Below are 57,671 nucleotides of genomic sequence, written 5' to 3'. Positions count from 1 at the left end.
ATAGATAGCTTGGATAGAAGTTACAGAACCTTGTTTTGTTGAAGTAATACGTTCTTGAAGTTGACCCATTTCAGTTGCAAGTGTTGGTTGGTAACCAACGGCTGAGGGCATACGACCCAAAAGGGCAGACACTTCTGAACCAGCTTGTGTGAAACGGAAGATGTTATCGATGAAAAGCAACACGTCTTGTTTTTCAACATCACGGAAGTATTCAGCAATAGTCAAACCAGTAAGGGCAACACGCATACGTGCACCAGGTGGTTCATTCATTTGACCGAAGACCATGGCTGTTTTTTCAATAACGCCTGATTCTTTCATTTCCCAGTAAAGGTCGTTACCTTCACGTGTACGTTCCCCAACACCAGTAAATACTGAGATACCACCGTGTTCTTGGGCAATGTTGTGAATCAATTCTTGGATAAGGACGGTTTTACCAACACCGGCACCACCGAACAAACCAATCTTACCACCTTTAAGGTAAGGGGCAAGTAAGTCGATAACTTTAATCCCTGTAACAAGGATTTCATTAGCTGTTGAAAGCTCATCAAATGATGGGGCTTTTTTGTGGATAGGGCTACGATCTGCATCTTCGGCAAAAGCTTCGCCACCATCAATAGCATCTCCAAGGACATTGAAGACACGTCCAAGTGTTTCTTGACCTACAGGTACGCTGATTGCTTTACCTGTATCGAGAACTTCGAGTCCACGAGTCAAGCCGTCTGTTGATTCCATAGCGATAGTACGAACTGCACCATCACCAAGTTCCAAAGCGACTTCAAGGACGATTTTAGTTTTAACGCCGTCTACATCTTTGTATACGATGAGAGCGTTGTTAAGCTCAGGAAGTTTCGCGCCTGACGCAAATTCAACGTCGACAACGGGACCGATAACCTGAGTAATTTTACCAGAACTCAATGTTTTTCCTCCTAGTTTATTTTTCTATCTTTAATTCTTTTAGAAAGGTTACCACGTGCTTAAAGCGCTGAGGCTCCTGCAACAATTTCCGTAATTTCTTGCGTAATTGCTGCTTGACGCGCGCGGTTGTATTGGATCGTCAGATCATTAATCACTGTCTTAGCATTATCTGTTGCTGTACGCATAGCAGACATACCAGCAGCATGTTCTGCTGTTTTAGCATCAACAATTGCTCCATAAATCATGCTTTCAGCATACTGTGGCAATAATTGATCTAAAATAGCTTCGCGGCTAGGTTCCAGTTCGAAGCTGACCAGTGATACTGGAGCTTCTTCTTCTGTTTCTTCTGCTTCATCAAAAGTGATTGGTAACATTTTTTGCATGCGTGCTTCACTTGTCAAAGAATTGACATGGTGATTGTAGCAAACATACAGCTGATCGAACTCTTCATTTTGGTAGAGTGATACAGCCTGACGTACAATTTCACGAACTTCATCAAAACTTGGTTGGTCAGTCAAACCACGTAATTCATAAGATAATTCAACCTTACGTGAACGGAAGAAATCTGCTCCTGTTCCACCTAAAGCAAGAATACTATATTCTTCTGGACTTTGATGTTTTTCACGTAATTTATTCATGACTGACTTCAAGATATTAGAGTTGTAACCTCCTACAAGGCCTCGATCCGATGTAATAACCAGATACCCTGTCTTTTTGACAGGACGTTTGATCATCATTGGATTTTTAGAAGGACCACGATCTGCAGCAACCAAATCAGTTGTCACTTGGCGCACCTTGTCTGCATAAATCTGATAAGTTTTGGCAACTTTTTCAGATTTTTGAAGTTTAGCTGCGGAAACCATTTGCATGGCTCCAGTGATATGACTTGTTTTTTCTGTTGAAGCAATTTTTGATTTAATTTCGCTAAGTGAAGCGCCCATAATGAACCTCCTTATTTAACGTAATTTGTAGTTTTCTTGAAGGCTTTGATTGCGTCGTCAAGTTTTGCTTCTTCTGGCAAATCTTTAGTATCTGTGATGACTTGTAAAAGTTCAGCATAGTTTACATCGAAGAAATCAAACATTCTTTCTTCAAAGTCAAGAATATCTTCTACAGGTACATCGTCAAGATGTCCATGTGTCAATGCGTAAAGAATAAGTACTTGTTTTTCAACAGCCAATGGTTTGTGCAAAGGTTGTTTCAAAACTTCTACTGTACGACGACCACGGTTCAACTTAGCTTGTGTTGCTTCATCAAGATCTGAACCAAACTGAGTAAAGGCTTCAAGTTCTCGGAATGAAGCTAAGTCAAGACGAAGTGTACCTGCAACTTTTTTCATCGCTTTGATTTGAGCTGCACCACCAACACGAGATACAGATGATCCGGCATCAATGGCTGGACGAATACCTGAATAGAAAAGATCGTTTTCAAGGAAGATTTGTCCGTCTGTGATTGAGATAACGTTTGTCGCGATATAAGCAGAGATGTCTCCAGCTTGTGTTTCAATGAAAGGCAAGGCAGTCATTGATCCACCACCCAAGTCATCGCTCAATTGCGCTGCACGTTCCAAAAGACGTGAGTGAAGATAGAAAACATCCCCTGGATAGGCTTCACGACCTGGTGGACGGCGGAGCAAGAGTGAAAGTTCACGGTAAGCTACGGCTTGTTTAGACAAATCATCGTAAACTACGAGGACGTGTTTGCCATTATACATGAACTCTTCACCCATAGCTGCACCAGCATAAGGAGCAATGTAGAGCAATGGTGAAGGTTGTGACGCTGAAGCTGTTACAACGATTGTATAATCCATAGCCCCAAGTTTGCGGAGTGCCTCAACTTGTGTGCGGACTGTTGATTCTTTTTGACCGATTGCTACATAGATACAGATGATATCTTTACCTTTTTGGTTAAGGATAGCATCAATAGCTACAGATGTTTTACCTGTTTGACGGTCTCCGATAATCAACTCACGTTGACCACGACCGATTGGTACAAGGGCATCGATGGCTTTAAGACCAGTTTGCAATGGTTCTGAAACTGATTTACGTTGCATAACACCTGAAGCTGGAGCTTCAACAGGACGTGTTTTCCCTGTGTTAATGTCGCCAAGGCCATCAACAGGTTGTCCAAGCGCGTTTACTACACGACCGATGAGTTCTTCACCGACTTGGATTTCCATGATTTTACCTGTACGTTTTACTGTATCCCCTTCGCGGATGCTGAGGAAATCTCCGAGTACGATAATACCAACGTCTGTACTGTCTAAGTTTTGCGCCATACCATATACGCCATTTTCAAACTCGACAAGCTCGCCGCTCATCGCATTTTCAAGGCCGTAAGCACGCGCGATACCGTCACCAACATAAGTGACAACACCAGTTTCAGCGACTTCAAAATCTGGTGTAAAATTTTCAATTTGTTGTTTAATCAGTGAGCTGATTTCATTCGCTTTGATTGCCAAATGTATTTTGCTCCTTTCTGAGTTTTCATGTGAATTGGTTTAAGAAATTTCTTTCCCAAAAGAAGAGACTCTTAGAGAATCTCTTTGGCAATTTTTGCCAATTGTGATTTGACAGAAGCATCAATGATTTTTCCACGGGAATTTACGATAAATCCACCGACAATCTTTTCATCTACTGTATTCACGATTGTTACTTCGTTCAAATCAAATTTCGATTTAGCGAGAGCAACAAATTTTTCGATTTGTGTTTCAGTTAATTTTACGCTTGTAATAACCTCTACATCAGCAATTTTAAACATGTCATCTGCTGTATTTTTAATTTCAGCAAGAATCTCTGCTAAATTTGCTAAACGTCCATTTGAGCGTACAGTATCAAGGAAATTCTTCATCAAATCAGATGAAGTTTCCTTAATACTATCAATGACTTTAGACTTTGCTGATGCAGAATAGACTTCTGTTCCAAAGAAGGAAGCCAGGTCATCTTCTTTAAAAAGTTGCGTAAGTTCATTGACCTCAGCAAGAATAACTTCTAGTTGAGATTGTTCTTCCGCAACTTCAAGCAAGGCTTTACTGTATTTTTGAGAACTGACTGTTGTCATTTACAACCAACCTCCTATTCGCCAAGCTTAGCAATATAGCTGTCAATAAGTTCTGATTGTGCTTGTGTGTCCAAAGATTGACCAATAAGTTTCTCAGCAATCTGTACTGAAATATCAGCAACATCCCCTTTAACTGAACTGAGGGCTTCTTTGCGCTCTTGTTCAATGTCTTCTTGAGCACGTTTTTTAACATTCGCTGCTTCATCATTGGCTGTTGCCAAGATATTTGCACGATTTTGTTTAGCTGTATCGTTGGCTGTTTGGATAATGTGTGCAGCTTCTTCTTTTGAACCTGCAAGTTCATTTTCACGTTGTGCTAATAATGTTTCTGCTTCTTTTTTTGACAGTTCTGCAGTTGTAATATCGTTACTGATTTTTTTTGCACGTTCTTCAAAGATACCAGTGATGGCACCCCATGCGAATTTACGAACCAAGATCAGCAAGATGATGAATGCACCGCTGACAACGATAATATTACCAAGAACTGTGTTCGGAGCAGTTTCTAATAATGTAGTAAGCATTTCTACTCCTTTCCTAGTGTTCTGCTAAAATTTTGTGGCTGATGTAAAGATTTGTCAAAAGGACAAAAACATAAGCCTGTAGAGATGAGATAAAGATTGAGAATGCAATCCAAGCCATCGCCAAAATCCAAACAACTGGAAGAATAAACCAACCGGAATCAATCATTCCAGCAATTATTCCTAAAAGGACTTCACCAGCAAAGATATTACCATAAAGACGGAGTCCCATAGATAAAGCATTTGTGAATTCTTCCATAATAGTCATCGGAAGCATTGCTTTTGGTTCTTTCCAAAAGGCATTTTTGAGATAGCCTTTGAAGCCAAACTGTTTCACACCAAGAGTATTGGCGAGTACAATGACCAAGACCGCTAGGGTCAAGTCAACTGTAGAGTTAGCTGTTGGAGAGCGCCATAAACTAATGTCTTCTGGTGAACTGATTTTAGTAACTAGCCCGATGATATTCGAAATCAAAAGGAAAGAAAAGAGTGTAAAACTCATGAGGGCATATTTTGGTGACTCTTTAGCACCCAGATTTTCACGTCCGATACCATTAATAAAGTCAACTACCCATTCAAGGACGTTTTGCTTACCTGTAGGCTTAAGTTGCATATTGCGACTTGCCCAATAAATCAAACCAAAGACAATTAAAACGGTCAAAGCTGTCATATAAAGAATGACACCGTCAAAAGTTACTGGTCCAACATTAAATGTCCATGTCGATTCCATAGCTAGTCTTCCTTTCTAAATAATTGTTGAGTATTAAATTAAATCAACGTTTTTTAGAACAAGAAAGCCATAGCTAAGGCGATAAAGAATGTACCTTCGGCAAAGGCAACACCAAGGAACATACTTCCGCGGAGTTTACCCTCCATTTCTGGTTGGCGTGCAACAGCGTTGATAAATGCTGATACAATAAGTCCATCACCGATAGCGGCACCAAGTGCACTAATACCAATAGCTACTGCTTTAAGAGCTTCAATTGAGATTGTTGTCATTTAATGACCTCTTTCTATATGCGATTTTCGCAAATTTTTATTACTATGAAATTATAGTCCTATTCAAACCGTTTGTCAAAACTTAACCCAAGTTTCTCATACATTTTTTCTGAAATTGTTCGGGCTTTTTCAAGCAAACGTTTTCTTTAGGATTGGTTTAAGTTTGAGAGTGTTTTAGCTAAGACGTTCCTCTTGTTTATAAGTTATAGGAAGCCATTTAAGGACCTCTTCTATTTGTTTGGTCCAATAATACCATTCGTGTTTACCGGGGGTATTTTTATATGTCAGATCAAAGCCTTCCTTTTCAAGTACTTGTGCCGCATGATTATTTCCCGAAATAAGATAATCTTGTTCACCGCACCAACTATAAAGTTTTGGCTTAGAGCCGGAATGGTGCTCAGCTAAATAAAGAATACTGTTTTCTGTATCATTAAACTGATCTATATTTCCAAATAACCCCTGCCAGTACTCAGCATGCTCTGCACTTTGCTCTTTCAAATCGGTCATATCTAACGCTCCTGACAGACTTGCTGCATAACTAAACTTGTCTGTTGCTAGCGCTAACTTGAAGGCTCCATATCCTCCCATTGATAACCCCGCGATAAAGTTTTTCTCGCGCTTGGTACTCAAATTTGGGAAGAAGTTATGAAGGACATCTGGCAACTCCTTAGCAATTGCATCAAAATACTTCATGCCATAATGGGTGTTGGTATAAAAACCTAAATCAGTCGAAGGCATGACAACAGCTAGGCGCGTATGACGAATCATCCGATCGAGTCCAGTCCGTATCAGCCATGAATCTTCATTTCCAGACATACCGTGAAGCAGATAAAGTACTGGAATATCAGTCCCAACTTCTTCCCCAGTTTTACTCGCTTCGGGATAAATCACATTAAATTTGCGATTCATTCCAAGTACTTCAGAGTAGTATTCAATATTTATAATAGCCATTTTTCCTCCAATCTCGTTTACTTTTATATACAGAAGTAAACGTTTTCTACTATTATAACATAAGAATTATTACATATCTCTTTAATCTCATTGCTATTCAATCAAAAAGAAAGGCTGTTGTCATATAACTTGAAACAATCTTCTTTTACACTCAGAATTATTTAACCGTTTGGATTTTCCAAACATTATTTTCTTGAATTAAGCGAATTGCCCCTTGTTGATCAGTACGATAAACTTTAATTTTTTCCGAAGACAAGTTATCCAAAGTCTCCTGACTAGGATGCTTGTATCGATTATTCTTCCCCACAGAAATGAGGGCAATTTTAGGATTAAGTGTTTGTAAAAACTCAGGCTTTGAGGAGCTCTTACTTCCATGGTGTCCAACTTTCAATACATCTGCCTGCAGGTGTGGGTAGTTTCTTTGCAAATATTGCTCCCCCTCCTCTTCCAGATCTCCTGTAAATAAAAATTTCGTCTTGTAAAAAGTACCATAGGTCACTAATGAGTTATTGTTGCTACCTTCTCCTTCAAGTCCTGCGGATAAAAAGTAAAGCTGGCTATCAAAAATAGGCAACTTATCTCCTGTCTTAACAATGTGAATCTGACTTTTTAACTTGGTTAATCTTTTAGCGAAGCTCTTTTTTTCTAAAGATGATTGAGAAATATAAATATGCTTTATCTTCAACTTTTGAGCTAGAATCTCTAAATCACCGACATGGTCTTCATCGGGATGTGTCAAAATCAATGAATCTATTGTACCAATTCCACGTGACTTAAGATAAGGAATCAGTGTTCTCTCAGCATTACTTTTATATGAAGTAAGTTTCCAGCTTTCATCTGAAGCCCATCTTAGTTTTCCTCCCGTGTCGATTAAAATATTACGACGGCTCCATTTGTCTTGTAGCAGTATGCTGTCTCCTTGGCCAACATCTATCATGGTGATACTTGCTTGTCGAGGATTTTTCACAATAAAAAATAAAAGAAGCAGAATTAGTGCGATGATTGTATTCCACACTTTTTTTCTATAAAAGTCAATGAAAAGTCCGCTACATATGAAAAGGACAACTAAAAAGATAAATTCTGGTTTTCCTAATACAAGTGGATACTGAAAAAGACTGTTCACAACTTTTATAATTTCTTCTAAATGTAGAAAAAAGTTGTTGAGAAAAGCAAAATCAAACCCCAAAAATGAAAGGATAAAAACTAGAAGTAAGCCTGGCAGTAACAAAAAATCGAAAATTAAACTGAAAAACAGGGTTAAAAAAATAGATAGAGGTTGAAAACTATGAAAATGAAAAATTAAAAGAGGTAAAACACCTACTGATAAGACTGTGGATTCCATTACTGTCTTTTTTATCCCCTTTAGATGGCTAAACTTTCCTGAAAGAAAAGATAATAAAAAGGAGTAAAGCATGGTTAGCTGGCCCCCAGTTGTCAGTAAAAATTGGGGCATAAACAAGAGTAAAAGAAGAAAGGTAACAGAAAATTTATCCATTGTCCTTTTCATCGGAATATTTTTTTGTAAAAGGGCCCGTAAAATTGATACCGATAAACCTGTCATAAAAGCATAGAAAATGGAAAAAGGTATTTGGATAAAAATGAGAGTCTCTTGCAGTATACCTAATCTGAGTAGTAGCTTACGAAGGAGTGCAATAAAAAAATTAACCTGCATTCCTGAAAGGGCAAAAAGATGAATAATACCTAAACTTGTATAAATATCTCCCATCTCTTCAAAATCCTTATCTAACCAGCCAAAAAGTAAGCCCGTCATATAAGAAGACATAGGTGTGGGGAAATGTGCTTGTGCCCAGAGAATAGCTTTTCTGCGATAAAGTCGTAAATCAAAGCCGGATAAACGCTTATACCCCTGAATATCTTCAATCTGGATAAGTCTATAAATCCCTTGATTTTTCATATATTGCTTATAATTAAAGCCCGAAAAATTACTTTGTCCCTCTGCCTCCTCCAATCCACCCTGAAAGTAAATGATAAGATTATAGTCTAGCTTTTTAAAAAAATCTTGTTCTTCTTTATTCTTGAAATTATAAAAAAGCTGATAATCTTGTCCATCTGTTCTTCCTCTAAAACTTAAACGGCTACCATTGACTTCAAGTGTGTCTATATAAGGTTTAATTGTAGATATTTTCTCTACTTGCTTGTTTTCCTTTACTTCCTCTATTTGCTTAACCATATAAAAAAAGACAGTAAAGCAAGCTAAAACAATAAGGAGAGAATAATATTTACGATAAAAAACGAGGGCTATACTCGCCATAGTTATCATTAACAAAGCCCAAGAAAAACTAAAAACAAGAAAATATAAAAAAGTTAACAGATAAATCAAATAAATAAGAGGAAATTTTTGATTCATACCATACCTAACTTTCTACTCATCTACAGTTATAGCTTCTTTTAACTTTTCTAAAGTTTTAGCACCAAATCCACTGACTTTTATCAGGTCATCCACTGACTGAAAGTTTCCTTTTTCTGTTCGATAATCAATAATATCCTGCGCTCTTTTAGCGCCAATACCACTCAGCTGCTGAAGTTCTGTTAAGTCTGCTGTATTGATATTCACTTTTGCTTTTTCTTGCTGTTCACCTCCATGAGAATTACTTTCCAACAACTTGCTTGTGTCAGCTTCTCCCTGTATTGGTACATAGACTTCTGCTTCATCTTGCAACTTTTTAGCAAGGTTAATAGCCTTTCTTTCTGCATTATCAGCAAAACCTCCTGCATGAACTATTGCGTCCGAGACTCGGTGCTTGCTTGAAAGCTTATAAATACCTGGTTTTTTCACTGCTCCTTTAACATCTACAAAAATAGTATCCTCAGTTGCTTTTTCTTCCTGAGAATTGTTGTTTGTTTTCTTTTTATCGGATGCAGACCATTCTATCGCCTCAAAATTCCCTTGATTATCTTTCTTTTCTTGCCTGCTCAGATAAAAAACCCCTAGTGCAGCGAGAGATAAAGCAATACCCACAATAACTTTTAGATTTTTTCTGATATATTCTGTTATTTTGTCCATGACCTATAACACGAAAAAACACATAGCTTTTCACTACATGTTTTCAGAAACAAAAAAAGCTGATCAGGCTCAGCTTTTTTATTTATATACCAAAGGTCACAATAAGTAAACCGACGAATACTAGCACAGCTAGAAAGCCAGCATTGACTAAGGCAAAATATTTTACAAAACCAGCAGTTTCACCTCGAGCTTGAACCCGGATAATTTTATAAGCAATTAAAGTAGCCATCGAAGCTACCATGGTTCCAATACCTCCAATGTCTGCCCCAATAACTACAGAAACAGCATGAGGTGTGAAAGGCGAAATCAAAATAGGTGAGGCAATATTAGAAATAATTTGACTCATAAAGACTGTCCCTAAAAATGACATCTGTGGCCCAACAAAGGTATTGCTAATAAAATCAGTTAAGACTTGGATATTGGCAATATTTCCGACAATCAAAAAGAAAAACACAAAGGTGAAAAGCAAATGATAATCGACATCATTAAACAACTGGGGACGATAAAACAGAACAATAATAGCTACAATAGCTACGGCCAAATAGAAGTTTACATAACCGAATACAGCTGCTGCCATCAATACCATCAAAGCAATAAAAATAGAAGTTTCGAGCCGATTAAACTTATTCACTTTAGTCTCAATCACTAAAGGCTCATTATCTATAAACTGACAGGCTAAGTTTAAAAGTAAAAAACCAGCAATCCACAGTAAACCTGTACCTTTAAAAAACTCTAGATTTGTCAATGACTGACCCAAATGATGCATAGGATTTTGGTAGAAAGAGTATAAGTAAAGATTATGGGGATTTCCTTGCGGAAGAAGACTTGACCCCGTATGGCAAGCAGGAACAATCATAGCTGCACCGATATAAACAGATTTACGGTTCTTTATTTCCCGTGTAATCGTCAAATAAAGAGGCAGAATTGTCAAGATAGTCAGATCATTTGTAAAAAATACGGCAAAAAAGAAGGCCAGCATTGTGGTGAATCGTACAAGCTGACGCGTTGTTTTACTTCTTTTAACTAATGTTTGACCCATGTAAGACAAAATGCCTGTGGAACGAAAACCAGAAATAACCAGCATGAGTCCAAAAACAGTCACAATAACTTTATAATCAAAAAATTCTGTTCGAATGCCACCTAAGCCTACTGAAACGACTGCGATAATAAATGATACAAGAAAGACCTTATCGACAATAAAAAAATGGGTCAACTTTTTGAAAGCATTGTCCGGCTTTCTTGTGATTTGCTGTTCCATGTTGTCTCCTTAAAAAAACTGATTAATTACGCACTCCTACAATTATACAACTTTTTTCGCAGAATTTACGAAAAATATTATAAAAAATTGATTTTTTTTTGAAAGAGCAAAAATATATGTTATATATAGTTCGTAAAACCGCATTAGACAGGCATTTATCCTCTTTAAAATAAAAAAGTACTTTTTACAGTACTTTTGTTGTCCATGACTCACAGTTCCAAGTTTCGGTCGCTACATCTTGATAAAATTCTGGCTCATGAGAGATTAGTAGAATTGTTCCCTTGTAGTCTTGTAGAGCACGTTTTAGCTCATCCTTAGCATCCACATCTAAGTGATTAGTTGGTTCATCTAAAACAAGGACGTTGCTTTCTGAATTCATTAATTTGCACAAGCGTACCTTTGCTTTTTCACCCCCACTAAGAACCGCGACTTTGCTTTCAATATGTTTTTTGGTTAACCCACAACGGGCCAAAGCTGCGCGAACTTCAGCTTGATTCATCGCAGGAAATGTATCCCAGATTTCCTCAAGACAGGTTTTACCATTATCACCTTTTACTTCTTGCTCAAAATAGCCAATCTCGAGTTTTTCACCACGTTGAACTTCTCCATCAAGTGCTTGTATTTCTCCAAGAATACTACGGAGCAGAGTTGTTTTCCCAATCCCATTGGCACCTGTAAAGACAATCTTTTGGCCACGTTCTGCACGTAGATTAAGCGGACGCGACAAAGGTTCAGTATAGCCAATGACTAAGTCTTTGGTTTCAAAGATTAGCTTGCTTGATGTTGGACCTTTTTTGAAATCAAATTGTGGTTTAGGACGCTCAGCACTGAGCTCAATCATATCCATCTTATCAAGTTTCTTCTGACGTGACATTGCCATATTTCGCGTAGCTACACGCGCTTTATTTCGCGCAACAAAATCTTTAAGATCTGCGATTTCTGATTGTTGACGTTTGTAAGCCGCTAACTCTTGTTTTTTCTTCATCTCATACACAGATTGGAAAGCTTCATAGTTACCAACATAACGGTCGAGCGAACCATTTTCCATATGATAAATGATATTGATAACAGAACTCAAGAAAGGAATATCATGGGAAATCAAGATAAACGCATTTTCATAGTCCAAAAGATACTGCTTTAACCAAGCAATATGTTCTTCATCCAGATAGTTGGTTGGTTCATCTAGCATGAGAATTTCTGGTTTGGTTAACAATAGTTTAGCCAGGAGTACTTTGGTTCGTTGACCACCAGAAAGATCTTCAACATCACGTTCAAAACCAATCTCGTGCAACCCAAGGCCGCGCCCTATTTCTTCAACCTTGGAGTTGATTTGATAAAAATCACTTTGTTCTAAGATATCTTGTAATTCGCCAACTTCTTCCAAAAGTTGATCCATTTCCTCAGGTGTTACATCACCCATTTTCAGATAGAGGGCGTTGATTTCTGACTCAATATCAAACAGATACTGAAAAGCACTCGAAAGGACATCACGAATCGTTTGACCTTTTTGCAAAACAGCATGTTGATCCAGATAACCAACACGCACTTTTTTCGACCACTCAACTTTTCCTTCGTCTGGTTGCAGGGCTCCTGTGACAATATTCATGAAGGTGGATTTACCTTCACCATTTGCGCCAACAAGACCCACATGCTCACCTTTGAGCAGACGGAAGGATACATTTTCAAATATAACACGCTCACCAAAACCATGCGATAAATTTTTTACGTTGATAATACTCATATTACAGCTCTTTCTTTTACATACTGTTTAATAGTTTAACACAAAAAGTTAAAAGTAGAAAGTTGAGTCTTTGCAGTTTTCCTATCTTATGAAAATTTCGAGATTACTATAGACTTTATCTGTTTAATTTATTTATTCTCTCATCCACCACATTAAAAATTGGCCTCTAATAGTCAGGATTATTGCAATTGGTGTTTAGTAAAGGAAGATACGTCATGTTATAATAAATTCAAACACTGAAAGGAATTCACATGACACGACAAGAATTAATTGATTTAGTCCTAAAATCGACAAATTCCTATGAGGAGTATCCCTTTAACAATAATAACAGTGAGAAAATTCTATGGACGACAATTAGACAAAAAACAAATAAAAAAATTATTGCTTTAATCTTTGAGAAAGATGATCAGTTATTGATCGATTTAAAGCTCCTCCCAGAACATGGCGAGGAAGTTAGGCGTCTTTCGGGAGTCTATCCCGGGTATCACATGAATAAAACGCACTGGAATACCGTCAGCGTGAACTCCACAAGCCTTAGTCACGAGGGCTTGCTTCAAATGATTAAAGAAAGTGACACACTCACTCAAAAATAAAAATAGTTTTGTTTAAAATTTTTGGTCGACGAAGTTGGTTATTACTAAACTATATAAAAAGTGCCCTCATATCTAAAGGGGGCACTTTTTATTCATATCACATTTGTTAGTAGCATTGTATTTGGTGTTTTTTATTTTTATGCTCCTTTAGTGTCCCTTTACGTTTTTAAAATAAATATTAATGTCTGTAAAGCTAATCATAAAGGCACCCAGAAACAACTACCCGATTGAACCTTCCATACTGTAGGAAATCAAGCGATTAAGCTCGACAGCATATTCCATTGGTAACTCTTTCGTGAAGGGTTCGATAAAGCCCATGACGATCATGTCAGTTGCTTCTTTTTCAGTTAAGCCACGACTCATCAGATAATACAGTTGCTCTTCCGAAATTTTAGAGACTTTGGCTTCATGTTCTAAAGCAACTTGAGAGTTATGAATTTCATTAAATGGGATTGTATCTGATTTTGAGATATCATCCATAATGATGGTGTCACACTCAATATGTGATTTAGAATGTGCTGAGTTTTTATTGAAAGTCACTTGACCTCGATAGTTTACTGCACCACCAGATTTAGAGATGGATTTCGAAATGATTGACGAGCTTGTGTTAGGTGCATTATGAATCATTTTAGCACCTGTATCTTGCTCTTGGTTAGCATTGGCAAATGCTACAGAGAGCATTGTCCCGCGCGCACCAGGGCCATCTAAATATACGGCTGGATATTTCATCGAAACACGTGAACCAAGATTGCCATCGATCCACTCAACTGTTGCATTTGCTTCTGCTTTGGCACGCTTAGTTACCAAGTTATACACATTATCTGACCAGTTTTGGATGGTTGAGTAACGCATATAACCGCCTTCTTCACAGAAGATTTCTACCACAGCAGCATGTAAGCTGGCTGAGGAATAAGTTGGAGCGGTACAGCCTTCGACGTATTGGATTGATGCACCTTCATCAACAATAATTAAAGTGCGCTCAAACTGGCCAGACTTTTCGTTATTGATACGGAAATAAGCTTGAATAGGAATCTCACATTTTACGCCCTTTGGCACGTAAACAAAGCTTCCGCCAGACCAAACTGCTGAATTCAGAGCGGCCAGTTTATTATCTGTTGGCGGCACGAGTTTAGCAAAGTATTTTTTAAACAGTTCTGGATACTCTTTCAATGCAGAATCCGTATCTGTAAAAACAATACCAAGCTTAGTAAACTCTTCCTTCATATTGTGATAGACGACTTCTGACTCATATTGAGCCGAAGCACCTGCCAAATAAGCACGTTCTGCTTCTGGAATACCAATTTTTTCAAATGTTTCTTTGATTTCATCAGGAACGTCATCCCAAGTACGCGCAGGTTTATCTGTCGGTTTTTGATAGTAAACCACATCATCAAAATCAATGTCTGATAAATCAGGTCCCCATTCTGGGAGGTCTAATTTTTTGAAGGCCTCGAAGGATTTGAGACGGAAATCCAGCATCCATTCTGGCTCTTCTTTTGCGGCTGACATCGTACGAATAACTTCTTCTGTCAAACCTGTTCCTGTAGACATGACTAATTCGGCATTATCATGAAAGCCAAATTTATATTCTTCTAATACTGGAACTTCTTCTGTCATTATTTTCCTCTCTTTATTTGCATTCTAATGAGATTCCGATACTGTAGCAGTACCATCAGCCTCAATTGCTTTTTTCAAGGCATTCCAAGCTAAAGTTGAACATTTCACGCGTTGCGGAAATTTCGAAACGCCTGCAAGAAACTGCCCATCTCCTAATCGCTCTTGTGCTGAATCTGTGTGACCTGTCACCATTTGTGAAAAAATAGCAGCAAGTTCTAAGGCTTCTTCTTTTGTTTTACCAATCACAGCTTCGGTCATCATTGAAGCTGAAGCTGTCGAAATGGTACAACCGTGCCCGCTAAATGCAATATCTGAAATCTTATCCTCTGTAAAATCAACGGTTAATCGAATGACGTCACCACAGGTTGGATTATTCATATCAATTACACAAGCCTGTTTCAGCTCTCCCGCATGTCGTGGTGCAGAAGAATGATCAAGAATTACTGCACGGTATAAATTATCTAATTTTGAAAGTGCCATTATCTTTTTCTCTTTTCTTTTATCATACTCCGAAAAATTCTTTGGTCTTCAAAAGAGCATCAACAAGTTTATCACAGTCTGCTTTCGTATTATAAATATAAAAGCTTGCGCGGGCTGTTGATGATTGACCAAGATAGTTGAGCAAAGGTTGCGCACAATGATGGCCTGCGCGAACTGCCACGCCCTCCATATCTAATGCCGTAGCCAAATCATGAGGATGTAAACCTTTAATATTAAAAGCAATTACACCACTACGTTCTGCTATGTCTTCTGGCCCGTAAACCTCCAAACCCTCAATAGCTTTTAGCTTAGGCATAACATAAGCAACCAACTCTTGCTCATAACGATGGATATTATCCATGCCAATCTCTTCAAGATAGTCAATAGCCGCTCCTAAAGCAATAGCTCCTGCAATGTTTGGTGTCCCTGCTTCGAATTTCCAAGGCAGCTCTGTCCATGTGGAATGACTCTCATAAACAAAGTCAATCATCTCTCCACCAAACTCGATGGGGTTCATCTGATTAAGCAGTTCTTCCTTGCCATAGAGCACACCTATTCCTGTTGGCCCACACATTTTGTGACCAGAAAAAGCAAAGAAATCAACACCCAAGTCCTGAACATCAATCTTCATATGAGGTACAGATTGCGCACCATCGACGATGAGATAAGCGCCATACTGATGTACTACATCAGCTATTTCTTTAATCGGTGCAATTGAGCCTAAAACGTTTGAAGCATGTGTTAAGCTTACAAACTTTGTCTTCTCTGTCAGCTTTTCTTTTAAATCTTCAAGATCTAAAGCTCCATCTTTCAGATAAACAATCTTCAGCAGTGCTCCCGTTTTCTCCGCGACTTGCTGCCAAGGGACAAAATTAGAATGATGCTCAGCCACAGAAATAATAATCTCATCGCCAGCCTCTAAGACATCTTCCGCAAACTTAGCCACCCAGTTCAAACTGGTAGTTGTCCCACGGGTAAAGAGCACTTCTTTAACAGATGAGGCATTAATGAATCGGCGTACTTTCGCACGAGCAGCTTCATAATCAGCTGTTGCGCGTTCTGCTAGTGTATGGACGCCACGATGAACGTTCGCATTGTCGTGCTCATAATAAGCTGACAATACTTCAAGAACTTGCTGCGGCTTCTGGGTTGTCGCTGCATTGTCTAAATATACTAAAGGTTCATCATTAACCTTTTGATTAAGGATTTTAAAGTCTTTTTTTAAGTCAAGCATTAGATTGCCAACTTTCTCTCAATAATTGAGATAAATTCGTCACGAACAGCTTTGATGGGGATCTCAGTAACCACTGCACCAAGGAAGCCTCGAATAACGAGACGTTTGGCTGTTGTTTCATCAAGTCCACGGCTCATCAGATAATACATATCTTCAGGATCAACTTGTCCGATAGAAGCCGCATGTCCTGCAGTAACATCATTTTCTTCAATAAGTAAGATGGGATTCGCATCACTACGTGCACGGTCTGAAAGCATCAATACACGACTCTCTTGCTGGGCGTCTGCACCTTTTGCTCCACGCACGATTTGGCCTATCCCATTGAAAGTCAACGTTCCACGGTCAAGAATAACTCCGTGTTGTAAGATATGTCCAACAGAGTTACGGCCAAAGTTAGTAACACGTGTATCAATCCCTTGAATTTGTTTGCCCATCGAAAGGCCTACAACCTTAATTTGCGAGTGACTTCCGTCACCTCTCAGGTCGCTATCAAAGTCGCAGATGACATTCCCATCATTCATTGTTCCGATAGACCAGTCGATAGTTGCATTATTTGCTAAATTTCCACGACGGCTGATATAAGCTGTAACATGCTCGCCTAAAAGGTCAATGGCAGCAAATTTTACTTGCGCCCCTTCAAGAGCAATCACCTCAACAGAAATATTACCTGTAACTTTAGTATTTCCGTTACCAATACTTTCCAAACGCTCCAAATAATTGAGTTTACTGTTACGACCCGCAATGATGAGGATGTGCTTATTGAAAGGCAAGTCAGACTCTGAATCTTGATAAAAGGTTGACTCTACAGGTACATCTATTTCAACATTATCTGGAATATATAAAACGGCACCAGAATTAAAACTTGCTACATTACTTGCTGCCAGTCGGTCTTCTTCATAACTTACAGCTTTGCCAAAATAAGCTTGAACTACTTCGGGGATTTCTTCCAAAGCAGTTGCAAAATCTGTAAAAACAACACCTTTTTCAGCCAAGTCGGGACGCATTTGCTCCATCACATTTTGACTGCCCACTTGAACGAGAAGGGGATGATTCGGTAATTCTGTAAAGCTTGGAACATTTCCACTCGGCTCTGAATCTCCTATTTCAATATTATCAAGATTCCAACGGTTGAATTTTACACGCTCAATATTTGGCATAGCCAAATCAGACATAGCTTCAAAAGCAGTTTGGCGTAATTCTGTTAGCCAAGCTGGTTCAGCATGCATGAGCGAGAAATTTTTTATTTTTTCATTCATTTGATTTTTCTCCATGATGATGTGTGGTGTCCTAAAGTTTTTCACTTTGGACCACCTCCCAACGGCTTAGCTTATGCTTCTTCCTTGTAGGCAATACCTAACTCTTCTGAGATTTTGGCATATCCTTCTTTTTCAAGGCGTTTGGCAAGTTCAGCTCCGCCAGTCATTACAACACGGCCTTCCATCATGATATGAACCACATCTGGCGTGATGTAATCAAGTAAGCGTTGATAGTGAGTGATGATAAGAGCACCAAAACTATCTCCACGCATAGCATTTACACCTTTTGATACAACTTTAAGCGCATCAATGTCAAGACCAGAATCAATTTCATCTAAAATAGCGAAGGTTGGTTCTAACATCAAAAGTTGCAGAATTTCATTACGTTTTTTCTCTCCACCAGAAAAGCCTTCATTGAGGTAACGCTCCGCCATCTCTTCTTTCATATTGAGCAATTCCATATTTTTATCTAATTTTTTGATGAAGTCCATAACAGAAATTTTGTCATCTTCTGCGCGTTTCGCGTTGATTGCTGCACGCATAAACTCAGCATTTGTAATTCCTGGAATTTCTGAGGGGTATTGCATCGCAAGGAAAAGTCCCAGACGTGCTCGTTCATCAACTTCCAACTCAAGTACATTCTCTCCATCAAAAAGAATTTCGCCTTCTGTGACAGTGTAGCTTGGGTTACCCATAATTGCTGCTGAAAGGGTTGATTTACCTGTACCATTTGGGCCCATAATTGCATGAACTTCATTTGTATTAATAGTGAGGTCTACACCTTTGAGGATTTCTTTGTCTTCAATGCTAACATGAAGATTTTTAATTTCTAAAGTTGCCATTCTAACTCCTTTAATTCATAAGTAAAATATCTTTTACACTTCATGCTACATTATAACAAAAAAAACAGCCGAAAAGCTATTTTCGTTCTGTTTTATCATGTTTATATTTTTTGGGTTGTTTCTTATTAATAACTTGTTCGCGATATTCGGAACTGCCAATAAAACGCAATACATTCAGGAAAGGTTGACGATTTTTTCCGAGTATACCTACCATGTCGATGAAAAGTCCAAGTCCAAGGATTAAGGCAATGATTAAAAAGATACCCCCCACGCGACTTGAAACTTGTAAAATTAGCGAAATGAAGGCAAAAATCCCGGCTATTCCATAAATAACCAACACCGCACCACGGTGGGTAAAACCAATCGACATTAAGCGGTGATGTAAATGCATCTTATCCGCACTGGAAATACTTTGTTTGTTTAATTTTCTCCGAACCATAGCTACGATAGTATCGGTCAAAGGCACACCTAAAATTAAAATAGGTGTCAACACTGCCACAGCAGTTGCATTTTTTAAACCCTGCAAGGAAGCAACTGAAATCATAAATCCTAAAAATAAAGCCCCTGTATCTCCGAGATAGATGATTGCTGGATGATAATTATAAGGGAAAAAGCCCATGATTGCAGCCACTAAAGTAAAAATAGTAATGGGTAAAAATACATTTGGACTGGGTAAGAAAAAGTAAGAGACAACGCCCATTGTTGATAAGGAAATAACGGAAACGCCACTCGCTAATCCATCGAGTCCATCAATCAAGTTTACGGCATTGGTAATCGATACAATCCAAAATACAGTAAAAATAAAGGATAGCCAAGCTGGAAATTCTAGAAAAGGACCACCAAAAGGAATTTTGAGATTGTCAAAGCGAGCATGTGTAAAGAACCAAGTAATCGATGCTGCCACCAGCAGGCCTAACATCTTCATCCTTGGAGAAAGTTCCTTAATGTCATCAATAAGACCAGTCAAAACCACGATTCCTCCAGCTACTATAAAAGGTAAAATATAGCTCATATAAGTAATCAGCTGTGGCCGAATTTCCTTAGACATTTGGCCTGGACTCAGGAAAGGAAGTTGTGGATAGACAATCATCGGTAAAATAAACAGAGTGGCAATGGCAAAGGATAAGAAAATTGCCAAACCACCTGCTGAAGGCATTACTTTCGTATTTATCCGCCGTTTATTTGGCTTGTCTACTGCTCCAATACGACGAGAAACAAATGTCATCAAGGGAGTAAATATCAAAGACATCCCAAAAGTTATAAAGAGAACAATAAAGAACTTAACAGTAAAAGGGATTTCCGCAATCGGTATTTCTTTTATAGTATTTAACATAGTTTAAATTTTTGAGAGAACTTCTAAAGCGCGTGAAGTTATTAGTATTTCCCCATACTCCTGTAAAGTTTCGCGGCTGCTTGCCGTTTCATGACCATATTCCAACATACGTGCTCGCATCGTGCTTACAGCTGTTTTTCCTTTAGACTTTTGGTTATCTAAAATAATCAGATAGAATTTATCTTCGTAACGATAAAGCTCTGATTCTTCAGCCTCAATTTTTACATTTTTTACAGCTGTCAAGAGTTGTGTCATATTGTCAAACTCTAGGGAATAGAACACAAAGTCCGGTTGTGGCTTATTCTCTGCTTCTGCTTTTACTTCTTTATTTTCCGTTGTACTTGTATCTGTCATTGCTCCGCCATTTTGTTTCAAATCCTCGACACGCCCAAAAAAGTCTGTCATAAGTTGCTCAAACTCTTCAGGATCATCTGGGAGATTATTGGGATCAATATCAATATTTTCTTCTGTAACAATAATATTTACGCCCTTCGGAAAAGGTTGGATTTGGAAAGTTAAAAGTCCTGAAGAGAATCTTTCTTCCAGTCCCAGCTCTTCTACGAGTTCATAAAAGAGATTTTCAACCATTGATTGGTTTGTAAAAAAGTCAGAGAGCTTGACATCATGATCAACTAAATCTTGAAAAGTTAGGCTAATCTTTATCGTTTTTTCGTTTATTTCTTCATATTGCATATTTTTAACCTATATTTTTATTCTTAGTGTGCAGTCTGCTTGTAGTAATAGTTTTCATACTATCTTTTTACGCACACAATTTTTATATAATTAACTAATTCTCTTAATTATAACATATAAAAGACTGTTCGCGTTTTTTGGTTAATCTTTGAGCAAAAAACGCATATCTTAAAGATATTTTTGCCGAGTCCCTTACCTCAGTAGTAAATGTCATATTATTAGTATATAAACGTACTTTTTTTGATAAAATAGTTCTATGATTTATTACATTCTTGCCAACCCCAATGCTGGTTCACGTAAAGGTGAGCGTTCATTGAAACTTTTGTTGCCTTATCTTCAAAAAGAAGGGCTAAGCTATAAACTCTTTGAAACTGAGCACACGGGGCAAGAAGGGCCCTTTATTGAGCAAATTCTTGAAGAAAAAAATAGGCAAGATCAACTCATTATTTTAGGAGGAGATGGAACAATCTCCCTCGCTCTTAATGCTTTACCTGATGACTTTTCTTTTGGTTATATCCCCTCTGGTTCTGGCAATGACTTCGCACGTAGTTTGGGCCTTTCATTTGATCCCATCCAAGCCTTTAACAATATTCGTCAAAACCAAGCAAGAGAATTTTACGTCATGCAGTACAAGTCGCATTCTTTTTCAGGCTACGCACTGAACAATGTCGGAATCGGACTTGATGCAGCTATCGTTAAAGCAGCAAATGGAAGTCGACTAAAAACCTTACTAAACTATATTAAGCTCGGAAAATTGTCTTATCTTCTGACTGCTCTTCATGTTTTATTCAGTAAAAAACCTTTTAGCATCTCTGTTTATAACTTGAAAAATACTTTTCAGTTTGAAAACGCCTTTCTTATGACCTTTACTAAACATCCTTACTTTGGCGGTGGGATTCAGATTGCTCCAGAAGCGTCTAACTTTAATCAGGAAATACATTTAGTTGAACTCGACAAATATAGTATGCCGACAATCTTTTCGCTTATACCGAGTGTACTTAAAGGAAAGCATCTGGAAAACGAGATTTTCCATCACAGTATTTCCACAGCTGTTTCCGTTACCTCACAGTCTCCTCAGCCTGTACAAATCGATGGTGAATCCTTTGAAATACAAGCCAATGACACCCTGACTTTGACTTCTGAAAAACGTCGTATTATTTGTTAGTAAAAAACTGAAAGCTATCTGGGCAAACAGAAAAACTTTCAGTTTTTTTAACTTTGTAGCACAAAAAAAATAGCGAAACAAATCTCGCTATTTTTTATATTATTTTACTTCTTCAACTTCTGTTTCTGGAGCAGTTTTTTCTGGAGCATTTGACAAGTCTGACAATGGCTCAAGGTTACGGTAACGGAACATACCAGTACCGGCAGGAATAATCTTACCGATGATGACATTTTCTTTAAGACCAAGCAAGTGATCTTCTTTACCATGAATCGCAGCATCGGTCAAGACACGTGTTGTTTCTTGGAATGATGCAGCTGACAAGAATGAGTTTGTTTCCAATGAAGCTTTGGTAATACCCATAAGCACTGGACGACCTGTGGCAGGTGTTTTACCTGAAAGGAGAGCTTCTTCATTGATTTTTTCAAAGTCAGAAATATCCATCAGACCACCAGGCAAGATATCTACATCACCAGTATCCATCACGCGAACTTTACGAAGCATTTGGCGAACCATAACCTCGATGTGTTTGTCGCCGATTTCAACCCCTTGTGAACGGTAAGTTTTTTGAACTTCACCGAGCAAGTAAGTTTCAACAGACAAAGCATCACGGACTTGAAGCAAGTGTTTAGGCTCAATAGAACCTTGGATAAGTTGATGACCACGGTGGATGAATTCACCTTCTTCAACCATAAGCACATCAGCCATTGATACTGTATATGTACGAGTATCTGTTTTACCTTTGACTGTGATTTCACGTGTACGTGTTGCAGCGTCTTCCACAATAGACTCAACCGTACCAGTAACTTCGGTAATGATTGCTTCCCCTTTAGGATTACGTGCTTCAAAGATTTCTTGTACACGAGGCAAACCTTGAGTGATATCTGAACTTGACGCAACACCACCCGTGTGGAATGTACGCATTGTCAACTGAGTACCAGGTTCACCGATTGATTGAGCGGCGATAGTACCAACAGCTTCACCAACTTCAACCGCTTCACCTGTTGCCAAGTTTTTACCATAACAGTGTTTACATACACCATGTGGTGTTTTACATGTAAATACTGAACGGATTGTTACTTCTTTGATACCAGCAGCAACGATTTCTTTAGCAATATCTTCTGTAATCAATTGATCATCACCAATGATTACTTCACCAGTTTCAGGATGTACCACAGTTTTACGTGTGTAACGTCCTTCTAGGCGTTCAACCAATGGTTCAACCATTTCTTTACCAGTTGCAATATCACTAATCAATAGACCACGGTCTGTGCCACAGTCCACTTCACGGATGATAACGTCTTGTGCCACGTCAACCAAACGACGTGTAAGATAACCTGAATCGGCTGTCTTAAGGGCTGTATCGGTCATACCTTTACGAGCACCGTGAGTTGAGAAGAACATTTCCAAGACAGAAAGTCCTTCACGGAAGTTAGAGATGATCGGCAATTCCATGATTTGACCATTAGGAGCGGCCATCAATCCACGCATACCAGCCAATTGTGAGAAGTTGGAAATGTTACCACGGGCACCAGAGTCCATCATCATAACGATTGGGTTAGTCAAGTCTTGCTCTTCGATCAAGCGTTTTTCAAGTGCGTCTTTCGCGCCACGCCAAACGTCTGTTACAGCGTTATAACGTTCATCATCAGTAATCAAACCACGACGGAATTGTTTAGTGATTTGTTCCACACGTTTGTGGGCTGCACCGATAATTTCTGCTTTTTCGGGAACAACTGGGATATCTGCGATACCCACTGTCAAACCAGCCAATGTTGATTGGTGGTAACCCAAGTTCTTCAACAAGTCAAGAAACTCAGATGTGGTTGTTGTACGGTAACGTTTGAAGACTTCAGCGATGATATTACCCAAGTGTTTTTTCTTAAATGGCAATACTGTATCGATTTCAGCTAAACGTGCATGAATATCTTCACCAGGTTCCATAAAGAAACGGTCATCAGTTTGAGTAGTGATGTTCGCATCTGTTGGTTCGTTCAAGTAAGGCATACCTTCTGGGTAAATGTCATTACCTTCTGGCATGATTGAGTTAAACATAACTTTACCAACAGTTGTAATCAAGATCTTACCTTTTTGGAAATCTGTCCAAGGTTTATTCATTGATTGTGTCGCAATACCGATACGTGTGTGCAAGTGAACGTATCCGTTACGCATAGCAATTTCAACTTCACCTGGAGTAGAGAAGATCATACCTTCTCCTTCACGTCCCTTAGCTTCCATAGTCAAGTAGTAGTTACCCAAGACCATATCCTGTGATGGCGTAACAACTGGCTTACCATCTTTAGGGTTAAGGATGTGTTCAGCTGCAAGCATAAGCAAACGAGCTTCTGCTTGAGCTTCTTCTGACAATGGTACGTGGATGGCCATTTGGTCACCATCGAAGTCGGCATTGTAGGCTTCACAAGCCAATGGGTGCAAGCGCATAGCACGGCCATCGATAAGGACTGGTTCAAATGCTTGAATACCCAAACGGTGAAGCGTAGGTGCGCGGTTAAGAAGAACTGGGTGTTCTTTAACTACATCTTCAAGAACATCCCATACTTCAGCATCTTGACGCTCAACTTTACGTTTAGCGGCACGGATGTTTGCGGCCATTTCACGTTTTACCAATTCGGACATTACGAATGGTTTGAACAGCTCGATAGCCATTTCACGTGGCACACCACATTGGTACATTTTAAGTGTTGGACCAACAGCGATAACGGAACGACCTGAGTAGTCGACACGTTTACCCAGCAAGTTTTGACGGAAACGTCCTTGCTTACCTTTCAGCATATGGCTGAGAGATTTAAGCGGACGGTTACCAGCACCGGTGATTGGACGTCCACGACGACCATTATCAATCAATGTATCAACGGCTTCTTGCAACATACGTTTTTCATTTTGTACGATGATGTTTGGAGCATTAAGCTCCATCAAACGTTTCAAACGGTTGTTACGGTTGATAACACGACGGTAAAGGTCATTCAAGTCAGATGTGGCAAAACGGCCACCATCCAATTGAACCATTGGACGAAGATCTGGTGGAATAACTGGAAGAACATTAAGAACCATCCAAGCTAATTCATTACCAGATTTTTTGAAAGCTGTCAAAACGTCCAAACGACGGATGATTTTCACACGGCGTTGTCCGCTAACATTTTTCAACTCTTCTTTAAGTTCAGCAACTTCTCCATCAATATCGACATCATTAAGCAAGTCTTGGATCGCTTCAGCACCCATTTTTGCTACGAATGAACCAAATCCATTTTTAAGGAGTTGTTCACGATATTCACGTTCAGTCAAAAGTTGTTTCTTTTCAAGATCTGTTTCTTTAGGATCAATAACAACGTAGCTTGCGAAGTAAATAACTTCTTCAAGAGCACGTGGGCTCATATCAAGAGCAAGCCCCATACGTGATGGAATCCCTTTGAAATACCAGATGTGTGAAGTTGGTGCTGCCAACTCGATGTGTCCCATACGTTCACGACGTGATTTAGCTGTCGTTACTTGAACACCACAGAGTTCACAGACTTGGTTTTTGTAGAAAACGCCTTTAAGCTTACCACAAGCACATTCCCAGTCCTTTTGTGGACCAAAGATACGCTCATCGAAGAGACCTTCGCGTTCAGGTTTTTGCGTACGATAGTTGATGGTTTCTGGTTTTTTGACTTCACCAAATGACCAGTAACGAATTTTTTGTGGAGATGCGATACCAATTCGCATGCTCTCAAATTTATTTACATCGACCAATGTTTTCTCCACTTTCTTTGTATTTATTTCTTTTCTTTTGAGTGTTCTATCAGAATAAGAACGTTCTGTGAAGAGCGCTAGATTTAACTCTTATAATTCTCTAGCCAGAGAATTATAAGGGCAAAGGAGCTAGACAGCAATGCAGAGCTAACTTTCAAGAATAGTTTTATCAAGTCTAGTTCTGCATTACCGCCTAGCATTTTTGCACAGCGGTTCACCTCAAGAGGATTTTATCAAAGTTTCTAATATTGAGATTGCAAACAATCTTTTTATAAACTCATTTTTGTTTCCTATGTTAGAAAAGAATAATTATTTTTCTTCTTTTGCTTGGCTAATCAATTCCTGCTCAGTTTCAACTGATTGGGCTACGATTTGTTCTTGAGCTTCAAGCATTTCTGGTGTAATATCAATGTTTTCTTGACGAACTTCGATTTCATCATCAAGTTCACGAAGATCAAGGACATTCTTATCACCATCAAGGACTTTAAGATCCATACCAAGTGCTTGCAATTCTTTTACAAGAACGCGGAATGATTCAGGAAGACCTGGTTTAGGAATACGTTCACCTTTAACAATAGCTTCATAAGCACGTGTACGACCAATAACGTCATCTGACTTGTAAGTCAAGATTTCTTGGAGGACATTGGCTGCTCCATAGGCTTCAAGAGCCCAAACTTCCATTTCCCCGAAACGTTGTCCACCGAACTGTGCTTTACCACCGAGTGGTTGTTGCGTAACGAGTGAGTAAGGACCAACACTACGTGCGTGAAGTTTATCATCAACCATGTGGTGAAGTTTAATCATGTACATGACACCCACTGAGATGCGGTTGTCAAAGGCTTCACCTGTACGACCATCATAAAGAACTGTTTTAGCATCTTCAGCCATACCAGCTTCTTTAACTGTATCCCAGATATCTTCATCACTGGCACCATCAAAGACTGGTGAAGCAATGTGGATACCCAAAGTACGAGCAGCCATACCAAGGTGAAGTTCCATAACTTGTCCGATATTCATACGAGAAGGGACACCCAATGGGTTCAACATGATATCAATAGGTGTACCATCTGGTAAGTAAGGCATATCTTCTACAGGAACGATATTTGAAACGACACCCTTGTTACCGTGACGACCGGCCATCTTATCTCCGACGTGGATTTTACGTTTTTGTGAGATGAAGACACGTACCAGTTTATTCACGCCTGATGGCAATTCGTCACCATTTTCACGAGTAAATACGCGAACGTCATGAACGATACCGCCACCACCGTGAGGTACACGGAGTGATGTATCACGAACTTCACGTGCTTTTTCACCGAAGATTGCACGAAGAAGACGTTCTTCTGGAGTTGGGTCAGTTTCACCCTTAGGTGTTACTTTACCAACAAGCAAGTCACCATCTTCAACTTCAGCACCAATACGGATAATTCCGTCTTCGTCCAAGTTTTTAAGGGCTTCATCCCCGATATTTGGAATTTCACGAGTGATTTCTTCAGGGCCAAGCTTTGTATCGCGAGTTTCTGATTCATATTCTTCGATAGCAATAGAAGTATAAACGTCATCTTTAATCAAACGTTCAGACATGATTACGGCATCCTCGAAGTTATAACCTTCCCAAGTCATATAAGCAACAAGTGGATTTTGACCGAGAGCCATTTCTCCATTTTCCATAGATGGCCCGTCACCAATAATATCACCAGCCTCAACTTTATCGCCAAGTTGAGCAAGTGGACGTTGGTTGTATGAAGTACCTGAGTTTGAACGACGATATTTCATGATATTGTAAATATCAAGTTCACCTGTTGTACGACGAACACGGATTTCATCAGCATCAACGTATTCAACTGTACCATCATGTTTACTAATGACAGCAGCACCTGAGTCACGGGCTGTTTGATGTTCCATACCAGTACCAATCCATGGTGCATGTGGGTCAATCAATGGCACCGCTTGACGTTGCATGTTGGCTCCCATGAGGGCACGGTTGGAGTCATCGTTTTCCAAGAAAGGAATACAAGCAGCAGCTACGGCGATAACCTGTTTAGGAGAAACATCCATAAAGTCTACTGTTGAAGCTTCAACTTCAATATTGTTACCCACGTGACGAGCCATTACAGTTTCGTCAGCAAATTTATTATCTTCTGTCAAAGCAGAGTTTGCTTGCGCAACTGTATAGTTGTCTTCTTCATCAGCTGTAAGGTATTCAACTTCATCAGAAACTGTTCCAGTCGCACGATCTACACGACGGTATGGGGACATGATGAAGCCATACTCATTGATTTTCGCATATGATGACAAGTTGTTAATCAGACCGATATTTGGACCTTCAGGTGTTTCAATCGGACACATACGACCATAGTGAGTGTAGTGAACGTCACGGACTTCATATGAAGCACGGTCACGTGAGATACCACCGGGACCTAAGGCAGAAAAACGACGTTTGTGAGAAAGCTCTGACAACGGATTATGTTGGTCCATGAACTGTGACAACTGTGAAGAACCAAAGAACTCTTTGATTGCAGCAGTTACAGGACGGATGTTAATCAACCCTTGTGGTGTCATGTTCTCATTTTCAGAAGATGACATACGTTCACGGATCACACGTTCCATACGTGAAAGACCGATACGTACTTGGTTTTGAAGCAATTCACCAACTGAACGGATACGACGATTACCTAAGTGGTCGATATCGTCTACTTTACCGATACCTTCAGAAAGACCCAACCAGTAGTTAATGTTAGCAATAACATCAGCTGGCATCAACACACGATTTTCTGCAGGAATTTGACCATTAGAGATCAAGGTAACTACACGTTCTGGATCTTTTGGAGAATAAACTTTCAGAGTTTGAAGTTCAATTGGCTCAGGAATAACAGCATCGTCAGATGGTTGATAAACTGTTGTGTTGAGACCATTGTCCAAAAGGTTTTCGATTGAATCCAAGACATCACGTGTTACGACTGTATCAGATTCTACAAGAATTTCGCCGGTTTCAGGGTCAACGATTGGCTCAGCCAAAGTCAAACCAAGAATACGGTTCTTGAGTGCGAGTTTTTTATTAAATTTGTAACGACCAACTGGTGCAAAGTCGTAACGGCGTGGATCGAAGAAACGTGCAATCAAAAGTCCACGAGAGCTGTCCGCTGTTTTAGGCTCACCAGGACGAAGACGGTCATAGATATCTTTGAGCGCTTCTTCAACACGTGTATCTGATGGGTTTTTGTGAACATCTTTACCTAATGTAGTGTTGAGGAGTTCACTTGGACCCATAAGTTCAAGAATCTCATCATCGCTACCAAAACCGAGAGCACGCAACATTGTTGTAAATGTCAACTTACGTGTGCGGTCAATACGTACATAACCTACGCCTTTAGCGTCTGTGTCCAACTCAAACCAAGCTCCACGGTTAGGAATAGTTGTGTGACCAAATGATTCCAATCCATTTTTATCTGTTTTAAGGTGGAAATATGAACCTGGGCTACGTACCAACTGGCTGACGATCAAACGTTCAGAACCGTTGTTGATGAATGTACCCATTTCTGTCATAAGTGGGAAGTCACCGAAGAAAACTTCTTGCGTTTTCAATTCGCCTGTTTCTTTATTTACAAGGCGGAAAGTCACATGGATTGGTGCAGAATAGTTTGCATCGTGAGCACGGGCTTCATCCACTGTGTATTTAGGGGCTTTCATCTCATATCCGACAAATTCAAGCTCCATAGTGCCCGCAAAGTTGTCAATTGGAAACATTTCTTTGAAGACGTTAGCCAAACCTTCATCAAGGAAGTTTTGGTAACTTGCTGTTTGAACTTCAATCAAGTTCGGCAAACCAATTACTTCTTTGATTCGTGAAAAACTGCGTCTTGTACGGTGTTTACCGTATTTTACGTCATGTCCTGCCAAGTTGATTCTCCTCATTCTATTTTTCCAGATTTACTGGATGTGTTATACAAGATTTGTCTTTTTTAAGTTTCTTATGAAAAAATCTGAAAAGTCAGTAGTTTGTCTTTTTCATTACTTTTTGGATTTTTAACAGTTCAGAAACGGCAAAAAAGCAACGAAAACTTGACGTTTCGTTGCTTACAAAAGCCGTGGGGACAATATTTCCCACAGAATTTGTCGACAAACCATTACCCTATATTATATCATTTATCGACGTCATTTACAAGGTCTAGACTGGGTTCAGCTTCTTTATTTTTTACTTTAACTTTACCCGTTTCAGTGACCTCTAAACCTTCTAATCTAAGGAGACGGATTTGTTCAACTCGCCCTTCCCCATGCATGCCAATATTTCCATCTGCACGAATAATTCTCCACCAAGGTAACTGATGACTTTCAGATAAGCCATGGAGAACACGAGCTACTTGACGCGCACCATTAATTAAGCCTGCCCGTAGTGCAATATCTCTGTAGGAACTGACCTGCCCATAAGGCACACGTTTGATTTCAGCAAGTATCTTTTGGGTTTCAGGTTTAAGTTCTTGAATATCCTTTACCATATCTTCACGCGTTTTTCAGGCGCACGGTACATACCATCTTCTTCTGACACATCAAAGGTTTGATAAAATTCTTCCAAGTTTGTTGGCGGAATGTTTGCTCGCAGCTTAGCTGGAGCATGCACGTCCATTGACAGAAGCATTTGTTGGAACTCTCGACTGGCTTTCATACGCCAGATTTTCCCCCATTGACTAAAGAACTCAGCCAAATCTACATCTGCTTCTTTTTGCGCAGCTGTCATCGCAGCTGTGATGCCCCCCTGATCAGCAATATTTTCCGAAACAATCAACTTACCATTCGCAGGTCCAACTTCTGTTTCTAAGCCATCAAAGGCCGCAATCATCTCTTCTTGTTTCTTTTCAAAAGCCGCATAATCTTCATCGGTCCACCACTTGTTTAAATTACCAAATTTGTCAAACTGCGCACCATTATTATCAAATGCGTGTGAGATTTCATGGGCAATAACTGCACCTATTCCGCCATAATTTTGGCTTGATGATTGTTCAAGACTGTAAAAAGGAGCTTGTAGAATTGCTGCCGGGAAAACGATGGTATTACTATCTGGACTGTAATAAGCATTCACCATATGTGCCGGCATATGCCACAAAGATTTATCCACATCTTCACTGAATTTTTCATAGTGACGGGCCGTGAGTAATTCATCAAAGTTGCATGCATCTTCATAAAGACTGCCCTTTCCTACCTTTAATCTGCTATAAATTTCTGGTAATTTATCAGGATATCCAATAAAGACTGTGATGGCGCTCAGTTTTTCAATTGCTTTATCAATCGTTTCTCGACTTAACCACTCGTTTTTGTCCAAACGTTCTTGATAAACCTTAATCATCTCAGAGGTCATATGTTTTACATCTGACTTGGCTTCCTCACCGAAATATTTAAGACCATAAAACAATCCAATCACTTGGCTAAAATAGCTCTCCGTTAAATCCAACTGATGTTTTTCTTGACTTCGTGCTTCAGCTACATTAGACAAAAAGCGTCCATAAGCCGATCCCAAAAGACGGAGTTCATTGGAAAGCAAGCCACTTGCTTTACGTGCTATTTTTACAAGCATCCATGATTTGATCAAAGGCCAGTTTTCTGCATTAATGATACTGTCGAAAGCATCATAAAAGCGATTTTCAAAAACAACAATCTTTTCCGGTTCTGTGTGCACAAGGCCTGTGACAAATGAGCGAAAATCTATATTTTCAAAATGATTCACAAATTCTTCAAAAGGAATTGGATTATAAAGCTCTGCATATTTGGCCCATTCTTCTGACGTGTTGGCTGAATCAACGAGAAGACTATCAAAAGCGACCGCTTGGGCAGCAATTTCTTGGGCTTCGTCTAAACCAAAATGTTCCAAAAGATCTTTCGAATTTTTCTGCCAAAAACTTAAAAGTTCTGCTTTTCGTGGATGCTCTGCGGCATAATAAGTTGTATCAGGCAAAATTAAGCCAGGTCCTGTAAAACCAAGCGAGTGATGTACCGCATCTTTCATATCTGCATCCACACTGAGTGAGAATGGGAGTGGTGCTTGCGAATGAAATATCAAGTCTAATAAATGCAGACGGAAATCTTCAAATGTTGTTAAACGCTGTACCTTATCCAACTCTTTTATCACTGCCGAAAAATCATTGGTATTGCGTGCTTTCCAATCACCCGCTTTATTATAAAATTTAATGGCTTCCAGCAGCTCAGGATTTCCCTCAGGAAGTTCAACGGACATTCTCTGTAAGTCTGCGGTCAAGTTTTTTTCATTCACCAATACGAGTTCATCAAAAGCAGAAATCCGCGGTTTGTCACTTGGTATCTCTGCCTGAGTCAGCCATTCGGCATTTACTGTTGAAAATAAATCATCTTGTATACGTGTCATTTTAACCCCCTGAAAACGTTTTTTCTATTATAACACAAAAGAAAAAGCAAGTTTCTGAAGAGCTCTCTGCAGTCAAAAACTTGCTTATTTTTTAAAGATGTAATTTTTGTCGAAGACGCGTGCCACGGCTTCCCATGAGTTTTTCGAGTAGTCCAGCTTTTGCTGCCAAGAAAAGATAAGTGAAGAGACCCCCACCGCCTGCAACAAGAACAACAAGCAAGGCTTTGAAATGGCCTGGTGAAAGAGGCATAAGAATTAATGAAATCAAACCGTAAAGCACCAAAGTAACCACAGCCATAATGGCAGTGATAATCGTGATACCAATAATTCCCTTCATTGTACTTCTCACTCGGAAACCTGTGACCTCATGAATCTTACGTATGATAATCCATGTTCCGTAAGCAAAAGCAATCGTCGTTGCAACTAAGGGGCCGTATGAATGGAAAATCATAATAGCCGGTATTTGTAAGATTAATTTAATGACTAAAGTAATAAGGAAATAGCGCATCGCTACTTTAGAATAGTGTAAAGCTTGTAATATCGGAGCCACCATCGTGTAGAGAGCCAATAAGAAACTCTGAAGGACGGCCCAGATAAACAGGGCAAGCTGCATACTATTTACCGAACCATAGAAAAGAGTGTAAATAGGCGAAGCTAAAATAGTCATTCCTAAAACGGCGGGAAGCATGAAGGCTACAAAAAGTTGGAAATCATAAGAGATTAAGTGCGCTGTTTCTTTATAGTTTTTCTTAACGAAGTTAGAAGCGATCAAAGGCAGAGCTACAGCTCCCAAGGTCATCGCTTCCCCAATCAAAATCATCGTCAATTTATCTGTATTGGCAGAAAAGTATGAGAAGAAGACTAAGAGTTGTGTGTCGCTATAATCAGACACCCAACGCATGACAGTAACAAAGGTTGCTTGATCGACAATCTTAAAAATTTGAATGGCAGAACCAATCACAACGAAAGGTATCGCTTGATAAATCGTCTGAGAAAGTAAACGCCATGCACTTATTTTAGTAATACTTGGTCCTGGATTAATGATTTTGCCCAGCATATTGTTTTTGATTAAGTACCATAGAAGAACAGCACAAGAGCCCAACATACCGATAAAGGCAGCCGTGGTCGATTGAACAACTGCTTGCGTCCAATCGCCCCCTGAGAAGCCAAGTTTCATAATCATAAAGGTAAAGACCAGCATCCAGATTACACGAACAACTTGTTCATAAATCTGACTAAGGGCGATGGGTTTCATATCATTTAAGCCTTGGAAATACCCTCGAATAACCGACATGGCTGGGAAAATCAAGATGGCTAAGGAAAGTGAACGCATCACTTCAGTCAGATTTTCACCACCACCAGACATCGCTGCTAGTGCAGGCGCTCCAATATACATAACGCCAGCCGCCACTACACCCAAGCCAAGCATAAAGATGAAAATATGACGTACCAAACGGTTACTTAGATTTTCATCACCCATCGCATTATAGTGCGCCACTTCACGCGCAATGGCTACCGGCAATCCTGCGGTCGAAATCAAAAGGAAAAGAGCATAGATGTTATACCCCATGGAGAAAAGGGCATTGGCTTCATTATTATGCTCTCCCATCCAAGCAAACCAAGGAATGATGTAGATGGCGCCCAAAAGACGTGATAAAATATCTGCGAGTGTAAACCACAAAGTCCCTCGCATCATTGTATCCTGTTGTTCTGCTTTATTATCTCGAATCTCTTTACGCTTGTTTTCCGCATCCATCTGCTGGAGCTTCTCTTCCATGCTGAGATTTTCAGTCGTATCTGTACTATTCATTTTTATATTTTACCATGAACCAAGCATTTTTGACAATAAAAATTTGTAATACGACGAGAATAGAGCTATAAGCCCATTATATCCTCCCTATCTTTTTTCATTTATCTCATATTTTAAATGGTCTTTATATCTGGTTTTACTCAGCAAAATCATAAGTAGACATTGTCTTTATATTCCATGCTATTTTACTAAGAAGCAAAATGAAAAATAGAACAATTGTGAGTAAATGAAAATACACTGTAAGTATAATAAAAGAAACTGCTAGAAGCAGAGTGTAAGCCCCGACTATTGGCCTTTTCTCTATACTTAATAAGCTCAGCAAACGTTCGCTAACAAAATAGACCATGAGTATAATGTTTATCAGGATTAAACTGAGCACCATGATTAACGTCACCATGCTTAGGGAAGAAGCCACCGTGTAAAACAGCAAAGCCATCAAATAAGAAATTCCTTGCAGTTTCGGGAAACGTTTCTTATAAAAAGCAATCTCATCCTCTTTTTTCATAAATGCTACATGTTGAAACATAAAAATTCCTAGACTGCCTAAAGCTAAACCGAGTTGGATCATCGCAGCAAGTCCCAAAAGTACATCAAAATCCCAAGAACTTATTGAGCCCAAGTCCGTTATGAAAAAATGCATACCGAGAAGAACTAAAGCATTGTAGCTATAAGTTTGATTGTTTTTATTCATAAAGCTTTTCAATAGATACGACCTTTTTAGGTTTCTTTTTCATTATAATCTTCCTTTCATAGATAACTTTTTGAAGTCCTTTGGTGAAATATTCATTTAATAAACGAATAATAAGTAAGCAAAAATATAACGGCTAAGTCGATTCTCCTTTCATTAGTAATTAATATTAGTGTACAACACACATCAACTCAAAAATAATTTAAACTTATACTAAAATTACTATATATTGTGTTTCGAGATTTATCCGATACCCTGAGGAAACTCTATCGTTAGTCGTTGATTACTATTTTTAGTGCAAACTTGAAGAATTAATATATTAAAATTTTAGGAGGAAGGAAGCATGCAAACAAATCTCCCCCTCGGTGAGACATATAAATATTTCCGCACATCAAAAAATTTCCCACTCAAGGAAGCTGCTCGTGAATGCATCTCCATTTCGCAACTCTCAAATTTTGAAAGAGGAAAAAGCATTGTATCTTCCCTCGTATTATTCCATCTCCTCGAAAATATAAATGTTTCTTTTCATGAGTTTTTTTATCACCTTCAATATTGCAATAGCCACCTCAACTTACTTGAGGAGAGTAATCTGGCTTATTCGAATAATAATCTTGCACATCTTAAAGCTATACTTAAAAAATATGAATCTATAATCCCTAAAAACCCTACATCGAAAAACAAATTACAAATGGATAAAACTTGTATCGAATTAGCTATTAGCATTCTTGATACTAATTATGAGTTAAACACGAAAAATATCCAAGTCATTAAACAATACTTGAATGATATAAAACTTTGGGGAGAATATGAGATTTCTCTGCTAGGTACTATAGCATCTATTTTAGACTTAGGAACCTTATCAAAATTCAGTCAAAGAATGCTTGCCCCAATACAGAAAAAAATCAATAACCCCCTCACTCATAAAATAAGGATACATACTTCTATAGATATCCTAAGTATTTTTATTAAAAATAAACAGTTTACTTTATCGGAAGAACTTATTTATTATTTAGAGACTTTGAAATTCCACGAGTATGATCTTTTCGAAAAAATCTATTTTACATATCAGAAAGCGCATTTTGAAGTTACCTTTGGAAATAGGACTTCGCTAACTATCATGAAACAATGCCAACTGATTTTTGAGTTTAGTGAATTCTATCAAATTGCTCAAAAGATGGATGAAGAAATCGAAAATGTAGAACGCTCATTGAAGTAATAAATCATATATACTAAAAAAACTACGCCTAAAACATTTTTACATTAATTAAAGTAAAGATGCTTCAATATACCATGTATTAAGAAAACAAGCTTTCTAAAGATACAAAATCACTATCGAAAATGATATAATTAAGCCTATATAAACTGAAAATTTGGCTGAAAGTAATTCTTTCGGAGGGGATTACTAAAAGTTCCATCCAACGCTAAGTGAAGCGCCTTAGGTCCTATCCAATATTTGAAGTTAGGCGATATAAATAAAGGAGGCAAAAAAGCTTGATAAAATTACAAAATATACTAGAAATCCTGAAGAAAGATGAAAACTTCCATGAAATAGCTTTCCAAAAAGAATATTACTATGACTGGGAAGAAGATTTCGAATTTGATCAGTTGAGTTATGACAGTCGGAAGACATCTGCCACCACCCTTTTCTTTGCAAAAGGTCTTAATTTTAAGGCTGAATACTTAGAAAATATAGACGTGCCTTTCTATATTTCTGAAATAGACTACGAAGTAGACATTCCAGCTATTGTGGTAACCAATGTAAAACGTGCAATGAGTCTTTTAGCACAAGCCTTTTATGACTACCCTCAAAAAGAACTCCAAACACTGGCTTTAACAGGTACTAAAGGCAAAACAACCTCCGCTTATTTTGCCAAGGCTATCCTGGATGAAATGAACGGTGGTAAGACGGCACTCCTTTCCACTGCTGAGACAACTTTAGACGGTAAGAACTTTTTCAAGTCAGAGCTAACAACTCCTGAAAGTCTAGATTTACTAAAAATGATGCGACAAGCCGTCGAAAACGGCATGACACATCTCGTGATGGAAGTCAGCTCCCAAGCCTATAAAACAGAACGTGTCTATGCATTAAACTTTGATGTAGGTGTTTTCCTCAACATTTCCCCTGACCATATCGGTCCCGTTGAACACCCTACATTGGAAGATTATTTCTATTGTAAGCGTCAACTTTTACGTCATTCTGCTTATTTTGTAGCCAACAGTGAAATGACACACTTCAATATCATCAAACAAGAGCTGGAAACACTTCAGATTCCACACGCTTTCTATGGTGAGAATTCAGAAAATCGGATTACGGACTCCCAAGCGCATGAATTTACAACAAGTGGAACGATTGCCGAACACTTTGAAATCCGCCTTCTAGGTAAATTTAATCAAGAAAATGCTTTAGCAACTGCTTTAGCGACCCACCAACTCGGAGCGAATGTAGCTCAGATTAAAGCAGGACTTGCCAAAGCTGTGGTTCCAGGACGTATGGAAATGTTAACTACCACACATGGCGCGCGAATTTATGTCGATTATGCCCACAATGGTATAAGTTTGAAAAATTTAGTTTCTGTTGTGGAACCACACCACAGTGGAAAAATCGTTTTAGTATTGGGAGCTACGGGTAACAAAGGCGAAAGTCGCCGCAAAGACTTTGGTCAAGTTATTGAAGCTCACGAACGTTTAGAAGTCATCCTCACCCAAGATGACTCAAACCATGAAGATCCGCAAGCTATCGCCAATGAAGTTGCAAGTTATGTGTCACGTCATTGTGACTTTGAAGCTGATCGTGCGGAAGCTATTAAGCTAGCCATCCAACGTGTTAAAGATAAAAATGACGCTGTGATTATCGCAGGAAAGGGAGCAGATAAGTTCCAACTCATCAATGATAAACGTGTACCTTATCCAGGGGACCGCATTGTTGCTGAACAATATCTTTAATAAGTAAAAAAAAACAGCCGAGGCTGTTTTTTTATTTGCCGTTACTCAATTCATCTTCCGATAGATCTGTCAATGAAGCATATTCTGCAGGGTAACGTTTTTTGTAGCGATTCATCATGAAGAAAGCAACTAAACCAAAGATAACTGGACCAGCAATCATTGATACAACTGTTTGAATTGTATCACCAAGCACTGCTGAACGAGCAGCTACTGGTAACGCAAAGTAGTCTGTGATTGGTTGGATAACTGTGAAGGCATTCGCAAATGCAACAACGAGGAATGTTACAGCTACAGCGGCCATAGCTACACCTTTTGATTTGTAAAGTGTAAATGGTTTTTCGATATTGTCATTAAGTTTGAACTTGGCATAAGCAATAACGATAAAGAGATATGGCAAAGTCATTGCAACGTTGGCCATGTTTGTCAAGATAGCAAAGAACTTAGCTGCTACTTCTGCACCACCACCAAGGTTGATAAGCATATTAAGTAAGATAATAACAAATACGATAACAAATTGGATTACCATCGCAAATTTAGGCATTCCTGATTCTTTATCAAGTTGTCCATAGCGACCAGGCCAAAGTTTATCAGGTGTACCTGAGATGATTTGTTTTACTGGGCTATAAATCAATGTAAAGAAAGCACCCATCAATGAGAGCAACATTGCAAGACCCATGTAACGTGCAAGAATCGAACCTATAACAACAGCACCTGAGTGACTCATACCAAAAGCATCACCCAAAGCTTCACCTAAGTATTGCATTGTTACATAACCAGCGTTCCCAAGGTTAATTGTTCCAGCTTTAACACCTTCATAGAAAGCGCCACCTGATTGGTAGTTCATGAAGAAACCAACACAGAGAATCATTACAGCGTAACCGATAGCAATGATAAGTGCTGAAGTTACAACTCCACGTGGGAAGTTTTTCTCAGGTTCATCTGTTTCATCAACCAAACCACCAACGGCCTCAACACCACCATAAGCGAAGATAGCGAAAACCATAAAGGCGATAAATCCGATAGCTGAACCATTATTGAAATTAGGGTTAAGACTTGTAACGAAAGCTTCTGCAGTGATTGGTGTTGTTGGATGACCATTGAGGATAAGAACCAAGAGCGCACATACCAAGAGGATTGCATTCAATGAAAGAACAGCGATACCACCGACTGTTGCGAATTTTTTAACCGCATCTAAACCACGTAGGGCAAAGAAAGTAATCCCAGCTACCCAAATCATCGCAAAAATTGAAAGAATCCATGGATCTGGAACATGAAGTGAGTTACCAAAAATCATGTTTGTGATAGGAACCATAATCCCATTAGAAACATTGACCATCCATACCAAGTATGAAGCGTACCACATAAATGTACCCACGAAGGCGAAAGTCGGACCAACCGCTTTCTCCATCCAAGAATAAATACCACCTTTTTCCTCTTTAAAGGCTGAACCAAGTTCGGTTACCATGAAGGCAAAGGGTAGGAAGAAGAATAAACCACCTACGATATACCATGGAATCGCAGCATAACCCATCATGTAAAATGCACGTGGGATATTATTGAATCCATAAACTGATGTAAAGATCATCAAGCATAAGCCGACAAGGGAGAGTTTCCCTTTTGCTTTATCAGACATCAAATGTCCTCCTTTTTTGTTAATCAGGTTTGCTGATTGTAAATATTTGTAAATCAAGTAAGTAAACTTACTCGGATAATTACCATGAGTTAAGAATATACAGTGTCTTACACCGTATGTTTTCACAAAAGCGCACTTTAAAAGATAGAATAGAACAATCATAACTAGAATACTTTATAATTGTGCGACAATTTTAAGAAAAACCTAAAACAGGTCGCCCGAAGGCGACTTGTTTTTAAGGTTATATGAAATTAAGCATTTCAAAAAAGTTATTGTTGAGAGAAAAACCTCTCTATCTTAAGAACTATTTTAGCTTATTATACTTTATTTTTCAACTTTGTTATTAAGAGTCAACATTTCAAGAAGGACATCGACAGCTTTTTCCATCGTTTGTAAACTTACAAACTCAAAGCGGCCGTGCATATTTTCACCACCTGCAAAGAGGTTTGGTGTTGGCAAGCCCATAAATGAAATTTTAGAACCATCGGTACCACCACGAACGGGTTCGATTTTTGGTTCAATGTTCAAGTTCTTCATTGCTTCTTCTGCAAGGTCAATGATTGACATATCTTTTTCGATAACTTGAGCCATGTTATAGTATTGGTCTTTAATCGTTGCTTTTACACGGTCAGAGCCAAGTTCAGCATTCATCTTGTCTGCAATTTCTTGCATCAAAGCTTTACGTGCGTTGAATTTATCTTCTGCATGGTCGCGGATGATATATTGTGCGCGCGCTTCTTCAACAGTACCCTCAAGTTTCAAAAGATGGAAGAAACCTTCACGTCCTTCTGTTTTTTCAGGACGGTCAAATTCTGGCAATTGTGCATGATAGTCCATTGCTAATTGCAAGGCATTCACCATTGTGTTCTTCGCTGTTCCGGGATGGACATTTTTACCTTGGAATTCTAAAACTGCACCCGCAGCTGAGAATGTTTCATATTCTAACTCTCCAAGTGGTCCGCCATCGACTGTGTAAGCAAAGTCAACATTGAAATCTTCAACATCAAAGCGATCTGCACCCGTACCTATTTCTTCATCAGGACCAAATCCAATACGGATTTCCCCATGTTCGAAGTCAGGGTTAATGTTAATCAAGTAGTCAGCCAAAGTCATAATTTCAGCGATACCTGACTTATCATCAGCACCCAAAAGGGTTGTACCGTCTGTGTGAATCAAAGTTTGACCTTTGTAGTTTTTCAAGTTAGGAAATTCAGCAGGATCAAGAGTGAAACCAGAGTCGCCAAGTTTAATAACAGATTCACCATCATAATTTTCGAGGATTTGGGGATTGATACCTTCCGCATTGAAATCTGCTGTATCCATGTGTGAAATCAAACCGATCTTACGGACATTTTTGTCTGTTGTTGCAGGAATAGTCCCCACAACATATCCGTTTGATTCAAGATAATGTACATCTTGAATACCAATGGCACGCATTTCGTCTGCCATTTTGTGTGCAAAGTCAACCAAAGCGGGAACAGATGGAACAGTAGTTGAGTTTTCATCTGAGCGGGTGTTTACTTTAACGTAGTCAAGGAAACGTGGTAACAATTTTTCGTATTTCATTCTTATCCTCCTATGGAAATAAAGTTATTTAATACCTTTGTTTGTTGAATTTGAGCAGCAATGAAGTCTTGAGCTTGGTCAAAGGTGACCTCTCTAATTTGAGTTTCCTCATCGAACTTAAGAAGAGACTTAAATTCTTTCTCACTTACTGCTTCAATGTAGCCATACTTTTGTAAAGCTCTAATAAAAATATCTGGACGAGCTTTGACGATGTCCTTACGCGTAAATTTAAGCAAGAAACTCGTCATATATTTCAGAGCATATTCTTGGTCAACATCGCCCATAATTTGATAGACTTCTTGCTCAAGCACTGTCAATGGCAAATTATTGGCCACCTTATAAAAATAATTAAACAAGCTATCGGTAGACAAATCATATCGGCTAGAAAAATGTAACTCAATCGCATTGGTCTGATTTTTTAGTTCCTGCTGGGTAATTGACTCGTCAAGCCTTTTTTCCAGTTGACTCCCTTTTGCAATAAAGAAAGGTTCTTCATAGCGGTAGGCAGCTGGCTCTTCTTGGGTCAAAACCAAGTCAAAATCCTCATCAGCAAATACCTTAAAATTATTGCCATAACGTTTATCTTTACGCCAGATAAAACCTGCTGCAATAAAACTGTCTATTTGACGATCTAAATTTTTGACCTGCTCAAACTCCTTATGAATCTGACGCAGGGTTACATCTTCCTGTAGCTCCAAATAATTAATCAAGCTTAAGAAAAAAGGCTGACGTGTCAGCCTATTTTCATTAAAAACGCGAATAGGCATTATTTGTTAAACTCTTCAGTCAGTTGTGGAACAACTTGCTTCTTACGTGAAACAGCACCAGCCAAGAAAGCATGGTCGTCTTCAAGCGTAAAGTGGAAAGCTGCTTCAACTTTGTCTTTGTGGCTACCGATTTCGACAATTTCTGAGTTAGAATTAACGATATCTGTAATCATGAAGACAAAGTCATCATAATGTTCAACTTCCATTGCTTTCTTGATGGCAACTTTGACATCATGTAAGCGAGCAAGTACATCTTGGATTTCAACTGTATTTACTTGAGCGATACGGATGCGACTACCATTAAGTTCAAATGTTTTCGCATCAATATCGATGAGTTCATCTGCTGATTTATCATCCAAGTTAGTACCAGCTTTCAACATAGCCATACCGTATTCTTGAAGATCTACACCAGCAATTTTAGCCAATTCTTCTGCAACTTTATGGTCAGTTGCGTGTGTTGTTGGTGATTTCAAAAGCAATGTATCTGAGATCAAACCTGAGAGTAAGAGACCAGCAATTTCACGGGGAATCTCTACTCCTGCTTCAAGAAACTTACGGTAGACAATCGATGAAGCTGAACCCACAGGCTCAATTGTCATGAATAATGGTGAAGCTGTGTTGAAGTTAGCAACACGGTGATGATCCACCACACCAAAGATATTTACATCCGCAATATCTGAAATTGATTGTTGGAACTCGTTGTGGTCAGTTAGGATAACTGTATCTACGCCTTCTTCAGCCGCCGAAGTTACCACACGTGGCGCTTCCACTCCAAAGTAATCTAAGGCAAATTGTGTTTCTTCATTTGGTGTGCCTAAAGCTACACATTCTGTATTCAAAGCGCCAACTGGGCGATTATTGCTCAAGTATGAAAAACCATAAGATGATGCGATTGCGTCTGTGTCTGGTTTTTGATGACCAAAGACGAAAATTTTATCCGACATTTCTTTACCTCATTATTATATTTATATTTGTCTCATTATACCAAAAAAAGAAGGTTTACGCACGATTTCAAAACAAGCCACTTAAAAATATCTCACTTTTTTAAACAAAAAAAAGCCGCAATTGGCTTTCTCTTTTTTTATCTGATTCTTTCTAAATAATCTTGGTAAGTTTCTGTGCCCATGATTGATTTAGCATTTGAGACACGATCTTTTGTTGGGGGTTTTACTCCTGCCAGTGGGTATTTCCATCCCAGTTCACGCCATTTAAACTCGCCCATCGTATGATAAGGAAGGATTTCGAATTTCAAAACATTATCCAAAGTTTTAACAAATTCCCCCAGCTTTTCTAGGTCTTCGTCTATGTCTGTTTCTCCCGGAACCAGAACATGACGAATCCACATCGCTTGACCATTATCAGAAAGGTAACGTGCAAATTCGAGGATGTTTTCGTTAGGATGACCAGTCAAAGCTTTATGACGTTTTGAATCAATCTCTTTCAAGTCAAGCAAAACAAGGTCAGTAACTTCAAGCAATTCGTCAATACGGGAAGTGATATAATCATCCGTTTTATAAGGACGCGCTGAAGTATCCAAAGTTGTATGAATCCCTAAACTTTTAGCATATTGGAAAAGGGCAATAACAAAGTCAATCTGCAGCATGGCTTCACCACCAGATACTGTAATCCCCCCTTTTTCACCCCAGAAGCCACGGAAACGCAAAGCTTCTTCCATAACATCTTCAACTCTTCGGGTCGTTGCCTTGGCATTTTTCAAGGCCCAAGTATCGGGATTATGACAATATTTGCAACGCATTTGGCAACCTTGCATAAAGACAATGAAACGTACTCCAGGTCCGTCTACAGAACCGAATGACTCTGTAGAGTGAATCACGCCTGTTACTTTTTTTGCTTCTTCAATATTTATATCAGTCATGAGCTATTCCTCTTTTTAAGTATGCCTTTATCATACCTCAAATTTCACTTATTATCAAATGCTTTTTAAGCTTTTAGCTTCCCATCATCAAACATATTTACAACAAATGTAACCACACATAATAACAAGACCAAAAAGAAGACATTATGCAATGCACCGAGCACTATTTGTTCTAACTGTCCATGGATTTTTTCAGGAATAACGACATTTGAAGCTGTACTGATAAATTCATTGACATTGGTAAAATTCACTTCTGGAAATTTACTCAGTCCTGAGTTGATACCTAGAGAGAAAGCTAAGCCTAAAATGCCCGTCATCATCGCTTGGCCCAAGGTTCTTCCGAGGACGATGAGAGAGCTGGCTTGTCCTACCATTTCAGCAGGAACCATTTTTTGTGCCAAAAGTGTCGTAGTTGAAAGAATAACACCCATAACACTTCCTGTGAAAGCAGAAATAACATAGAAACCTTCAATAGGAAAAGTCACACTAGATATTACCAAAGGAATATATACAAGAACGAGAAGACCTACCAAAACAGTGTATAGTCGTTTGGGAGCGAAATGTCGCAAGAGGAAACCCACAAAAAAGCTTGTAATCATCCAAAATAATGATGTAGGCGTTAAGGCAAGCCCAGCAACAAAGGCAGGTACACGGTAAATAGCTTGGAGCCATATTGGGAAATAGATATTAAAAGCAATTAAACAGCCACTTAACAACATTGAAATAAGGATTTGAACGGTAAACGTACGATTTTTAAACATTTCTAAATTAAAAAGAGGGTCAGCAGCTTTCTTTTCCGTACGAAGGAAAACGGTACTTGCAGCAATAATCAAGAATAAGAGGAGAGCTTCCATCATCCAATTGATCACAGTGGCGGACATCTCTTGAAACATCAGTAGTAAAGAAACGAGTAAAACAGACAGTGAGGCAATACCGAGCCAGTCCATCGGTTGCTTTGCTGTTTTTGCGTGCACATCTTTATAGCCAAAGACCGTCAGTAAAATGGTAATCAAACCTAAAGGAACATTGATAAAGAAGACCCAATGCCAGCCAAGCGTATCGACAATCCACCCCCCTAAGAGTGGCCCGACTAGGGCAGATATGGCCCAAGCTGTATTATTAAGTGCCATAATTTTTGCACGTTCTTCAAAGTCAAACAAGTCGGCAATGATAGTAAAAGTTAGAGGCATGACTGCTCCTGCACCTATACCCTGAACTGCCCGAAAAACTATCAATATAAACATATTTGGTGCAAAACCACAAAGTACAGACCCAATTACAAAAGAAACAAGTCCAAAAATAAAGATATTCTTTCGTCCAAAATTATCTGCGAGCTTTCCATAGATAGGCGTTGCAATAGCGGAGATAAGCAAATAAATAGCGAAGACCCAGCTTTGCAGCTCTAGCCCTTTCAGCTGAGAAATAATCGTCGGCATGGCTGTCGTGACAATGGTTACCTCAACAGATGTCATAAATGTCGCAATAAAAATAGCTATAACAATAGCCAAATGCTCTTTCTTTTTCATATATCCTCCTGTATCCTTTATCATAATATCCTTTTCATTTTATCACAGATTTTTAAGAAAGTTACTAAAAGTAAGATTTCTCTAGATCAGGAGACATGAATTTATCAAAAAAGAACTGATAGCCATCAGTCCTTTTTTTATTTTATTCGGGAAGTTCGATATCAAATTCCACACGAAGTTTCAATATTCGGTTGCCATCTACTTCTAGACTGGTAAGAGAGAAGTGATCTTCTTCCTTATCAATTTTACACATAACTTGCTGCCCTTTTTCAGGGATCTGGCCCGTTTCGGAAAGGAAGAAGCCAGCCATGGTATCTACATCATTATTTATGAGATGCGTACCAAATTCATCATTGAAATCGTTGATGGTCATTTTACCTTGGATAACATACATGTTTTCGCTAAGCTTGTGAACTTCCGCTTCGGCGATGTCTTTTTCGTCTTCAATCTCACCGACAATTTCTTCGATTAAGTCCTCGAGGGTAACAATCCCTTCGACTCCACCGTACTCATTTAACAAAATAGCCATTTGATTTTGGGAGTTACGCATCTGTAGCATCAAGTCGTCTACGAATACCGTTTCTGGTACAAACAAAGGTTCTTGGAGCATTTCACGGAAGTCAATATTGTCAAAGCCATCCGCAAAACCACGCGCCAAAATACGTTTAGTATGAATAATCCCTAAGATATTGTCTTTGTCATCATCGTATACAGGTACACGTGAATAAGACTCACTCAGCATTTTCTCGATATTTTCTCGTGGATTATCATTAATATCAATCATGAAAGCATCTGTACGAGGAACCATAATTTCACGTGCAACAAGCTCATCAAGACTGAAAACCCCGGTAATCATCTCACGTTCTGAATCATCCAAAGCGGTTTCGTCTGTGTGAACAAGATACTCGATTTCATCACGTGTCATATCGTCGTCACTGCTATCAAATTTGATAGGGAAAACTCTCGCCAAGCCATTGATAGTAATTGTCAAAAGCCAAATGAAGGGCTTCAATACAACACCGACAGCCATCAATGGTCGAACCATCTTCAAAGCAGCCTTTTCTTTAAGGGCTTGAGCAATACGTTTAGGGAAAAGTTCCCCAAAGACAATCGTAAAGAAAGTCAAAATAACCAAGATAATGATTTTACTCAATGTTTGTGCAAAACTTGTATCCCCAAACAAGGGTGCCAGTTGAGCAGCTAAAGTATCCGCTAAACTTGCCCCAGCCACGATATTCAGGAAGGTTATTCCGACTTGAACTGTTGACAAGAAATGTGTGGGGTTATCAATTACACCAAGTAAGTATTGATAACTTTCATCGCCTTCGCTCGCCTTTTGTTCTACACGTGAACGTGATAAAGAAACGAGTGCCATCTCACTTGCTGAGAAAAATGCATTCAAAGCTGTAAGAAAAACAAGTAATAAAATCTGTAAAATTACCGAGGTGCTCTCGGGGTCAGGGTGTGCCATTTTTACTCCTATTTTTTAGTAATTATGAGAACTATTATATCATAGTTTAATCATTTTGAAATAATTTTTTCTTTTGTTGTTCACGATGGTTGTTCCATAAGCCTCCAAGAAATTTCATAAGTTCTTTGACGAGCGAATAAACGGGGACAGCAACAATCATCCCTAGAATCCCATAGAGGCTACCAGATACTAACATGAGAATCATAACCGTTACGGGGTGAACTTTGACCGCATTCCCCACAATTTTGGGATAAACAAGATTTCCGTCAATTTGTTGAAGAATCAACACATAAGCTACTGCTAATACTGCTGTCCAGGGCTGTGTGAATGCTAAAGTGAAGATGACAGGTAAAACACCAATATATGGGCCCGCATAGGGAATCAAGTTTGTAATCGCTGAGAAGCTTGCGAACAAGAAAGCGTAAGGAATCCCAAAAATCATGTAGCCCACAAAGACAAAGATAAAGACCAAAAGCGAATCCAATGCAACACCCGAAATATAACGCGAAATTGTTGCATTCATCTTTTCTAAAAGTTCAACGAAACCAAGTGGATCTTCTCTAAAAATTGTACGTTTCAAAGAAGGCAACAACTTTTCACCATCTTTAAGCATATAATAAAGCAGGATAGGTACTAAAATAGCCACCATGACTACTGATGAAATAATACTTACGATACTTCCTAGACTGCCCGTTAGATTTTTAAGAAGATTATTCAAAATGTCTGTATAAGACAGGTTGATATTACTAATCATACCATTCACATCCAGCTGATGGTAAAAAGTAGAAAAGCGTGGGTCATTTTGTAAAGATTCAATCCAGTCACGAAACTCTGGAAAGGCTTTTGTACTTGCATTAATCAAGCTGGTCAGCTGTGAAACAATATTCGGTATAATTGAAGCGATGCTCCATATCACAATACCAAATAAGCTGATTAAAACAATCAAGATTGCAAAAAAACGTTTGACCTTCCAGCGTGTTTCTATAAAAGTAACTACTGGCTTAAAAATATAATAAAGGAATCCAGCTATAATAAAGGGAATGAAGAGTAAAGCCAATAGTGTCTTGACAGGTTGGAAAAGGAAGTCCAGTTGCATAAGCATAAAAATAAGCAACGCCACTGCTAAAAATTCAATTGTCCAGAAAAATAGTTTGCTATTTTTAAACATAATATCCTACTAAGGGCTCAAAGAAGCCCTTTCTTTTTTTTTAACGCTATTTATATTATAATTGAAATAAGATTTTTACGCAAATTCAAGATTTTGGGAGAAAATTTATGCAAATTAAGCAAACCCGTGATACCATGTCTGAAATTTACTGTGACGCGCTGCGCATTCGTAATACAGTTTTTGTTAAGGAACAAGGTGTTCCTTTTGAACTTGAAGTTGGAAGCCCGATCGATGAGGCACACTCGGTGCATTTTGTCGGTTATGAAAACGGCGAGGCTCTGGCCACTGTACGCCTGTTGGTGGACTCTGACGACAAGACCAAAGCTGTTGTTCAGCGTATGGCTGTCTTAAAAGAAGTGCGTGGCAAGGGCTATGCAAATCTCCTGATGCAAAGTCTGCTTGACTTTGCACAGGGCGCAGGCATTACCCTTCTTACCCTCCATGCGCAGCTGAGTGCCAAAGGTCTCTATGATAAGTTTGGCTTTGAAGCGCAAGGTGAAGTTTTTGAAGAAGCAGGGATTGATCATATCACAATGATTTATGATAAACTTGCTTAAAAAAAATAAGCGTTCTCCTATTCACCGTGAGAGAACGCTTTCTTTATTTATTTGTATTATAGGGTTAATTTCTTAAATTAAACTAAAACTCCTTGGGCTAACCTAGGAGTTTTTTGACTCTCATTTTTAATTCAGGAATTACTTCCAGTTCAAACCAGGGGTTCTTACGTAACCAAATATTATTACGTGGCGAAGGATGTACAAGAGGAAAATATCGAGGTAAGTATTTTCGAAAATCATGAATAATATCTGTCGTCCGTATATTTTTCGGCAAGTCTAAATAGTAAGGTATAGCATAAGAACCAATCAGAAGAATCAGTTCAAGTTCTGGCATTTCCTCAATCAATAACTTATGCCATTTTTCAGCAAAATCTTTACGTGGCGGCAGATCCCCTGATTTTCCTTTACCTGGAAAATAAAAATCCATAGGTAAAATCGCCAGTTTCTTGGAGCTGTAAAATTCCTCATAAGAAATCCCCATCCAATCACGGAGTCTTTCCCCTGAGGGATCATTCCAAAAAAGACGACTTTCTTGCGCACGCAGACCGGGTGCCTGCCCTACGATAAGGATTTTTGCCTCTTTATGTACAGAATAAAGGGGATCAATACCTTTTGCCGTATAGCTTTCATTTTGCGGGTCATCTTTTATGGCTTGAAAAATTTCTGGCAGCTTATCCATTTTTATCCTTCTTTCAAAGGGAGTAGAGCATCTGCTAAGCGGGCAAATTCAGGGATTGAAAGTGCCTCCGCCCGTATCGTTGGTGATATTTCAGCTTCAGCCAAAAGTTCCGTAATTTGTGGTTTCTTGTCTTTACCAAAAGCAGACTGCAAATTGTTCATCAAGGTCTTGCGGCGGTGTACAAACGTGCTGTGCATTGTTTTGAAGAAGAAATCTTCATCTTTGACAGCAACCAACGGTTGCTCACGTCGTGTCATTTTCAAGATGGCTGAGTCAACATTCGGCGCAGGTACAAAAACAGTACGAGGAACGGTAAAGGCAACCTGTGCTTCCATATAGTATTGAACCGCAATCGAAAGTGAACCATAAGCTTTAGTGCTTGGCTTAGCCGCAATACGATCGGCAACTTCTTTTTGCATCATTACCACAAATTCTGTAAAAGGAATTTTAGATTCAATCAAGTGCATCAAAATCGGTGTTGTGATGTAATAAGGAAGATTAGCAACTACCTTAATCGGTAAGTTGGGATTTTTGAAATTCTTAATATGCTCATGCATATCTACTTTCAAGACATCTGCATTCACCAGCTGAAAATTATCATAAGGGGCCAAAGTTTCTTCTAAGATGGGAATCAAGGTCTTGTCAATTTCAAAAGCCATGACTTCCGCTGCCTCTTCAAGTAAATACTGGGTCAGGGAACCAATACCTGGTCCAATCTCAATCACATTTACTTGGTCTGAGAGTTCTGCTGTTGCGGTAATTTTGGTTAAAATATTATGGTCTGTCAGAAAGTTTTGACCAAATTTTTTCTTAAAGTTAAAGTCGTGCCGACGCAGAATATCCTGCGTACGGATCACATTTGAAATACGATCGATGTTTGAAATTGTCATAGCTTTATTATAACACAACCCATAACACGATATTCAGTAATTATGACCTGATGAAGTGAAAATAAAATTTTTTCACTGAGTAAGACATAAGACTCTAGCAAAGTCTCCTTGGGATTTTGTGTCTGTGCGTTCACGTCTCATGGTGTTAGGAGAGTGAATATTATAAAAAAACTTTGTTTTTCACTTATAAAAGAATAAGTAAAAAACAAAGTTTAGTTTTACGATCTTAAACCTCGTCCACGTTCAATGAAATAATAACATACCGCATAAAGGACAATCACAAAGCCTAAAAGGACGAGTAAACTAATCCATAGCGCAACATCCTGAATGCCCAAGAAACCATAGCGGAAGCCTGAAATCATATAAACAATCGGATTCACTTTCGAAATGTCTTGCCAAATAGGAGGCAGCATGGAAATAGCATAGAATACTCCACCGAGATAAGTTAAAGGCTGTAAAACAAAGGTAGGGACAATCGATACATCATCGAATGATCTTGCAAATACACCATTCAGCAAACCAGCCAATGAAAAAAGGAAGGCAGTGAGGAGCAAAGTAACAATAATAACAATCCAAGAATTCACCACCAAGGGTACAAAAAGGAGGGAAATAATCGTAACTAAAGTCCCCACAAAAATCCCACGCAAACTACCACCCGCCACAAAGCCTAAAATAATCACATGAGTCGGTACTGGTGCAACCAGCAGTTCCTCGATATTTTTTTGGAATTTTTGTGAAAAGAAACTTGATGAAACATTCGCATATGAGCTCGTGATGACGGACATCATAATCAAACCAGGGACAATAAATTGCATATATGAAAAACCATGCATATCTCCGATACGTGAGCCAATCATCTTCCCAAAGATGATGAAATAGAGCGTTGTTGTGATCACAGGTGGTACCAAAGTCTGCACCCAAATACGCATGAAGCGTGTGACCTCTTTGATAGCAAGGGATTTACCTGCTGTCCAGTAGAGTTTAAACATTTTCTTTCTCCTCTTCATGGGTAAGCTTAACAAAAAGTTCTTCTAGACGATTGGATTTATTACGCATAGAAAGAACTTGAACACCCTGTTCTGTCAGTTGTTCAAAAGCTGCATTTATACCTTGATTGCGTTGGATTTTCAATTCCAGCGTTTGTGAATCAACCAAGTTCATTTCATAGCCTTTAAGCTGCGGTATAGCACCATTTGTCTTGATGTCCAATATAAAAGTCTCTGATTGTAATTTTGACAAGAGATTTTTCATGCTGGTATCTTCAATGACTTGTCCGGACTGGATAATACCGATATTTCGACAAAGCATCTCGGCTTCTTCTAGATAGTGTGTGGTTAGGATAATCGTTGTGCCTGAAGCGTTCAACTGCGCAAGAAATTCCCACATTGAACGACGGACATCAATATCCACACCAGCTGTCGGCTCATCTAAAATCAAGAGTTTTGGTTCATGCATGAGCGCACGCGCAATCATCAAGCGGCGTTTCATCCCACCTGAAAGACGTCCCGCGCGGTCATTCCGTTTATCCCAGAGTTCTAACTGTGTCAGGTATTTTTCTGAACGGATAAGTGCTTCTTTGCGTGGAACCCCATAATATCCTGCTTGGTTCACCAAGATTTGTTGCACAGTTTCAAACTGATTGAAGTTGAATTCTTGAGGTACAAGTCCAAGTTGTTGCTTGGCTTGGACCAGATTTTTATCGATATCATAGTCGAAAACTTTAACCGTTCCCGAAGTTTTATTGACCAGCGAGGTAATAATTCCAATAGTTGTAGATTTCCCAGCTCCATTTGGGCCAAGTAAGGCATAAAAATCACCTTCTTCAACGACTAAATCAATTCCTTTAAGTGCTTCTGTACCTGAGTCATAGACTTTTTTTAAATTTTTTATTTCAAGTGCTTTTTTCATTTATAGCCCTTCATTGCTTCTTTTATTTGTTCTAATCGGATTCCAAACATATTGAGTCTTTTTAATATTTGCTTTCCATTTGCATAGCCTATTCGGAGTTCTTCACAGAGATATTCACGCCGTTGTCGGCTATCCGGCCGAAGAATCAAACCATATGTGATGAGGTCTGCTTGAGTCACTGTAGGCAAGATACCCTTACCTCCCGTCAAATCCCCTAAAGCTTTTTGCAGGTCTTCGTGCTTGGCGTGTTCTACGCCGAGAGAGCCTTTTCCTTTCGGACGCGCTTCTTCTCGTTTGAGGAAAGCGTGCTGTGCCTCAGGGATAGCTTGCATGATGATTTTACGGATACGTTCACCTTGAAAGTCTGGGTCTGTAAAAACAACAATTCCACGTTTTTCTTGAAGAACCTTCAAACGCTCAATGTCTGTGTTGTCAATACTGCTTCCACCCGTTTCATAGGTGTCTACGTCATAAAAACGTTTAAGGTTAGTCGTATCATCGCGTCCTTCGACAACAATGACCTTATCTATTTTTTCTTTTATCATGATAAACCAAATACCCTCAAAGCGTTTGCATAAGTTTGCTCTGCTACTTCTTCCAAGGATATACCACGTAACTCCGCTATTTTTTCTGCAGTAAAACGGGTGTAACCCGGTTGGTTTTCTCTCCCACGATAAGGCATCGGTGCGAGATAAGGAGCGTCTGTTTCCACAAGAATCTTATCCAGTGGCAGCTTCATAGCCGCTTCTTGCACATCTAAGGCTTTTTTAAAAGTTACTACCCCTGAAAAAGAAATCATCAGTCCAAGCTCCATGAACTTTTGAGCATCCTCATAACTACCAGAAAAACTATGCATAACCCCACCGCGAGGTCCCACACCTTCTGATTTTATAATCTCATAAGTATCTTCCAAAGCATCACGAGTATGCACGACAAATGGAACATCCGCCTCCTTTGAAATCTGAATCTGACGGCGGAAGCTTTTTTCTTGGAGCTCCTTAGTTTCCACCATCCAATGATAGTCTAAACCAATCTCTCCGACAGCCAACACTTTCTCTTTTTTCAGATTTTCTCGTAAGTAGGCTTCAGCTTCTTGATTAAAACCCCCACATTCATCAGGGTGCCAGCCAATCGTTGCATAGCACTCGGCGAATTCTGAAGCAAGCTTCAGCGCCCAATCATTGGTTTTTCGGTCAACTCCGACAATATTCATGCGATTGACGCCCAAGTCATGTGCTTGAGCAACAATCTCTTTTTCTCTACCAATAAACTCATCTGAGTTCAGGTGCGTGTGCGTATCAAAAATATCCATTCTTATATTATAACGCAAAACAAAGCAAATTTTCTCTTAGAAAAACCGCTGCACTCAAAAGTATATTTCCCTCTTCTTGATATTTTCTACATGGAGATCCCTTTGCTTTTACATTCTACAAAAAAGCAAAGCAAAAAGCACCCTGCAGCTGGTGCTTATAATAATTGCATTGGATTTTAGATTGCACTGCGCAGGCGTGCGCCACCATTTTCTAAAATACGTACTGTACGTGGTAAGAATGCACGGATTTCCTCTTCATTATATCCTACATGTAGACGTTTTTCATCCATAATAATCGGACGTCGCATGATTTGCGGGTTTTCTGAAATGATTTTGATTGCTGCTGAAAGTGATAAATCTTCAAAATCAACGCCTAAGGTCTTAACAAAACGATTGCGGCTCGAAATAAGTCCTTCAACACCTTCGTCGCATTTCTCAAGAATACGGCTAATTTCTTCTGTTGAAAGTGGGTCGCCAATGAGGTTACGTTCTTGAAATGGTATATTGTGATAAGTAAGCCAAGTTTTAGCTTTTTTACAACTTGTACAAGATGGGGCCGTATAAATAGTAAGCATCCCTCTCTCCTTTATATTAATGTGTCAATATGGAAAAATCCATGATTTATATTTATAATACCTAGCGGCATTAGCATTTGCTATTATAGCACAATTGGGAGACAAAAAAAAGACCCTTTTCTTTTTTTATTCTAAAAAATCTGTCATATTGGACAGATTTTTAGAAAGGACTTAAATGTTGTAGTACTGGCGTTTTAGCATAGATGGATAAACATTTTTAGCTTTTTCCAGTTCCTTTTTCTTAGCTTCAATATCCTCTGTAATTTCGACCGAAAAATTTTCAAAAATGGGACGGGCATCTTTGAAAATATAACCCCCATTTTTCAAGTCTTGTTCGTCTTCAAAAACAGCTAAATGCTGGGATAAATTTTTGAAAAAGGTACTCAAGAAATAGGCTGGAATGTACAGATTATACATTGAAGTGTAATTTTTCAAAAAATTATAATCATAAAAAGGAACCTTCACATCACTTCTTGGATTCATGATGGCTTCATCATCACCAATAATCGGACGGTTCAAAATCTCGATAATCTTTTGGTTTAAGGTATTACGAACCTCAATCTCACGCAAGAGCTTTTCTATCGCTAAACGTTTTTTATAACGGTTTTCATCATAACGTTTATAGATATACATCCCCGCAATAAAGAGCCAAGCTCCTGCAATCATAGCAATAATCATAGAAATAATAAGTTCTGAATTCATACTATTATTATAACAAAATGACTAGTTTTTTAAAACATATTTCTTTATTAATTTTTAGTCTTTTAGGCAGTGATTTCGATACGGTTGCCCTCAGGATCGAGAATGATCGCCTCGTAATAGCCATCTCCAGTTCTTCTTGGACCCGAGAGGACCTCAAACCCATTCTTCGAAAAGGTTTCAGCTTTTCCATCAACCTCACGCTCATCTCCTACTTGTACCGCAAGGTGAGCAAAGCCTAAAGCTTCAACAGGTAACTCCTGAATATCGTCACGATGCATGAGCTCGACACGTGCGCCCTCAGCAAAACTCATAAAATAAGAAGTAAATCCTGTTTTAACATTATGATATTTTGGTCCAGCCTCAGCTCCAAAATATGTTTCATAAAAGTTCTTCATCACTTCAAGGTCTTTCACCCAGATACCGATATGTTCAATTTTCATCTTTTTGCCTCCTGTCTTCATTATAATATATTATCTCGTGTGATTCTGTTACAGAATTTGGAACATTTTTCTTTTTGAGCCCTTCTTTTTATTGTAGGCATGATGAATGGAAGGCCGTACTTATTTTTTGACCTTTTTTGACCTTTGATTTATAATAGAATAAAACATTGAAAAAGGAGATTTATCTATGGGATATTTAGTACCTACTGTCATCGAACAATCAAGCCGTGGTGAACGTGCCTATGACATCTACAGCCGTCTATTAAAAGACCGTATCATCATGTTGACTGGTGAGGTTGAGGATGGTATGGCCAACTCAATCATCGCGCAACTCCTCTTCTTGGATGCCCAAGACAGCACAAAAGACATTTACCTCTACATCAACACACCTGGTGGTTCTGTTTCTGCTGGTCTTGCGATTGTTGATACAATGAACTTCATCAAATCTGATGTTCAAACAATCGTTATGGGTATCGCCGCATCTATGGGTACAATCATTGCATCAAGTGGTACAAAAGGTAAACGTTTCATGTTACCACATGCTGAATATATGATTCACCAACCTATGGGTGGCACTGGTGGTGGTACACAACAAACAGATATGGCTATCGCTGCTGAACACCTGCTCAAAACACGTCGTACTTTAGAAAAAATCTTGGCTGAAAACTCTGGTCAAACACTGGAAAAAGTACATGACGATGCGGAACGTGACAACTGGTTGACTGCTCAAGAAACACTTGACTATGGTTTCATTGATGAAATCATGGAAGCAAATAGCTTGAAATAATGTAGGAAAATATAAAAACTCCTAAGGTTAGCTTTTAAACTAACTTAGGAGTTTTTTAATTTCCATCAAGTAGTAGATTTTCCATGCGTCTTTTTGTTATCATAGGTTAACACAACTTAGGGTATTATTTGCTATATTTATAAAGGTAACATAATACAACATGCGAAAGCAGATTTTTATTACTCAACCCTAAACTGCGCCTTACCAACGTAGTTTTTTGTTCTTATTATTTAAAAACAAGCTGCTATTCCTAATTTTGGAAATGAAGATTGAATTAGGGAGCGTTAAGTACTACTATGCTCTCCATTTCTACATAAGCTTCCTTCAAAGTTAGATACTTTGTTTTACAATCTTATTGGAGAAAGCCTTGTATTTTTTGCTCATTAAAACCTATTAATGAATATTTGTTGGAAAGAATGATAGGATCCTGAAGTAACTCGGGATGTCGCTCTAAAAAGGATAGACCATCGCTAAAGCGTAAACAACTCAACTTATTTTTCTTTTTTTGCGCGAAAAAGGAAAATTTGTTTGTCTTATTGAGAATATCTGGTATATCTAATTCTGAAAGATAAATAAGTTGAAATATTTCTCGGTGAGTAATAGTGCTAATTTTTCTTAGCTGTATAGTACAATTATGACTCTTCAACCACTTTATCGCTTGTAAAGATACTTCAGAATTATCCCTATAATAAACCATTATAGTTCTCATATTACCCCACCTCTTAATTTATTTTAATACTCTTTTCTAGAAAAGGCATTGCCTCTTCTATTCTGTCAAAAACTCTCCATAAAATTTGAGTTTTTTGTAGAGAACATGGGACATTATATTACCTCAAAGAAACGTTTACTCGCTTTTATGTTAATAAAAAATGTCTTTATGATTACTTTTGAATTGAGGATTTACAAAAATATTTTTTCATAATATAATAAATACTATAAAAAGAATATTATAGTGTATTTTAACGAAAATATGCACTAATTATTCACTTTGTATCAAAAAAACTCAAATTTTATTGATAAACATTCTATTCACTACAAAGATATAAATTTAAGAAAAAAAGACCGAGGAGATATTCGTCCTCGGTTTTTTCTTTTATCTATTGTTAATCCATATTATTATTAAATAGATTTTCTTTCCAAATTATGGACATTTAAAGAAGTTATCAGTGAACACTTTAATTATTTTTGAAAATAAGTTTATCACTCTTCTTGTTTCATGCTTTTCATGATGCTATTAAGCTGAGTTAACTGCGTAATCAAAGAATTATAATTAATTTCTTCACTTTGTTTTGCAAGCTCTTGACCAACCTCCATAGAAATGGCCGGAAGTTTTATTTTGAGTCTTTTTCCATCTTCGGTTAAAAACAACTTGACAATACGCTCATCTGAGCTGGAGCGTTTTTTGACAAGATACCCTTTTTGTTCCAGTTTCTTTAATAAAGGACTCAAGGTACCCGAATCTAAATACAACTCCTCGCCTAACTCATTTACAGTCATACCCTCCTCTAATGCGAGTAAGGTAATAAAGCTTGTATATGTTAAATCATACTTTTTCAGATACGGCTTGTACTGTTTTATAATTTCTTTGGAAGCAATATATAATTGAAAGCAAAGTTCCTTGTTTAAAATTGAATTACTCATAATGTCCTCCCAAACATTTTTATTATAACTGATTTCATATATTTGTCAAACGCAACTATATTTAGTACAATTAAATTGTACACAATCTAAAATAGAAAGAGGTAACGAAATGCAAAAAATATTTTCAACTAAAATGATCAATACAGGAGGGCGTAATGGTGAGGTACACTCTCCCGATAACAGCTTTAAGCTAGATATCGCGGCGCCAGGAAGTAAAGCTGTAGATGCGACAAATCCAGAACAGCTATTTGCCGCAGGTTATAGTGCCTGTTTTAACAGTGCTTTAGACTATGTAAAGAAATCTAAAAATGTTGAAGGAGAATCTATCATCGAGGTAACTGTTTCTCTTTATAACTTAAGTCAAGGAGCCGTTCCCGATGTGGTTCTAGGTGTGGATATCGTAGGACATATTGAAGGTGTGAGCTTTGAGGAAGCAAAAGAATTACTAGAGCTGGCTCATGAAACCTGTCCGTACTCTCGTGCTACAAGAGGTAATATCGAAGTTACAATCGATATATTCTAAAACGAAAAAAAACCTCCAAACGTTAGATTTTAGACTAACTTTTGGAAGTCACTACACTTAGCACATAAGTGGTCTTTTGGATTAAATACAGCTATCCAACTTCAAACGATTACATAGACTTGTTTACAGCAAGTCTTTTTTCTTTAAATTAAATCTATTATAATACGTCTATAAGTTATTTTTTACTTCTACTCCCACTAGCTCTACTCACTATTTTAAATCTTTGTATGTCATTTTTTCTTAATTTTTAATTTCATTTATTAAATTAACCATTTCAATCGCGCCAGTAGCTACCTCGAATCCTTTATTTCCAGCTTTCGTTCCTGCACGTTCAATTCCTTGCTCTATATTTTCTGTTGTTAATACACCAAACATAACGGGGATATCATTGTTTAATGAAACATGGGCA

The 57,671-nt window shown here is 38.6% G+C and carries 52 protein-coding genes (2 of these 52 cut by a window edge); 7 read left to right on the top strand and 45 right to left on the bottom strand.

Translation table 11 applies throughout. From position 1 onward, the window contains the following. From atpD to I6G50_RS00655, 12 genes are all read right to left on the bottom strand, one after another. A protein-coding gene (atpD, locus tag I6G50_RS00710) for a F0F1 ATP synthase subunit beta (RefSeq protein ID WP_003135066.1) crosses the window boundary here: on the bottom strand, positions 1 to 915 show its 5' portion. The gene continues 495 nt to the left of window position 1, outside the view; 915 of the gene's 1,410 nt are visible here — the first part of the coding sequence; it begins with the start codon at positions 913 to 915; its stop codon lies beyond the left edge, outside the window. A 59-nt stretch (positions 916 to 974) separates the two neighbouring features. Further along, positions 975 to 1,856 (bottom strand): F0F1 ATP synthase subunit gamma, encoded by an 882-nt coding sequence (locus I6G50_RS00705; RefSeq protein ID WP_003135067.1) that lies wholly within the window; start codon positions 1,854 to 1,856, stop codon positions 975 to 977. A gap of 11 nt (positions 1,857 to 1,867) precedes the next feature. Beyond that, on the bottom strand, positions 1,868 to 3,376 hold the full coding sequence (gene atpA, locus I6G50_RS00700; RefSeq protein WP_003135068.1) for a F0F1 ATP synthase subunit alpha: 1,509 nt from the start codon (positions 3,374 to 3,376) through the stop codon (positions 1,868 to 1,870). A gap of 71 nt (positions 3,377 to 3,447) precedes the next feature. After that, positions 3,448 to 3,975: a F0F1 ATP synthase subunit delta gene (locus I6G50_RS00695; RefSeq protein WP_003135069.1), complete on the bottom strand. Its 528-nt coding sequence runs from the start codon at positions 3,973 to 3,975 to the stop codon at positions 3,448 to 3,450. A gap of 14 nt (positions 3,976 to 3,989) precedes the next feature. Beyond that, positions 3,990 to 4,496: a F0F1 ATP synthase subunit B gene (gene atpF / locus I6G50_RS00690; RefSeq protein WP_003135070.1), complete on the bottom strand. Its 507-nt coding sequence runs from the start codon at positions 4,494 to 4,496 to the stop codon at positions 3,990 to 3,992. Between the two features lie 13 nt (positions 4,497 to 4,509). After that, positions 4,510 to 5,223, bottom strand: coding sequence for a F0F1 ATP synthase subunit A (atpB, locus tag I6G50_RS00685; RefSeq protein WP_003135072.1), 714 nt, complete (start codon positions 5,221 to 5,223; stop codon positions 4,510 to 4,512). A gap of 53 nt (positions 5,224 to 5,276) precedes the next feature. Continuing rightward, complete coding sequence (locus I6G50_RS00680; protein ID WP_003135074.1) at positions 5,277 to 5,492, bottom strand: F0F1 ATP synthase subunit C; 216 nt, start codon at positions 5,490 to 5,492, stop codon at positions 5,277 to 5,279. Between the two features lie 174 nt (positions 5,493 to 5,666). Next, a complete protein-coding gene (locus I6G50_RS00675) occupies positions 5,667 to 6,443 on the bottom strand; it encodes an alpha/beta hydrolase (RefSeq protein WP_197908870.1) in 777 nt (258 codons plus the stop codon). A gap of 157 nt (positions 6,444 to 6,600) precedes the next feature. Next, positions 6,601 to 8,811, bottom strand: a complete 2,211-nt coding sequence (locus I6G50_RS00670) for a DNA internalization-related competence protein ComEC/Rec2 (protein ID WP_197908869.1) — start codon at positions 8,809 to 8,811, stop codon at positions 6,601 to 6,603. A 15-nt stretch (positions 8,812 to 8,826) separates the two neighbouring features. Continuing rightward, a complete protein-coding gene (locus tag I6G50_RS00665; RefSeq protein ID WP_197908868.1) occupies positions 8,827 to 9,468 on the bottom strand; it encodes a helix-hairpin-helix domain-containing protein in 642 nt (213 codons plus the stop codon). Positions 9,469 to 9,550: 82 nt separating this feature from the next. Further along, positions 9,551 to 10,726 carry an SLC13 family permease gene (locus I6G50_RS00660; RefSeq protein WP_003135080.1) on the bottom strand — a complete coding sequence of 392 codons (1,176 nt, stop codon included), beginning with the start codon at positions 10,724 to 10,726 and terminating at the stop codon, positions 9,551 to 9,553. Between the two features lie 184 nt (positions 10,727 to 10,910). After that, positions 10,911 to 12,467 (bottom strand): ABC-F family ATP-binding cassette domain-containing protein, encoded by a 1,557-nt coding sequence (locus I6G50_RS00655; protein ID WP_003135082.1) that lies wholly within the window; start codon positions 12,465 to 12,467, stop codon positions 10,911 to 10,913. A 251-nt stretch (positions 12,468 to 12,718) separates the two neighbouring features. Between I6G50_RS00655 and I6G50_RS00650 the strand changes: the two genes are divergently transcribed. Next, positions 12,719 to 13,060 (top strand): MmcQ/YjbR family DNA-binding protein, encoded by a 342-nt coding sequence (locus tag I6G50_RS00650; protein WP_197908867.1) that lies wholly within the window; start codon positions 12,719 to 12,721, stop codon positions 13,058 to 13,060. A gap of 219 nt (positions 13,061 to 13,279) precedes the next feature. Here I6G50_RS00650 and sufB read toward each other — a convergent pair whose 3' ends face one another. The 7 genes from sufB to I6G50_RS00615 all read right to left on the bottom strand — a co-directional run bounded on the left by sufB (position 13,280) and on the right by I6G50_RS00615 (position 20,515). After that, positions 13,280 to 14,677: a Fe-S cluster assembly protein SufB gene (sufB, locus tag I6G50_RS00645; protein ID WP_003135084.1), complete on the bottom strand. Its 1,398-nt coding sequence runs from the start codon at positions 14,675 to 14,677 to the stop codon at positions 13,280 to 13,282. A gap of 24 nt (positions 14,678 to 14,701) precedes the next feature. Continuing rightward, entirely contained in the window at positions 14,702 to 15,157 is a 456-nt protein-coding gene (gene sufU / locus I6G50_RS00640) for a Fe-S cluster assembly sulfur transfer protein SufU (RefSeq protein ID WP_003135086.1), read from the bottom strand. Between the two features lie 22 nt (positions 15,158 to 15,179). Then, on the bottom strand, positions 15,180 to 16,391 hold the full coding sequence (locus I6G50_RS00635) for a cysteine desulfurase (RefSeq protein WP_197908866.1): 1,212 nt from the start codon (positions 16,389 to 16,391) through the stop codon (positions 15,180 to 15,182). Then, entirely contained in the window at positions 16,391 to 17,647 is a 1,257-nt protein-coding gene (gene sufD / locus I6G50_RS00630; RefSeq protein WP_197909390.1) for a Fe-S cluster assembly protein SufD, read from the bottom strand. Before sufD ends, I6G50_RS00635 begins: the two co-directional genes overlap by 1 nt. Before the next feature lie 71 nt (positions 17,648 to 17,718). Further along, positions 17,719 to 18,489 carry a Fe-S cluster assembly ATPase SufC gene (gene sufC / locus I6G50_RS00625; protein WP_003135091.1) on the bottom strand — a complete coding sequence of 257 codons (771 nt, stop codon included), beginning with the start codon at positions 18,487 to 18,489 and terminating at the stop codon, positions 17,719 to 17,721. A 76-nt stretch (positions 18,490 to 18,565) separates the two neighbouring features. Next, positions 18,566 to 19,822: an MraY family glycosyltransferase gene (locus I6G50_RS00620; RefSeq protein ID WP_081165118.1), complete on the bottom strand. Its 1,257-nt coding sequence runs from the start codon at positions 19,820 to 19,822 to the stop codon at positions 18,566 to 18,568. A 3-nt stretch (positions 19,823 to 19,825) separates the two neighbouring features. Then, the gene (locus I6G50_RS00615) at positions 19,826 to 20,515 is read right to left on the bottom strand and encodes an adaptor protein MecA (RefSeq protein WP_197908865.1); all 690 of its coding nucleotides are present in this window, start codon (positions 20,513 to 20,515) and stop codon (positions 19,826 to 19,828) included. A 256-nt stretch (positions 20,516 to 20,771) separates the two neighbouring features. On the opposite strand from I6G50_RS00615, the gene I6G50_RS00610 reads away from it, so the two are divergent. Beyond that, positions 20,772 to 21,680 (top strand): diacylglycerol/lipid kinase family protein, encoded by a 909-nt coding sequence (locus tag I6G50_RS00610; protein ID WP_197908864.1) that lies wholly within the window; start codon positions 20,772 to 20,774, stop codon positions 21,678 to 21,680. Between the two features lie 99 nt (positions 21,681 to 21,779). Here I6G50_RS00610 and rpoC read toward each other — a convergent pair whose 3' ends face one another. From rpoC to I6G50_RS00580, 6 genes are all read right to left on the bottom strand, one after another. Continuing rightward, a complete protein-coding gene (gene rpoC, locus I6G50_RS00605; RefSeq protein WP_197909389.1) occupies positions 21,780 to 25,427 on the bottom strand; it encodes a DNA-directed RNA polymerase subunit beta' in 3,648 nt (1,215 codons plus the stop codon). 309 nt (positions 25,428 to 25,736) lie between these two features. Next, the gene (rpoB, locus tag I6G50_RS00600; protein WP_003135097.1) at positions 25,737 to 29,327 is read right to left on the bottom strand and encodes a DNA-directed RNA polymerase subunit beta; all 3,591 of its coding nucleotides are present in this window, start codon (positions 29,325 to 29,327) and stop codon (positions 25,737 to 25,739) included. Between the two features lie 242 nt (positions 29,328 to 29,569). Further along, positions 29,570 to 29,923 (bottom strand): MGMT family protein, encoded by a 354-nt coding sequence (locus tag I6G50_RS00595; protein ID WP_197908863.1) that lies wholly within the window; start codon positions 29,921 to 29,923, stop codon positions 29,570 to 29,572. Further along, complete coding sequence (locus tag I6G50_RS00590) at positions 29,917 to 31,800, bottom strand: M13-type metalloendopeptidase (protein ID WP_197908862.1); 1,884 nt, start codon at positions 31,798 to 31,800, stop codon at positions 29,917 to 29,919. Before I6G50_RS00590 ends, I6G50_RS00595 begins: the two co-directional genes overlap by 7 nt. 91 nt (positions 31,801 to 31,891) lie before the next feature. Next, entirely contained in the window at positions 31,892 to 33,610 is a 1,719-nt protein-coding gene (locus tag I6G50_RS00585) for a putative polysaccharide biosynthesis protein (protein WP_197908861.1), read from the bottom strand. A 136-nt stretch (positions 33,611 to 33,746) separates the two neighbouring features. Then, positions 33,747 to 34,301, bottom strand: a complete 555-nt coding sequence (locus tag I6G50_RS00580) for a hypothetical protein (RefSeq protein WP_197908860.1) — start codon at positions 34,299 to 34,301, stop codon at positions 33,747 to 33,749. Between the two features lie 340 nt (positions 34,302 to 34,641). On the opposite strand from I6G50_RS00580, the gene I6G50_RS00575 reads away from it, so the two are divergent. Both I6G50_RS00575 and I6G50_RS00570 read left to right on the top strand, forming a co-directional pair. After that, positions 34,642 to 35,514: a helix-turn-helix domain-containing protein gene (locus tag I6G50_RS00575; protein WP_197908859.1), complete on the top strand. Its 873-nt coding sequence runs from the start codon at positions 34,642 to 34,644 to the stop codon at positions 35,512 to 35,514. A 275-nt stretch (positions 35,515 to 35,789) separates the two neighbouring features. Continuing rightward, positions 35,790 to 37,241: a UDP-N-acetylmuramoyl-L-alanyl-D-glutamate--L-lysine ligase gene (locus tag I6G50_RS00570; protein ID WP_197908858.1), complete on the top strand. Its 1,452-nt coding sequence runs from the start codon at positions 35,790 to 35,792 to the stop codon at positions 37,239 to 37,241. A gap of 31 nt (positions 37,242 to 37,272) precedes the next feature. Here I6G50_RS00570 and yjeM read toward each other — a convergent pair whose 3' ends face one another. The 8 genes from yjeM to I6G50_RS00530 all read right to left on the bottom strand — a co-directional run bounded on the left by yjeM (position 37,273) and on the right by I6G50_RS00530 (position 47,248). Continuing rightward, complete coding sequence (gene yjeM, locus I6G50_RS00565; protein ID WP_003135109.1) at positions 37,273 to 38,874, bottom strand: glutamate/gamma-aminobutyrate family transporter YjeM; 1,602 nt, start codon at positions 38,872 to 38,874, stop codon at positions 37,273 to 37,275. A 324-nt stretch (positions 38,875 to 39,198) separates the two neighbouring features. Further along, positions 39,199 to 40,440 carry a peptidase T gene (gene pepT, locus I6G50_RS00560; RefSeq protein WP_003135110.1) on the bottom strand — a complete coding sequence of 414 codons (1,242 nt, stop codon included), beginning with the start codon at positions 40,438 to 40,440 and terminating at the stop codon, positions 39,199 to 39,201. Positions 40,441 to 40,442: 2 nt separating this feature from the next. Then, positions 40,443 to 41,207 carry a DUF1803 domain-containing protein gene (locus I6G50_RS00555; RefSeq protein ID WP_197908857.1) on the bottom strand — a complete coding sequence of 255 codons (765 nt, stop codon included), beginning with the start codon at positions 41,205 to 41,207 and terminating at the stop codon, positions 40,443 to 40,445. Beyond that, positions 41,207 to 42,151: a manganese-dependent inorganic pyrophosphatase gene (locus I6G50_RS00550; RefSeq protein ID WP_003135114.1), complete on the bottom strand. Its 945-nt coding sequence runs from the start codon at positions 42,149 to 42,151 to the stop codon at positions 41,207 to 41,209. Before I6G50_RS00550 ends, I6G50_RS00555 begins: the two co-directional genes overlap by 1 nt. Before the next feature lie 137 nt (positions 42,152 to 42,288). After that, on the bottom strand, positions 42,289 to 43,083 hold the full coding sequence (gene pflA, locus I6G50_RS00545) for a pyruvate formate-lyase-activating protein (RefSeq protein WP_197908856.1): 795 nt from the start codon (positions 43,081 to 43,083) through the stop codon (positions 42,289 to 42,291). A gap of 65 nt (positions 43,084 to 43,148) precedes the next feature. Beyond that, entirely contained in the window at positions 43,149 to 44,609 is a 1,461-nt protein-coding gene (locus I6G50_RS00540; protein ID WP_197908855.1) for a DHA2 family efflux MFS transporter permease subunit, read from the bottom strand. Positions 44,610 to 44,751: 142 nt separating this feature from the next. Next, positions 44,752 to 46,080 (bottom strand): hemolysin family protein, encoded by a 1,329-nt coding sequence (locus I6G50_RS00535; RefSeq protein ID WP_003135117.1) that lies wholly within the window; start codon positions 46,078 to 46,080, stop codon positions 44,752 to 44,754. Between the two features lie 46 nt (positions 46,081 to 46,126). Continuing rightward, complete coding sequence (locus tag I6G50_RS00530; protein WP_003135118.1) at positions 46,127 to 47,248, bottom strand: AI-2E family transporter; 1,122 nt, start codon at positions 47,246 to 47,248, stop codon at positions 46,127 to 46,129. 107 nt (positions 47,249 to 47,355) lie between these two features. Between I6G50_RS00530 and I6G50_RS00525 the strand changes: the two genes are divergently transcribed. Further along, positions 47,356 to 47,805, top strand: a complete 450-nt coding sequence (locus I6G50_RS00525) for a GNAT family N-acetyltransferase (RefSeq protein ID WP_197908854.1) — start codon at positions 47,356 to 47,358, stop codon at positions 47,803 to 47,805. A gap of 97 nt (positions 47,806 to 47,902) precedes the next feature. On the opposite strand, the gene I6G50_RS00520 is transcribed toward I6G50_RS00525, so the two are convergent. The 9 genes from I6G50_RS00520 to I6G50_RS00480 all read right to left on the bottom strand — a co-directional run bounded on the left by I6G50_RS00520 (position 47,903) and on the right by I6G50_RS00480 (position 54,311). Next, positions 47,903 to 48,484, bottom strand: coding sequence for a uracil-DNA glycosylase family protein (locus tag I6G50_RS00520; RefSeq protein WP_197908853.1), 582 nt, complete (start codon positions 48,482 to 48,484; stop codon positions 47,903 to 47,905). Positions 48,485 to 48,486: 2 nt separating this feature from the next. Next, a complete protein-coding gene (rsmA, locus tag I6G50_RS00515; protein ID WP_081165148.1) occupies positions 48,487 to 49,374 on the bottom strand; it encodes a 16S rRNA (adenine(1518)-N(6)/adenine(1519)-N(6))-dimethyltransferase RsmA in 888 nt (295 codons plus the stop codon). 218 nt (positions 49,375 to 49,592) lie between these two features. Next, positions 49,593 to 50,363, bottom strand: coding sequence for an ABC transporter permease (locus I6G50_RS00510; RefSeq protein ID WP_003135123.1), 771 nt, complete (start codon positions 50,361 to 50,363; stop codon positions 49,593 to 49,595). After that, positions 50,356 to 51,282, bottom strand: coding sequence for an ABC transporter ATP-binding protein (locus I6G50_RS00505; RefSeq protein ID WP_197908852.1), 927 nt, complete (start codon positions 51,280 to 51,282; stop codon positions 50,356 to 50,358). The genes I6G50_RS00510 and I6G50_RS00505 overlap by 8 nt, the downstream gene beginning before the upstream one ends. Next, positions 51,279 to 51,830 (bottom strand): ribonuclease M5, encoded by a 552-nt coding sequence (gene rnmV, locus I6G50_RS00500; protein WP_197909388.1) that lies wholly within the window; start codon positions 51,828 to 51,830, stop codon positions 51,279 to 51,281. The genes I6G50_RS00505 and rnmV overlap by 4 nt, the downstream gene beginning before the upstream one ends. Next, positions 51,824 to 52,594, bottom strand: coding sequence for a TatD family hydrolase (locus I6G50_RS00495; RefSeq protein ID WP_003135129.1), 771 nt, complete (start codon positions 52,592 to 52,594; stop codon positions 51,824 to 51,826). Before I6G50_RS00495 ends, rnmV begins: the two co-directional genes overlap by 7 nt. 176 nt (positions 52,595 to 52,770) lie before the next feature. Next, the gene (spx, locus tag I6G50_RS00490; RefSeq protein ID WP_003135131.1) at positions 52,771 to 53,169 is read right to left on the bottom strand and encodes a transcriptional regulator Spx; all 399 of its coding nucleotides are present in this window, start codon (positions 53,167 to 53,169) and stop codon (positions 52,771 to 52,773) included. Between the two features lie 171 nt (positions 53,170 to 53,340). Continuing rightward, complete coding sequence (locus tag I6G50_RS00485) at positions 53,341 to 53,871, bottom strand: hypothetical protein (RefSeq protein ID WP_197908851.1); 531 nt, start codon at positions 53,869 to 53,871, stop codon at positions 53,341 to 53,343. 62 nt (positions 53,872 to 53,933) lie between these two features. After that, positions 53,934 to 54,311: a VOC family protein gene (locus tag I6G50_RS00480; protein ID WP_197908850.1), complete on the bottom strand. Its 378-nt coding sequence runs from the start codon at positions 54,309 to 54,311 to the stop codon at positions 53,934 to 53,936. A gap of 187 nt (positions 54,312 to 54,498) precedes the next feature. Here I6G50_RS00480 and I6G50_RS00475 point away from each other — a divergent pair, with 187 nt between their 5' ends. Next, the gene (locus I6G50_RS00475; RefSeq protein ID WP_003135136.1) at positions 54,499 to 55,098 is read left to right on the top strand and encodes an ATP-dependent Clp protease proteolytic subunit; all 600 of its coding nucleotides are present in this window, start codon (positions 54,499 to 54,501) and stop codon (positions 55,096 to 55,098) included. A gap of 352 nt (positions 55,099 to 55,450) precedes the next feature. On the opposite strand, the gene I6G50_RS00470 is transcribed toward I6G50_RS00475, so the two are convergent. Both I6G50_RS00470 and I6G50_RS00465 read right to left on the bottom strand, forming a co-directional pair. Next, a complete protein-coding gene (locus tag I6G50_RS00470) occupies positions 55,451 to 55,807 on the bottom strand; it encodes an ArsC/Spx/MgsR family protein (RefSeq protein WP_042753119.1) in 357 nt (118 codons plus the stop codon). Between the two features lie 491 nt (positions 55,808 to 56,298). Next, positions 56,299 to 56,739: a MarR family winged helix-turn-helix transcriptional regulator gene (locus I6G50_RS00465; RefSeq protein WP_003135138.1), complete on the bottom strand. Its 441-nt coding sequence runs from the start codon at positions 56,737 to 56,739 to the stop codon at positions 56,299 to 56,301. A gap of 109 nt (positions 56,740 to 56,848) precedes the next feature. Here I6G50_RS00465 and I6G50_RS00460 point away from each other — a divergent pair, with 109 nt between their 5' ends. After that, positions 56,849 to 57,262 carry an organic hydroperoxide resistance protein gene (locus I6G50_RS00460; RefSeq protein WP_081165165.1) on the top strand — a complete coding sequence of 138 codons (414 nt, stop codon included), beginning with the start codon at positions 56,849 to 56,851 and terminating at the stop codon, positions 57,260 to 57,262. A gap of 240 nt (positions 57,263 to 57,502) precedes the next feature. On the opposite strand, the gene ribE is transcribed toward I6G50_RS00460, so the two are convergent. Further along, positions 57,503 to 57,671, bottom strand: partial view of a 6,7-dimethyl-8-ribityllumazine synthase gene (gene ribE, locus I6G50_RS00455; protein ID WP_197908849.1) — the 3' end only. 299 nt of this gene lie beyond the right edge of the window; only the last 169 of its 468 coding nucleotides appear in the window; its start codon lies off the right edge, out of view; its stop codon occupies positions 57,503 to 57,505.

This window comes from Lactococcus garvieae, from assembly GCF_016027715.1.
In the GTDB taxonomy this organism is placed as follows: Bacteria; Bacillota; Bacilli; order Lactobacillales; family Streptococcaceae; genus Lactococcus; species Lactococcus garvieae_A.
Note: the sequence above shows the minus strand (reverse complement) of the source record. Positions and strands in the feature narration are given on the sequence as shown.

Bases quoted from the DNA above. Each gene is read 5' to 3' on its own strand.
- I6G50_RS00705 (WP_003135067.1), bottom strand. From the start codon at position 1,856: ATGGGCGCTTCACTTAGCGAAATTAAATCAAAAATTGCTTCAACAGAA.
- I6G50_RS00695 (WP_003135069.1), bottom strand. From the start codon at position 3,975: ATGACAACAGTCAGTTCTCAAAAATACAGTAAAGCCTTGCTTGAAGTT.
- atpF (WP_003135070.1), bottom strand. From the start codon at position 4,496: ATGCTTACTACATTATTAGAAACTGCTCCGAACACAGTTCTTGGTAAT.
- atpB (WP_003135072.1), bottom strand. From the start codon at position 5,223: ATGGAATCGACATGGACATTTAATGTTGGACCAGTAACTTTTGACGGT.
- I6G50_RS00680 (WP_003135074.1), bottom strand. From the start codon at position 5,492: ATGACAACAATCTCAATTGAAGCTCTTAAAGCAGTAGCTATTGGTATT.
- I6G50_RS00675 (WP_197908870.1), bottom strand. From the start codon at position 6,443: ATGGCTATTATAAATATTGAATACTACTCTGAAGTACTTGGAATGAAT.
- I6G50_RS00670 (WP_197908869.1), bottom strand. From the start codon at position 8,811: ATGAATCAAAAATTTCCTCTTATTTATTTGATTTATCTGTTAACTTTT.
- I6G50_RS00665 (WP_197908868.1), bottom strand. From the start codon at position 9,468: ATGGACAAAATAACAGAATATATCAGAAAAAATCTAAAAGTTATTGTG.
- I6G50_RS00660 (WP_003135080.1), bottom strand. From the start codon at position 10,726: ATGGAACAGCAAATCACAAGAAAGCCGGACAATGCTTTCAAAAAGTTG.
- I6G50_RS00655 (WP_003135082.1), bottom strand. From the start codon at position 12,467: ATGAGTATTATCAACGTAAAAAATTTATCGCATGGTTTTGGTGAGCGT.
- I6G50_RS00650 (WP_197908867.1), top strand. From the start codon at position 12,719: ATGACACGACAAGAATTAATTGATTTAGTCCTAAAATCGACAAATTCC.
- sufB (WP_003135084.1), bottom strand. From the start codon at position 14,677: ATGACAGAAGAAGTTCCAGTATTAGAAGAATATAAATTTGGCTTTCAT.
- sufU (WP_003135086.1), bottom strand. From the start codon at position 15,157: ATGGCACTTTCAAAATTAGATAATTTATACCGTGCAGTAATTCTTGAT.
- I6G50_RS00635 (WP_197908866.1), bottom strand. From the start codon at position 16,391: ATGCTTGACTTAAAAAAAGACTTTAAAATCCTTAATCAAAAGGTTAAT.
- sufD (WP_197909390.1), bottom strand. From the start codon at position 17,647: ATGAATGAAAAAATAAAAAATTTCTCGCTCATGCATGCTGAACCAGCT.
- sufC (WP_003135091.1), bottom strand. From the start codon at position 18,489: ATGGCAACTTTAGAAATTAAAAATCTTCATGTTAGCATTGAAGACAAA.
- I6G50_RS00620 (WP_081165118.1), bottom strand. From the start codon at position 19,822: ATGTTAAATACTATAAAAGAAATACCGATTGCGGAAATCCCTTTTACT.
- I6G50_RS00615 (WP_197908865.1), bottom strand. From the start codon at position 20,515: ATGCAATATGAAGAAATAAACGAAAAAACGATAAAGATTAGCCTAACT.
- I6G50_RS00610 (WP_197908864.1), top strand. From the start codon at position 20,772: ATGATTTATTACATTCTTGCCAACCCCAATGCTGGTTCACGTAAAGGT.
- I6G50_RS00595 (WP_197908863.1), bottom strand. From the start codon at position 29,923: ATGGTAAAGGATATTCAAGAACTTAAACCTGAAACCCAAAAGATACTT.
- I6G50_RS00590 (WP_197908862.1), bottom strand. From the start codon at position 31,800: ATGACACGTATACAAGATGATTTATTTTCAACAGTAAATGCCGAATGG.
- I6G50_RS00585 (WP_197908861.1), bottom strand. From the start codon at position 33,610: ATGAATAGTACAGATACGACTGAAAATCTCAGCATGGAAGAGAAGCTC.
- I6G50_RS00580 (WP_197908860.1), bottom strand. From the start codon at position 34,301: ATGAATAAAAACAATCAAACTTATAGCTACAATGCTTTAGTTCTTCTC.
- I6G50_RS00575 (WP_197908859.1), top strand. From the start codon at position 34,642: ATGCAAACAAATCTCCCCCTCGGTGAGACATATAAATATTTCCGCACA.
- yjeM (WP_003135109.1), bottom strand. From the start codon at position 38,874: ATGTCTGATAAAGCAAAAGGGAAACTCTCCCTTGTCGGCTTATGCTTG.
- pepT (WP_003135110.1), bottom strand. From the start codon at position 40,440: ATGAAATACGAAAAATTGTTACCACGTTTCCTTGACTACGTTAAAGTA.
- I6G50_RS00555 (WP_197908857.1), bottom strand. From the start codon at position 41,207: ATGCCTATTCGCGTTTTTAATGAAAATAGGCTGACACGTCAGCCTTTT.
- I6G50_RS00550 (WP_003135114.1), bottom strand. From the start codon at position 42,151: ATGTCGGATAAAATTTTCGTCTTTGGTCATCAAAAACCAGACACAGAC.
- pflA (WP_197908856.1), bottom strand. From the start codon at position 43,083: ATGACTGATATAAATATTGAAGAAGCAAAAAAAGTAACAGGCGTGATT.
- I6G50_RS00540 (WP_197908855.1), bottom strand. From the start codon at position 44,609: ATGAAAAAGAAAGAGCATTTGGCTATTGTTATAGCTATTTTTATTGCG.
- I6G50_RS00535 (WP_003135117.1), bottom strand. From the start codon at position 46,080: ATGGCACACCCTGACCCCGAGAGCACCTCGGTAATTTTACAGATTTTA.
- I6G50_RS00530 (WP_003135118.1), bottom strand. From the start codon at position 47,248: ATGTTTAAAAATAGCAAACTATTTTTCTGGACAATTGAATTTTTAGCA.
- I6G50_RS00525 (WP_197908854.1), top strand. From the start codon at position 47,356: ATGCAAATTAAGCAAACCCGTGATACCATGTCTGAAATTTACTGTGAC.
- I6G50_RS00520 (WP_197908853.1), bottom strand. From the start codon at position 48,484: ATGGATAAGCTGCCAGAAATTTTTCAAGCCATAAAAGATGACCCGCAA.
- rsmA (WP_081165148.1), bottom strand. From the start codon at position 49,374: ATGACAATTTCAAACATCGATCGTATTTCAAATGTGATCCGTACGCAG.
- I6G50_RS00510 (WP_003135123.1), bottom strand. From the start codon at position 50,363: ATGTTTAAACTCTACTGGACAGCAGGTAAATCCCTTGCTATCAAAGAG.
- I6G50_RS00505 (WP_197908852.1), bottom strand. From the start codon at position 51,282: ATGAAAAAAGCACTTGAAATAAAAAATTTAAAAAAAGTCTATGACTCA.
- I6G50_RS00495 (WP_003135129.1), bottom strand. From the start codon at position 52,594: ATGGATATTTTTGATACGCACACGCACCTGAACTCAGATGAGTTTATT.
- spx (WP_003135131.1), bottom strand. From the start codon at position 53,169: ATGCTTACTATTTATACGGCCCCATCTTGTACAAGTTGTAAAAAAGCT.
- I6G50_RS00485 (WP_197908851.1), bottom strand. From the start codon at position 53,871: ATGAATTCAGAACTTATTATTTCTATGATTATTGCTATGATTGCAGGA.
- I6G50_RS00480 (WP_197908850.1), bottom strand. From the start codon at position 54,311: ATGAAAATTGAACATATCGGTATCTGGGTGAAAGACCTTGAAGTGATG.
- I6G50_RS00475 (WP_003135136.1), top strand. From the start codon at position 54,499: ATGGGATATTTAGTACCTACTGTCATCGAACAATCAAGCCGTGGTGAA.
- I6G50_RS00470 (WP_042753119.1), bottom strand. From the start codon at position 55,807: ATGAGAACTATAATGGTTTATTATAGGGATAATTCTGAAGTATCTTTA.
- I6G50_RS00465 (WP_003135138.1), bottom strand. From the start codon at position 56,739: ATGAGTAATTCAATTTTAAACAAGGAACTTTGCTTTCAATTATATATT.
- I6G50_RS00460 (WP_081165165.1), top strand. From the start codon at position 56,849: ATGCAAAAAATATTTTCAACTAAAATGATCAATACAGGAGGGCGTAAT.